The 57,671-nt window shown below is 42.0% G+C and carries 59 protein-coding genes and 2 pseudogenes (1 of these 61 running past the window's edge); 17 read left to right on the plus strand and 44 right to left on the minus strand.

The genetic code is table 11. From position 1 onward, the window contains the following. Positions 1 to 515 precede the first annotated feature (515 nt). Positions 516 to 611, plus strand: a complete 96-nt coding sequence (locus M3204_RS18790) for a putative holin-like toxin (RefSeq protein ID WP_251485982.1) — start codon at positions 516 to 518, stop codon at positions 609 to 611. 205 nt (positions 612 to 816) lie between these two features. On the opposite strand, the gene M3204_RS18795 is transcribed toward M3204_RS18790, so the two are convergent. Beyond that, positions 817 to 2,304 carry a protein adenylyltransferase SelO gene (locus M3204_RS18795; RefSeq protein WP_435367742.1) on the minus strand — a complete coding sequence of 496 codons (1,488 nt, stop codon included), beginning with the start codon at positions 2,302 to 2,304 and terminating at the stop codon, positions 817 to 819. A gap of 193 nt (positions 2,305 to 2,497) precedes the next feature. On the opposite strand from M3204_RS18795, the gene M3204_RS18800 reads away from it, so the two are divergent. Next, positions 2,498 to 3,022: a CBO0543 family protein gene (locus M3204_RS18800; protein WP_251485986.1), complete on the plus strand. Its 525-nt coding sequence runs from the start codon at positions 2,498 to 2,500 to the stop codon at positions 3,020 to 3,022. A 75-nt stretch (positions 3,023 to 3,097) separates the two neighbouring features. Here M3204_RS18800 and wrbA read toward each other — a convergent pair whose 3' ends face one another. The 8 genes from wrbA to M3204_RS18835 form a co-directional block, all read right to left on the minus strand. Beyond that, positions 3,098 to 3,709, minus strand: a complete 612-nt coding sequence (gene wrbA / locus M3204_RS18805) for an NAD(P)H:quinone oxidoreductase (protein ID WP_251485989.1) — start codon at positions 3,707 to 3,709, stop codon at positions 3,098 to 3,100. 47 nt (positions 3,710 to 3,756) lie between these two features. Next, positions 3,757 to 4,359, minus strand: a complete 603-nt coding sequence (locus M3204_RS18810) for an alpha/beta hydrolase (RefSeq protein WP_251485992.1) — start codon at positions 4,357 to 4,359, stop codon at positions 3,757 to 3,759. A 1-nt stretch (position 4,360) separates the two neighbouring features. Then, positions 4,361 to 5,305, minus strand: a complete 945-nt coding sequence (locus tag M3204_RS18815) for a ring-cleaving dioxygenase (RefSeq protein WP_251485995.1) — start codon at positions 5,303 to 5,305, stop codon at positions 4,361 to 4,363. A gap of 41 nt (positions 5,306 to 5,346) precedes the next feature. Further along, complete coding sequence (locus tag M3204_RS18820; protein WP_251486010.1) at positions 5,347 to 5,745, minus strand: DoxX family protein; 399 nt, start codon at positions 5,743 to 5,745, stop codon at positions 5,347 to 5,349. A 39-nt stretch (positions 5,746 to 5,784) separates the two neighbouring features. Further along, positions 5,785 to 6,207 (minus strand): MarR family winged helix-turn-helix transcriptional regulator, encoded by a 423-nt coding sequence (locus M3204_RS18825; protein ID WP_251486012.1) that lies wholly within the window; start codon positions 6,205 to 6,207, stop codon positions 5,785 to 5,787. Then, entirely contained in the window at positions 6,155 to 6,280 is a 126-nt protein-coding gene (locus M3204_RS23780) for a hypothetical protein (RefSeq protein ID WP_285857121.1), read from the minus strand. The genes M3204_RS18825 and M3204_RS23780 overlap by 53 nt, the downstream gene beginning before the upstream one ends. Continuing rightward, a complete protein-coding gene (locus M3204_RS18830) occupies positions 6,280 to 7,263 on the minus strand; it encodes a ring-cleaving dioxygenase (protein ID WP_251486014.1) in 984 nt (327 codons plus the stop codon). The genes M3204_RS23780 and M3204_RS18830 overlap by 1 nt, the downstream gene beginning before the upstream one ends. Positions 7,264 to 7,968: 705 nt before the next feature. Next, a complete protein-coding gene (locus M3204_RS18835; RefSeq protein ID WP_251486016.1) occupies positions 7,969 to 8,250 on the minus strand; it encodes a GNAT family N-acetyltransferase in 282 nt (93 codons plus the stop codon). 372 nt (positions 8,251 to 8,622) lie between these two features. On the opposite strand from M3204_RS18835, the gene M3204_RS18840 reads away from it, so the two are divergent. After that, complete coding sequence (locus M3204_RS18840) at positions 8,623 to 8,811, plus strand: hypothetical protein (RefSeq protein WP_251486019.1); 189 nt, start codon at positions 8,623 to 8,625, stop codon at positions 8,809 to 8,811. Positions 8,812 to 9,267: 456 nt separating this feature from the next. Here M3204_RS18840 and M3204_RS18845 read toward each other — a convergent pair whose 3' ends face one another. From M3204_RS18845 to M3204_RS18865, 5 genes are all read right to left on the minus strand, one after another. Then, positions 9,268 to 10,242: a PstS family phosphate ABC transporter substrate-binding protein gene (locus tag M3204_RS18845; protein ID WP_251486021.1), complete on the minus strand. Its 975-nt coding sequence runs from the start codon at positions 10,240 to 10,242 to the stop codon at positions 9,268 to 9,270. Positions 10,243 to 10,680: 438 nt separating this feature from the next. Then, complete coding sequence (locus M3204_RS18850; protein WP_251486315.1) at positions 10,681 to 11,427, minus strand: IucA/IucC family C-terminal-domain containing protein; 747 nt, start codon at positions 11,425 to 11,427, stop codon at positions 10,681 to 10,683. 9 nt (positions 11,428 to 11,436) lie between these two features. Continuing rightward, positions 11,437 to 12,252: an ABC transporter ATP-binding protein gene (locus M3204_RS18855; protein ID WP_251486024.1), complete on the minus strand. Its 816-nt coding sequence runs from the start codon at positions 12,250 to 12,252 to the stop codon at positions 11,437 to 11,439. A 55-nt stretch (positions 12,253 to 12,307) separates the two neighbouring features. Continuing rightward, on the minus strand, positions 12,308 to 13,363 hold the full coding sequence (locus tag M3204_RS18860; RefSeq protein ID WP_251486027.1) for a FecCD family ABC transporter permease: 1,056 nt from the start codon (positions 13,361 to 13,363) through the stop codon (positions 12,308 to 12,310). Further along, a complete protein-coding gene (locus M3204_RS18865; RefSeq protein WP_251486030.1) occupies positions 13,363 to 14,364 on the minus strand; it encodes a FecCD family ABC transporter permease in 1,002 nt (333 codons plus the stop codon). Before M3204_RS18865 ends, M3204_RS18860 begins: the two co-directional genes overlap by 1 nt. Positions 14,365 to 14,676: 312 nt before the next feature. Here M3204_RS18865 and M3204_RS18870 point away from each other — a divergent pair, with 312 nt between their 5' ends. The 3 genes from M3204_RS18870 (at position 14,677) to M3204_RS18880 (ending at position 16,640) form a co-directional block, all read left to right on the plus strand. Further along, positions 14,677 to 15,645 (plus strand): ABC transporter substrate-binding protein, encoded by a 969-nt coding sequence (locus M3204_RS18870; protein WP_251486033.1) that lies wholly within the window; start codon positions 14,677 to 14,679, stop codon positions 15,643 to 15,645. 159 nt (positions 15,646 to 15,804) lie between these two features. Further along, on the plus strand, positions 15,805 to 16,131 hold the full coding sequence (locus M3204_RS18875; protein WP_251486037.1) for a hypothetical protein: 327 nt from the start codon (positions 15,805 to 15,807) through the stop codon (positions 16,129 to 16,131). Positions 16,132 to 16,133: 2 nt separating this feature from the next. After that, positions 16,134 to 16,640 carry a hypothetical protein gene (locus M3204_RS18880; RefSeq protein WP_251486040.1) on the plus strand — a complete coding sequence of 169 codons (507 nt, stop codon included), beginning with the start codon at positions 16,134 to 16,136 and terminating at the stop codon, positions 16,638 to 16,640. 72 nt (positions 16,641 to 16,712) lie between these two features. Here M3204_RS18880 and M3204_RS18885 read toward each other — a convergent pair whose 3' ends face one another. The 7 genes from M3204_RS18885 to M3204_RS18915 form a co-directional block, all read right to left on the minus strand. Beyond that, entirely contained in the window at positions 16,713 to 17,216 is a 504-nt protein-coding gene (locus M3204_RS18885; protein WP_251486043.1) for a DUF1456 family protein, read from the minus strand. A gap of 194 nt (positions 17,217 to 17,410) precedes the next feature. Further along, positions 17,411 to 18,196 (minus strand): glucose-1-dehydrogenase, encoded by a 786-nt coding sequence (locus M3204_RS18890; protein ID WP_251486046.1) that lies wholly within the window; start codon positions 18,194 to 18,196, stop codon positions 17,411 to 17,413. A gap of 13 nt (positions 18,197 to 18,209) precedes the next feature. Next, positions 18,210 to 19,064, minus strand: a complete 855-nt coding sequence (locus M3204_RS18895; RefSeq protein ID WP_251486077.1) for a GRP family sugar transporter — start codon at positions 19,062 to 19,064, stop codon at positions 18,210 to 18,212. Between the two features lie 331 nt (positions 19,065 to 19,395). Next, positions 19,396 to 20,403 carry a FecCD family ABC transporter permease gene (locus M3204_RS18900; protein ID WP_251486080.1) on the minus strand — a complete coding sequence of 336 codons (1,008 nt, stop codon included), beginning with the start codon at positions 20,401 to 20,403 and terminating at the stop codon, positions 19,396 to 19,398. Then, on the minus strand, positions 20,400 to 21,380 hold the full coding sequence (locus M3204_RS18905; protein ID WP_435367743.1) for a FecCD family ABC transporter permease: 981 nt from the start codon (positions 21,378 to 21,380) through the stop codon (positions 20,400 to 20,402). Before M3204_RS18905 ends, M3204_RS18900 begins: the two co-directional genes overlap by 4 nt. 87 nt (positions 21,381 to 21,467) lie before the next feature. Beyond that, complete coding sequence (locus M3204_RS18910) at positions 21,468 to 22,382, minus strand: iron-hydroxamate ABC transporter substrate-binding protein (protein ID WP_251486099.1); 915 nt, start codon at positions 22,380 to 22,382, stop codon at positions 21,468 to 21,470. Further along, positions 22,336 to 23,178: an ABC transporter ATP-binding protein gene (locus M3204_RS18915; protein WP_251486104.1), complete on the minus strand. Its 843-nt coding sequence runs from the start codon at positions 23,176 to 23,178 to the stop codon at positions 22,336 to 22,338. The genes M3204_RS18910 and M3204_RS18915 overlap by 47 nt, the downstream gene beginning before the upstream one ends. 133 nt (positions 23,179 to 23,311) lie before the next feature. Between M3204_RS18915 and M3204_RS18920 the strand changes: the two genes are divergently transcribed. Together M3204_RS18920 and M3204_RS18925 are read left to right on the plus strand one after the other, a co-directional pair. Further along, complete coding sequence (locus M3204_RS18920; protein WP_251486107.1) at positions 23,312 to 24,361, plus strand: NAD(P)/FAD-dependent oxidoreductase; 1,050 nt, start codon at positions 23,312 to 23,314, stop codon at positions 24,359 to 24,361. A 204-nt stretch (positions 24,362 to 24,565) separates the two neighbouring features. Next, positions 24,566 to 24,997, plus strand: a pseudogene (locus M3204_RS18925) (peroxiredoxin-like family protein); the annotation flags it as partial. 472 nt (positions 24,998 to 25,469) lie between these two features. Here M3204_RS18925 and M3204_RS18930 read toward each other — a convergent pair. Then, entirely contained in the window at positions 25,470 to 25,958 is a 489-nt protein-coding gene (locus M3204_RS18930; RefSeq protein ID WP_251486112.1) for a TspO/MBR family protein, read from the minus strand. Between the two features lie 142 nt (positions 25,959 to 26,100). Between M3204_RS18930 and M3204_RS18935 the strand changes: the two genes are divergently transcribed. Beyond that, positions 26,101 to 26,628 (plus strand): hypothetical protein, encoded by a 528-nt coding sequence (locus M3204_RS18935; RefSeq protein WP_251486115.1) that lies wholly within the window; start codon positions 26,101 to 26,103, stop codon positions 26,626 to 26,628. Positions 26,629 to 26,691: 63 nt separating this feature from the next. Here M3204_RS18935 and abc-f read toward each other — a convergent pair whose 3' ends face one another. The 9 genes from abc-f to M3204_RS18980 all read right to left on the minus strand — a co-directional run bounded on the left by abc-f (position 26,692) and on the right by M3204_RS18980 (position 35,453). After that, positions 26,692 to 28,590 carry a ribosomal protection-like ABC-F family protein gene (gene abc-f, locus M3204_RS18940; protein ID WP_251486118.1) on the minus strand — a complete coding sequence of 633 codons (1,899 nt, stop codon included), beginning with the start codon at positions 28,588 to 28,590 and terminating at the stop codon, positions 26,692 to 26,694. A gap of 546 nt (positions 28,591 to 29,136) precedes the next feature. Next, the gene (locus M3204_RS18945) at positions 29,137 to 29,559 is read right to left on the minus strand and encodes an ASCH domain-containing protein (RefSeq protein ID WP_251486123.1); all 423 of its coding nucleotides are present in this window, start codon (positions 29,557 to 29,559) and stop codon (positions 29,137 to 29,139) included. A 208-nt stretch (positions 29,560 to 29,767) separates the two neighbouring features. Beyond that, the gene (locus tag M3204_RS18950) at positions 29,768 to 30,568 is read right to left on the minus strand and encodes a DUF2935 domain-containing protein (protein ID WP_251486126.1); all 801 of its coding nucleotides are present in this window, start codon (positions 30,566 to 30,568) and stop codon (positions 29,768 to 29,770) included. Between the two features lie 240 nt (positions 30,569 to 30,808). Next, positions 30,809 to 31,714, minus strand: a complete 906-nt coding sequence (cyoE, locus tag M3204_RS18955) for a heme o synthase (protein ID WP_251486128.1) — start codon at positions 31,712 to 31,714, stop codon at positions 30,809 to 30,811. Between the two features lie 85 nt (positions 31,715 to 31,799). Continuing rightward, positions 31,800 to 32,357 carry a hypothetical protein gene (locus M3204_RS18960; protein WP_251486131.1) on the minus strand — a complete coding sequence of 186 codons (558 nt, stop codon included), beginning with the start codon at positions 32,355 to 32,357 and terminating at the stop codon, positions 31,800 to 31,802. 3 nt (positions 32,358 to 32,360) lie between these two features. After that, a complete protein-coding gene (locus M3204_RS18965; RefSeq protein ID WP_251486134.1) occupies positions 32,361 to 32,993 on the minus strand; it encodes an SCO family protein in 633 nt (210 codons plus the stop codon). 109 nt (positions 32,994 to 33,102) lie between these two features. After that, positions 33,103 to 34,788, minus strand: a complete 1,686-nt coding sequence (locus tag M3204_RS18970) for a cbb3-type cytochrome c oxidase subunit I (protein ID WP_251486137.1) — start codon at positions 34,786 to 34,788, stop codon at positions 33,103 to 33,105. Positions 34,789 to 34,803: 15 nt separating this feature from the next. Next, complete coding sequence (locus M3204_RS18975) at positions 34,804 to 35,271, minus strand: cytochrome c oxidase subunit II (RefSeq protein ID WP_251486139.1); 468 nt, start codon at positions 35,269 to 35,271, stop codon at positions 34,804 to 34,806. A 14-nt stretch (positions 35,272 to 35,285) separates the two neighbouring features. Continuing rightward, positions 35,286 to 35,453: a hypothetical protein gene (locus tag M3204_RS18980; protein WP_251486142.1), complete on the minus strand. Its 168-nt coding sequence runs from the start codon at positions 35,451 to 35,453 to the stop codon at positions 35,286 to 35,288. A 312-nt stretch (positions 35,454 to 35,765) separates the two neighbouring features. On the opposite strand from M3204_RS18980, the pseudogene M3204_RS18985 reads away from it, so the two are divergent. Further along, positions 35,766 to 37,324: pseudogene (locus tag M3204_RS18985) on the plus strand (IS3 family transposase). A gap of 209 nt (positions 37,325 to 37,533) precedes the next feature. Here M3204_RS18985 and sstT read toward each other — a convergent pair. From sstT to M3204_RS19005, 4 genes are all read right to left on the minus strand, one after another. Then, positions 37,534 to 38,772 (minus strand): serine/threonine transporter SstT, encoded by a 1,239-nt coding sequence (gene sstT, locus M3204_RS18990; protein ID WP_251486155.1) that lies wholly within the window; start codon positions 38,770 to 38,772, stop codon positions 37,534 to 37,536. Positions 38,773 to 39,781: 1,009 nt separating this feature from the next. After that, positions 39,782 to 42,001: a catalase/peroxidase HPI gene (gene katG / locus M3204_RS18995; protein WP_251486157.1), complete on the minus strand. Its 2,220-nt coding sequence runs from the start codon at positions 41,999 to 42,001 to the stop codon at positions 39,782 to 39,784. A gap of 189 nt (positions 42,002 to 42,190) precedes the next feature. Beyond that, a complete protein-coding gene (locus M3204_RS19000; protein WP_251486160.1) occupies positions 42,191 to 42,520 on the minus strand; it encodes a hypothetical protein in 330 nt (109 codons plus the stop codon). 479 nt (positions 42,521 to 42,999) lie between these two features. Further along, positions 43,000 to 44,673 carry a M4 family metallopeptidase gene (locus M3204_RS19005; RefSeq protein ID WP_251486161.1) on the minus strand — a complete coding sequence of 558 codons (1,674 nt, stop codon included), beginning with the start codon at positions 44,671 to 44,673 and terminating at the stop codon, positions 43,000 to 43,002. 301 nt (positions 44,674 to 44,974) lie between these two features. Between M3204_RS19005 and M3204_RS19010 the strand changes: the two genes are divergently transcribed. Together M3204_RS19010 and M3204_RS19015 are read left to right on the plus strand one after the other, a co-directional pair. Beyond that, positions 44,975 to 45,517 carry a DUF6143 family protein gene (locus tag M3204_RS19010; RefSeq protein WP_251486165.1) on the plus strand — a complete coding sequence of 181 codons (543 nt, stop codon included), beginning with the start codon at positions 44,975 to 44,977 and terminating at the stop codon, positions 45,515 to 45,517. Continuing rightward, positions 45,510 to 46,079 carry a DUF6143 family protein gene (locus M3204_RS19015; protein ID WP_251486168.1) on the plus strand — a complete coding sequence of 190 codons (570 nt, stop codon included), beginning with the start codon at positions 45,510 to 45,512 and terminating at the stop codon, positions 46,077 to 46,079. The genes M3204_RS19010 and M3204_RS19015 overlap by 8 nt, the downstream gene beginning before the upstream one ends. A 239-nt stretch (positions 46,080 to 46,318) precedes the next feature. Here the strand turns inward: M3204_RS19015 and M3204_RS19020 are convergent, their stop codons facing one another. The 3 genes from M3204_RS19020 to M3204_RS19030 all read right to left on the minus strand — a co-directional run bounded on the left by M3204_RS19020 (position 46,319) and on the right by M3204_RS19030 (position 49,437). Beyond that, positions 46,319 to 47,302, minus strand: coding sequence for a tRNA dihydrouridine synthase (locus tag M3204_RS19020; RefSeq protein WP_251486318.1), 984 nt, complete (start codon positions 47,300 to 47,302; stop codon positions 46,319 to 46,321). Between the two features lie 353 nt (positions 47,303 to 47,655). Then, positions 47,656 to 48,459 carry a DNA-formamidopyrimidine glycosylase gene (gene mutM / locus M3204_RS19025; RefSeq protein WP_251486173.1) on the minus strand — a complete coding sequence of 268 codons (804 nt, stop codon included), beginning with the start codon at positions 48,457 to 48,459 and terminating at the stop codon, positions 47,656 to 47,658. Between the two features lie 231 nt (positions 48,460 to 48,690). Beyond that, positions 48,691 to 49,437: a Nif3-like dinuclear metal center hexameric protein gene (locus M3204_RS19030; RefSeq protein ID WP_251486175.1), complete on the minus strand. Its 747-nt coding sequence runs from the start codon at positions 49,435 to 49,437 to the stop codon at positions 48,691 to 48,693. A gap of 678 nt (positions 49,438 to 50,115) precedes the next feature. Between M3204_RS19030 and M3204_RS19035 the strand changes: the two genes are divergently transcribed. Genes M3204_RS19035 through M3204_RS19050 form a run of 4 tightly spaced genes read left to right on the plus strand, consistent with a single transcriptional unit; the run spans position 50,116 to position 53,234 of the window. Then, a complete protein-coding gene (locus M3204_RS19035) occupies positions 50,116 to 50,496 on the plus strand; it encodes a GntR family transcriptional regulator (protein ID WP_251486177.1) in 381 nt (126 codons plus the stop codon). A gap of 2 nt (positions 50,497 to 50,498) precedes the next feature. Continuing rightward, positions 50,499 to 51,188, plus strand: coding sequence for an ATP-binding cassette domain-containing protein (locus M3204_RS19040; protein ID WP_251486179.1), 690 nt, complete (start codon positions 50,499 to 50,501; stop codon positions 51,186 to 51,188). Then, the gene (locus M3204_RS19045) at positions 51,185 to 52,018 is read left to right on the plus strand and encodes a hypothetical protein (protein ID WP_251486182.1); all 834 of its coding nucleotides are present in this window, start codon (positions 51,185 to 51,187) and stop codon (positions 52,016 to 52,018) included. The genes M3204_RS19040 and M3204_RS19045 overlap by 4 nt, the downstream gene beginning before the upstream one ends. Before the next feature lie 13 nt (positions 52,019 to 52,031). After that, the gene (locus tag M3204_RS19050; RefSeq protein ID WP_251486183.1) at positions 52,032 to 53,234 is read left to right on the plus strand and encodes a hypothetical protein; all 1,203 of its coding nucleotides are present in this window, start codon (positions 52,032 to 52,034) and stop codon (positions 53,232 to 53,234) included. Between the two features lie 167 nt (positions 53,235 to 53,401). On the opposite strand, the gene rlmD is transcribed toward M3204_RS19050, so the two are convergent. The 5 genes from rlmD to M3204_RS19075 all read right to left on the minus strand — a co-directional run bounded on the left by rlmD (position 53,402) and on the right by M3204_RS19075 (position 57,083). Beyond that, positions 53,402 to 54,772, minus strand: a complete 1,371-nt coding sequence (gene rlmD / locus M3204_RS19055) for a 23S rRNA (uracil(1939)-C(5))-methyltransferase RlmD (protein ID WP_251486185.1) — start codon at positions 54,770 to 54,772, stop codon at positions 53,402 to 53,404. A gap of 87 nt (positions 54,773 to 54,859) precedes the next feature. Beyond that, complete coding sequence (locus M3204_RS19060; RefSeq protein ID WP_251486187.1) at positions 54,860 to 55,195, minus strand: DUF3221 domain-containing protein; 336 nt, start codon at positions 55,193 to 55,195, stop codon at positions 54,860 to 54,862. A 13-nt stretch (positions 55,196 to 55,208) separates the two neighbouring features. Beyond that, entirely contained in the window at positions 55,209 to 55,667 is a 459-nt protein-coding gene (locus M3204_RS19065; RefSeq protein WP_251486189.1) for a BsuPI-related putative proteinase inhibitor, read from the minus strand. Between the two features lie 160 nt (positions 55,668 to 55,827). Beyond that, positions 55,828 to 56,469, minus strand: coding sequence for a 2OG-Fe(II) oxygenase (locus M3204_RS19070; RefSeq protein ID WP_251486192.1), 642 nt, complete (start codon positions 56,467 to 56,469; stop codon positions 55,828 to 55,830). Positions 56,470 to 56,660: 191 nt separating this feature from the next. Then, positions 56,661 to 57,083: a hypothetical protein gene (locus M3204_RS19075; RefSeq protein WP_251486194.1), complete on the minus strand. Its 423-nt coding sequence runs from the start codon at positions 57,081 to 57,083 to the stop codon at positions 56,661 to 56,663. A gap of 116 nt (positions 57,084 to 57,199) precedes the next feature. Here M3204_RS19075 and M3204_RS19080 point away from each other — a divergent pair, with 116 nt between their 5' ends. Then, entirely contained in the window at positions 57,200 to 57,544 is a 345-nt protein-coding gene (locus M3204_RS19080; protein ID WP_251486197.1) for a DoxX family protein, read from the plus strand. 37 nt (positions 57,545 to 57,581) lie between these two features. Here the strand turns inward: M3204_RS19080 and recQ are convergent, their stop codons facing one another. Then, positions 57,582 to 57,671, minus strand: the end of a protein-coding gene (gene recQ, locus M3204_RS19085; RefSeq protein ID WP_251486200.1) for a DNA helicase RecQ. Its footprint extends 2,040 nt past the window's final position; only the last 90 of its 2,130 coding nucleotides appear in the window; its start codon lies beyond the right edge, outside the window; it ends in the stop codon at positions 57,582 to 57,584.

The following is a 57,671-nucleotide window of genomic DNA, read 5'->3' on the forward strand; positions in this document are numbered from 1 at the left end:
GATTTAGGTTAAACTGTAATTGAGTCATAATTAATTCCTCCACATTGTTTTCGTCGCTGATAACATTGTTGACTAAAGGAATTAATTTGACTCATTTTCTTTTTACACAATTATATGGGCTTAATCCGCTTTTTCTCGCACGACGGCACATATTCTCGTTTTATGTGACCGGTTTCTCGGCTTCTTCTCTACACCGAGCACATAAACCGCTTTTATGTGACCGGTTTCTCGATTTCTTCTCTACACTGGGCACATAAACCTCTTTTATGTGACCGGTTTCTCGGCTTCTTCTCTACTCCGGGCATATAAACTGGTTTTATGTGACCGGTTTCCCGGTTTCTACTCTTCTCCGGGCACATAAACCATCACCACGTTATTTATAAAATAAACAATCAACCGATCCCTCTTTTTCACCGTATAGCAGAACGCATTTTCTGTTCATACTTATTCTGTACAGCAAATGCGGGGTGGGCAGCGGTCATTCCTCACTTTCTTCACGAAAGGGGGTGACGCTGTTGGTAACTTACGAAGCAATGAACATGATGATCAGTTTCGCGACATTAATCATTGCCGTAGTTGCATTAGGTATTTCTGCAAACAAAAAGAAATGACCTACCCTGCATCGCCACAATGTTTGAGTAGATCATTTCTTATTCATTCTATAGGCCGCTGCACTTCTGGCAGCATGCTGTACACTTGAGTTTCCGGTTGCAGCCGGAAGCTCTTTTTTAATATATGGATTGTATGGATAAATTATAAACAAAGTTGCCTCTAAAATCAAAGCTAGGGTCAAGCAATGAGACCGTGGCCATTCCATTATGTCCCGCAGAAAGTCCGATAAGGCTTAGCTGATGGCGCTGGCGGCGTGCAGAATTCTGTCTGCTCGGGAGAATGGGCATATGGATTTGAAAGAACTTCCAAGAGTTTTTCCGTCACGCTCAAATCTCCCTTAACGGCGGCCTCAAGCGCTTCTTCCACCCGATGGTTCCTTGGGATGATTGCAGGGTTGCTGTCGCGCATCAGCTGATGTGATGCCTCTTTCGTTTGCTCCTGTCGCCCACGTCTTGCCTGCCACTTCTCGTGCCATTCCTTAAATTCCGGCGACTGGAACAGGTCACCACCCTCCACCTTGCCAAAGGTCAATGCACGGAATGTATTCGTAAAGTCGGCTTTATGCTTCTGCATTAAGTTGAGGAGGTCCGCAATCAGTGGTTTATCCCCTTTCTCCTCGTTAAACAAACCAAGTTTCTTTCTCATTCCTGCTAGCCAATTGGCTTCAAACAGTTCAGGGAATTCGGAAAGGGCCTCTTCGGCCATTTTTACCGCCTGATCTTCATCTTCATGCAGCAACGGCAACAGGCTCTCTGCAAAACGCGACAGATTCCACCCGGCAATATAAGGCTGGTTGCCGTAAGCATAGCGGCCTTCACGGTCAATCGAACTGAACACTGTCGCCGGGTCGTACGTATCCATAAAAGCACAAGGACCATAATCGATCGTCTCGCCGCTAATCGTCATGTTGTCCGTGTTCATTACACCGTGGATAAAACCGACGAGCTGCCACTTCGTAATCAAAGACACCTGGCGCTTGATGACTTCCTTAAGGAATAAGAGATATTTATTTTCATCCGCTTCCAGTGCGGGGTAATGGCGGTTGATTGCATAGTCCGCGAGCAAGCGCAGGTCTTCAACCTTGCCAAAGTTAGCTCCATACTGAAAGGTACCCACGCGCAGATGGCTGGCAGCCACGCGTGTCAAAATCGCACCATGCTGCATCGTGTCACGGATGATTTGCTCACCGGTCATCACCACCGCCAGACTGCGGGTAGTAGGGATGCCAAGCGCATGCATTGCTTCACTGATAATGTATTCACGCAGCATCGGCCCCAATCCAGCACGCCCATCTCCCCCGCGGGAATATTTAGTCCTGCCAGGACCTTTTAGCTGGATATCCACTCTCTCGCCCTCTGGTGTAATCTGCTCACCAAGCAAAATCGCGCGTCCATCCCCCAGCATATTAAAATGCCCGAACTGATGTCCCGCATAAGCTTGGGCAAGCGGCTCTGCCCCCTCTGGGATTTGGTTGCCGGCAAAAACCGCCACACTCCCTTCCCTTTGCAGCGCCTCAACCTTCAACCCAAGCGAATTAGCCAATCCACCATTAAGAAACACTAATTGGGGTTCCTTAACTGGGGTTGGATTCTGTCTTGAAAAAAAGATTCCGGGCAGCCTTGTATAGCTATTATCAAAGTTCCAGCCCGCTTCATTTTTAGTCATCCAATCTCCTCCTTTGCTATTTATCATAGTTCTTTATTTTATTTAAAACAGAATCCAAAACTCATTGCCATAACATCAAAGTTTCAACTCACAATTTAATGTACCCTTTTTCTATAATACTGACGCCACAAGGCTATTTTTGTCACCCTTGAACTGAACTTATTTTGCACATCATAATAATTTCAAAAAAGAGCACCTTATTGATGAGGAGTGATTAAACGTGAAGGATAAAACAATCTTACATCTAATGACCATATTTGGTATTAGTGGGAGCATATTTTTTTTATCTCGAAAAACAGGCCTGTTAAAAGACTGGTTTCTTATATACTTATTTAAAACTTTAGTATCAACCTTACTTGACGGCCCAATTATTAAGAAAAAATATGTTCATTATCCAACCCGCTATTTTCCAAATTTATTTGACTCAAATATTGTATTTCTCTATATATTATTTCCTTTATCATGTGTCATGTACAATCAATTTACATATAAGATGAAGCCTTTAAAAACAATTTTGAGTGTTACTCTCTTTAGTTTACCAATGACACTTTTAGAGAATTGGCTTGAGAAGAATACCAGATTAGTGAGATATCGAAAAGGCTGGAATGGTTATTATACATTTTCTATTCTTTCATTTACCTTTATATTTGTGAGGGTATTTATAGAATGGATCCGTTTTTTAGACAAAAAAATTAGTACGACTCGAACCAAAGCGCCGGCTTCATATCAGGAACAAGACATCTGAGGATTGAGGCAAATTCGTTATCTGTATAAAATAAGGCGAACAGTCGTAGCACTGTTCGCCTCTTTTTAACATAAATTATTGATTCCCTTTCTTAACCCACTCAGCAACAGTAACTGTACGCTTTGCCTGATGTTTAACGGCTGCCAGGACGTCTTCGATCATTTTGCCATCCTGGTCGACGGTAACACTTGTGCCGTATGGATTTCCGCCAGCACCGAATGTAACTGGATCAGTGTAGCCAGGAGCAGCGACGATCGCACCCCAGTGGTACATCGTTGTATAAAGTGACAAGATGGTCGCCTCTTGTCCGCCATGCGGGTTCTGTGCGGATGACATTGCACTGACTACCTTGTTCACCAATTTCCCTTTTGCCCACAGGCCTCCTGTTGTATCAAGGAATTGCTTCATTTGTGAAGGCATATTTCCGAATCGTGTCGGGACACTGAAAATAATCGCGTCAGCCCATTCTAGATCCTCCGGTGTCACCTCAGGAACATCCTTTGTTGCTTCAACAGTTGCTTTCCAGGCAGGATTTCCTTCAATTGCTGATTCAGGAGCCAATTCTTTTACTTTAAAAACTTTCACTTCCGCGCCAGCTTCTTTTGCACCTTCCGCGGCCCATTTTGAAAGCTGATAATTTGTTCCGCCCATGCTGTAAAAAATCACTGCTAAATTCACGTTTGCCATTTTATTAGTCTCCTTTATTTGTTAATTTCCAAATAAATGATCTGGATTTACAAACTCCGATACCATTGCGCTGCCGCTTCAACTTCCTGTAACGTTAATTGATGGCCTTTGTTCTCCCAGTGCAGCTCTACCTTGGCGTTGGCCTTTTCTAGTAATGACTGTAATTCGGTTGATTCCTCAGGAGAACAGATAGGATCATTTGTACCGGCAGCAATGAACACCGACGTCCCTGATAAATCAGGCAGTTCAATTCCCCTTCTCGGTACCATAGGGTGATGAAGGATCGCACCTTTCAATGCAGTTCCGTAATGGAACATTAAACTCGCCGCAATATTGGCTCCATTTGAGTAGCCAACTGCTATGATGTTCGTCCGGTCAAACCCGTACTTTTCTGATGCTTCATCGAGAAAATCGTTCAGTTCTTTCGTCCGGAAAACAAGGTCAGCTTCATCAAAGACTCCTTCAGCTAGCCTGCGGAAAAAGCGCGGCATGCCATTTTCCAATACATTACCCCTTACGCTTAATACAGATGCTTCATCATCAATTATTCCTGCAATTGGTAATAAGTCCAATTCATTCCCGCCTGTACCATGTAACAGTAACAGGGTCGGCTTATTGGCATCTTTCCCTTTATTAAAAATGTGTTTCATCTTAATTCCCCTCCATTTCGCGGATTTCTAAAGGCTCCAAAATTGCTTCAAATTCCTCTCTCTTTGACTCCAGCCATTCTGGGAGCATGAGCTTTTGACCTAACTGATCCAGCGGTTCATCCACCGTAAAGCCAGGCGGATCTGTGGCAATCTCGAACAGGATCTCTCCGTGTTCCCTGAAATAAATGGCGTTGAAATAATTGCGATCCTGCACTGGAGTAACTCCATATCCATTCTCAGCAACATATTTTTTCCAATCCAATTGATCCTCGTCATCAATTGCCCGCCAAGCAATGTGGTGTACAGTACCGACACCCATTTCCCCGCGTCCGGAAGGCGTTAATTTAAGGTCGATCACATTCCCGATATCGGCAGTAGAGCGATAGCGAGCGAAATCTCCTTCCTCGCCTATTTTTTCAAGTCCCATTACCTTCTCTAACAACTCAGCCGTTTGACCTGGCCGTGCTGATAATAGAGTCGCTCCGCCAAAACCTTTAATTGCATATTCTGGTGTTACGCCTCCAAAAGTCCAGGTATTAGCTTCTCCTTCTTCTCTCTCCACTATTTCCAGATGAAGTCCATGTGAATCATCAAAGACCAGGTACTGCTCTCCGAAACGGTCTGTTTTGGTAAAAGAAACATTGAACCTTTCTAATCTTTCTTCCCAAAAACCGAGAGCACCTTTCGGGACAACATAGGAAGTCACTCCTACCTGGCCGTCTCCGATTTTTCCTTGATACGCTCCAGCCCATGGAAAGAATGTAATGATCGTTCCTGGCTTTCCCCCTTCATTTCCGAAATAAAGGTGGTACGTACCCGGATCATCGAAATTGACTGTTTGCTTCACTAATCGCAACCCTAAAACACCTGCATAGAAATCAACATTTTCCTGCGGAGGGCCAACGATTGCCGTGATATGGTGTATACCCATTGTTTTCTTCCCCATCTTCACCACTCTCTTTCAATAAATTTCGAATTCGAGATATATTAGAATAAAAACGCATCAAGACTATAATGACCTGGTCCAATCAAAGCTATGCCAATCGCAACAGCAAGCAAAGTGAGGTTATATTCGTATCCATTAGATGTTGACCATAATCCATTCGGTCCATGGACCTTCATGATCGCAATCGCCATAGTACCAGCAATCAACAATCCTGCAACAGGAGTTAACAGTCCTAACGCAAATAGTATTCCTCCTGTCAATTCTGCTAAACCTGCGATCAGTGCCATCGTTACTCCTGGTTTCATGCCAATCGAATCAAACCAGCCCCCTGTACCCTTTAATCCATATCCTCCAAACCAGCCAAACAATTTTTGCGCTCCGTGGGCCACAAATAAAACTCCAATTACCACTCTAATAATCAATAAGCCAATATCCATCATTGTAAATATCCTCCTGAATTTATCTCGGATTCGAGATTTTTAATTAAATTTATTTATCTTTCTTAGCAGCCGTATCAATTCCTGTTCTTCATCAGCAGATAATGAATCAAACAAGGAGTCTATCAAATCCTCGTGCTCTGGCATGATTTTCTCCATCAATCCCTCTCCATCTGGTGTCAATGTGATATGGCTAGCCCGGCGATCACCAGGGCACGCATTTCGTTTTAAAAGGCCCCGTTGCTCCAATTTATCAATCACATAGGTCATTGAACCACTGGAAATTAAGATGCTCTGGGCAATCTGCTGAATCGTCTGCCTTCCTTTATGGTACAAAACCTCCAAGACAGAAAACTCCGTAATGCTTAGATTATTTTTGCTCATATCATCTTTTATCTGATCCTGAATCGCTTTAGATGTATGCATCAGCAGCAAGAATGACTGGTTCGTACATTTTCTTTCCACATCCAACACCTCCTGGCTGAATTTCAAAAAGGGCATCCATCGCCCCTTTTGAAATCTTTTTCAGCTTGACCATTATAAATACTCCTTTTCCAGTTCGCGCGTACTCCGGACTGTATCGATCGGCCGGACAAAATTTTCGATTTGTTCGCGTTTTGGTTCAAGGAATGGAGGCAATGACAGCTTCTCACCCAGCGTTTCGTATGGTTCTTCGTCCATGAACCCTGGTCCGTCAGTAGCCCATTCGAATAAGATTCCTGGCGATACACGAGCATATAATGATTCGAAAAAGAAGCGGTCAACATAACCCGATGTTCCAAATCCAGATGCTCCCATATGCTGAATCCATTCTTTCAAGACAGCCGTATCCTCAACTCTGAAGGCCGTATGATGCACTGTGCCGTAACCCTGGCGGCCAGCTGGCAAAACGTTATTGTCTTCAACGATGACCTGCGCGCCATTCCCGCCTTCTCCCATCTCGAACAAGTGAAGCGACCCCTCTTGCGCAATTTCGCGCATGTGCATGACCTTTTCCAGCACTTCTTTAAAATAATCAAACCGGGAGATGCGAATATGGATGGGGCCCAGGCCCGTGATGGCGAATTCCAGTGGAACCGGTCCGTTTTGCCATGGCGTACCCGATGCAATCCCTTCATTGAATTCATCAGAAATCAGCAAGTACTGCTGGTCATCAAAATCTACAAACGAAATCGTCTTCTTGCCAAACAAATCTCTGATGCCTGTGTGCTTCACTTCGTATTTATCAAAACGCTTGACCCAATATTCAATTGCAGCATCTGTCGGCACTCTGAATGCCGTTTTGTAAATTTCGTCCGTTCCATGCGACCCTTTCGGAATTCCAGGAAAATCAAAGAACGTCATATCCGTACCCGCAGACCCTTTATCATCAGCGAAAAATAAGTGATAAGTGCGGATGTCATCCTGGTTGACTGTTTTTTTCACTAATCGCATTCCAAGTACATAAGTGAAAAACTCATAGTTCTTTTCTGCACTGCTCGTAATAGCCGTAACGTGGTGGATTCCTTTTAAATGGTTCATTATTCCCTCTCCTTTTTATCTCGAAATCGAGATATATAGTCAAAAAAATATCTAACCTTACTTTATCCAAAAAAATATAAGCTTATTGTTTAAAATTTGATATTACAAATTCATTTATCTTGAATTCGAGATAATAATATCATGAATTTTTTAGTGTGTCAACACTCTGAAGAAAGCTCATATTAGACACTTTTTCTCTCCCCCCTTTTCCCATTTACCCAATAGAGTCTCCCTAACGGACATTTTTCCCTGATCCTGCTTCGGATTTTTCCGTTAGAGCCCTTCTATCGGACATTTCTCCCTGACCCTGCTTCGGATTTGTCCATTAGAGCCCTTCTATCGGACATTTCTCCCTGACCCTGCTTCGGATTTGTCCGTTAGAACCCTTCTACCGGACATTTCTCCCCGATCCTGCTTCGGATTTGTTCGTTAGAACCCTTCTATCGGACATTTCTCCCCGATCCTGCTTCGGATTTGTCCGTTAGAACCCTTCTATCGGACATTTCTCCCCGATCCTGCTTCCGATTTGTCCGATAGAGCCTCGATGACGGACACTTTTTACATTACTTACAACAATTTTTTCCCTCCAAACCTCAAAGACGGTCCAACCCATTTCAGACAACTGACCAAAGGCAGCAGCCACGTAATAAAAGCCTCCGAATCGTTATCAAGATTCAAAGGCTCAATCATTTATGAGAGCAGGTTTTATTGCTGCAGTACCTCTCTATATTCTTCATGCTTCTCGAATTCTCTTTTTGCATATGAACAAACAGGCTGTACTTTCAATCCCTCTTTCTTTGCTTTTTCAACTACCTGGCGAACGAGTTCTTCTGCCACTCCTTGTCCGCGATAATCGGGATCGACTCCTGTATGATCAATGACGAGGACTCCTTCCCCGCCACGGCTGAAGGTAACCTCCCCAGCCTCTATTCCCTGCGAATCTTTAGCCGTAAAACGATTGTTTTCTTCTACATATTCAAATGACATGACAGCACCTCCTGATTTTAACTACTTTACCCGCAAAGCTTTGATATCTCCCTTAATGGACATTGTTGTCTACTTCATACCCTTTTAATTTTTATCTTACTCGTGGCTGCATGACTTTTCCATTAATTAATGATCTAAATTTCTTATCATCCCAACAAACCTGTTCTTCCCACTCCTTGAACTGGCACTCGTCCAATACCTCAAGCAACAGTTCATGGTCATCCTGTGCATTAACGGTAGTCCGCTGATAAGAAATACAACTCTACACAATTCTTTTAAAGTAACTTAATAAAATCTCCATAAACAATTAAAATTTCCAATTTAAACTGAAATTAGGCACAGGAACTTTTCAATCATGAGGAGGATTAAGTTATGCAAAATAAATCTAGTCTTTCCACTGAAGAAAATATGAAATTAACCGAATTAAAACGGCAGCTAATTAATGCAAACTGTGATCAGGAAAGAACCTTAATGCTCGAAGAGGTTGAACAGCTGCTTAATAAAGCGAAGCTGCGCTATAAATTCCTGTCGACCTTGGATCATAGAAAGCACGCCAAATAAACGATCGTTTGAACAGTGGGCTCCACTGTTTTTTTTATAACCCTTGTTATTATTCTTTGTTGATTTTCGTAGATATAGGAATACATAGGCGGAGAAATTCCGGTTATTGTATATAGCAGGGGCTTAAGAAGCAGATATAAGCGGAGATATTCCGATTAACTTCTCTAAATATAACTAAATCTAAAGATTAGGTTAATATAAACGGAAAAACTCCTCTTATTTTTAGTAGAATGTTGATATTTCCCAATTTAAACGGAATTTTTCCGTTTATTTTTTAAAACACAGAAATCACAATTCTATTATTACAGAGCTTATAAAAAAAAGAATCCCCCATACCCACCTCTACATCCGTTGGATTTGGCAGCCTATATCCCGAATGCATCATTCAAGTCGCTTTATCAAGACAAAAAAAGAAGGCTCAAGCCCTCCTGGACTCAGCCTTCTCTTCCATTTTACTTATTCCAATTCATTTAACTCTCCAAGAATTGATTGGATATCTTCGTCAGATAATGGAGCAAATCCAGTTTCTTCTGCGATGTCCTGTGCATTTTCCATTGTATAGATTGCATAGTCTAACACTTGAGGGTTTTCTTTAGCTTTGTTAACGTTCAGATAGGTGAAAACAGGGCGCGTGAATGGAGCGTAATCGCCATCTTCCTTGATGGTTTCAAGTGAAGGTTCAACCGGTCCATTGCCAAAATCAACGTTCACCGCTGACAATTTCTCTTTGTTATTCGCATAATATCCATAACCGAAGAAGCCGATTGCGTTCTTGTCCTTCGCCACTAAGTCAACAAGTGTTGCATAGTCTTGCTGCAAGTTGATTCCCTCTACAAGCGGCTTTTCCTCAAGAATGTTTTCAAACATGAATTCGTATGTGCCATGGTTTTCATTTGGTCCATATGTTTGGATCTCTTCTGCCGGGAAATCTGGACGGACATCAGACCATTTCTTCTTTCCACCGTCGGCAAGGAAGATTTCAACGATTTCTTCTTTAGTCAGTTCCTTTGCCCAATCATTCTCTTTATTGATGACGATGGTAATACCATCTAGTGCTACCTTCATTTCTTTCACTTCAATTCCTAATTCTTCAGCTTTTGCTTTTTCTTCGTCCTTAATTTGACGGGATGCATCATTGTAATCAGTGCCATCCTTTTCAAGGAACTTTTTGAAACCAGCTGAAGTCCCAGAACGGCTCACTTCCACAGATACATTTTCTTGTTCATTAGACATATAGTTTTCAGCCATTTTAGCCATGAATGGATAGACAGTGCCTGAACCATCAATGACTACGCTGCCTTCTAGTTGGGTCTCAGTTTCCTTGGATCCGTTAGTCGTTTCTGCACTTTTTTCTCCGCCTGAGCAAGCAGCTCCAAATACCATGACTGATGCAAGCATTGCAAAAACACTTAATCTCTTAAGTTTCTTCATCCCTTAATTCCCCCTAATTAATATGTCCGTTACTACATGTACAATAGTAATTGACTGTTATTAACCGGGTTTTAAGGTTATGTAAATAAATTGAAAATCATTGTTAAGAATAAGTAATGTCAGAATCAACAGAGGAGGGAAAATGGGAAGGAAATTAATATGGAGATAAAAAAAAGCTGATCAGCATCGGTTCCTTTGATCAGCTTTCCTCATTATTATCATCGGATACTTGTTCAAATAGCTGGGAAATGTAGCCCTTTAGCTCAAAACCTTCTTCATTCACAAACTCGGTAATCTGTCTCATCGTAGTCGCCTCCTTTTTAATTTATTGTTAATTATAGTATTCCCATTCTATCAATCTTTTAATCAACCAATTTTTAGTGAATAAAAAAGAGCAATGAATATGTGGAGTCTCCACTTATCCATTGCCCTTGATTTTTATGCCTTTCCGCAAACTATTGGACAGGTTCCACACTGTTTGCCGGCGGCTGTCATATAGGAGAAGCAGCACGTCTTTCGCGGTCTTACTTCTTTCCCTGTATCCTTATTCAATATCTTGTTATGATGATACCTTTTCAATGGATTTTCATGATAGCCGCCGAATAATGCCCCTTCTGCTCCATAAACAATATACTCAAAATCTTCCTTGGCCTTTTGCGCTAATAATGATTCTTTGGATAAAACCGTCTCATACAGCCAGAAAATATAAATAGCGATATTTTCCCAAAGGATCAGCTTTGAAGCTTTCGACACTCGGGACGTTGCTTCCAATACGGGAAAAATATGATTCTTGAAAAGGGATTCTATACAAACTTGCCTCCACTGATCTCTGTCTGCTTCTGCATTCTCTGCCTGAAGCTTTTCAAAGCGGAATTCCGGGAGCCAAAGTCCATCGCGTTCAGCACTTTCAACGGAAAGATTGGCAAATGAGACATCAAGCTTTTTATCCCATGCTGTCATTGCGTATAAATAAAGAACTGGCAGGAAGGCGTATCTCTTGATAAACAGGGAGCCAGCGACCTTTAGATTCGGAGCTCCCAGATGCGCTTTTACCTTATTCAAGTACGTATCCAGAGCAGCTTCATTCAGCAGGTCAACCACTTCCATCGAGAATTCCGAATCAACTTTGACCTCTCCAAGGCGGAACTGCTGAAGCTCCTTCGTCTCAATATCCAGAAGGTCCATCACAAAACATCACCCCTGCCCTTTTAAAATACACCTTCCTTTGCCGTAAGGAATGCACAGCGGCGTTCCAAAAAGCGGATCGATCGTCACTTCACAATTCATGCCAAACACATTTTTTACGAGCCCACAGTTAATAACGACTTCTGGCTTCCCCTGGGCGAAGACCTTTTGATCTTTTATCGCGACAATATTATGCGCATACCGGCAGGCCAGGTTAAGATCATGCAGCACCATCACAATTGTTCTTTGCTCTTTTTCATTCAATTCAAAAAGCAAATCGAGAATCTCAATCTGATGGGTCATATCCAGATAAGTGGTCGGCTCATCGAGCAGAATCGTGTCAGTATCCTGCGCCAGTGTCATGGCTATCCAAGCTCTCTGGCGCTGACCGCCAGACAAGGAGTCAACTGCTCGGTCCTTCAACTCTTCCAATCCGGTGGCCTTTAGGGCAGCATTCACCTTCTGCTCATCATCTGCCGACCATTGCTTGAGCCATGTTTGGTAAGGATAACGCCCTTGTTTGACAAGCTGGAGGACGGTTAGGCCTTCGGGAGCTATCGGTGATTGCGGCAGGATCGCCATTTTCCTGGCCACATCCTTTGTGGACATCTTCGCGATCGCCTCGCCTTCAAGCAAAACCGCACCGGATTTAGGCTTCAGCAAACGAGCAATCGACCGCAGCAAAGTGGACTTCCCGCAACCATTGCCGCCAATGAAGACGGTAATTTCTCCTTTGAGAATCTCCAAATCCAGTTCATTAATGATAATGGCATCCCCATATGACAGTGTTAAATCTTTTGTTGCGATCGCTTGCCCTGTTGCCATTTCGCCCTCTCCTTTTATTAAAAGTCTTTTAACTATATGATTCTACATTCAGAAGTTATGAATTCCTTGTTTTAAAAAGCAAGTAGATAAAGTACGGTGCACCGATGCTTGCCGTGAAGACACCTGCCGGAATTTCCAGCGGCGAAAATAAAGTCCGCCCGATTAAGTCGGCACCCATCACAAGGATCCCGCCAATTAACGCCGAAGCCGGCAGCAGCGCGCCAAAAGCGGAGCCAACCAATCTCCTGGCCATATGCGGAGCCATCAGCCCTACAAAGCCAATCCCTCCGCCAAAGGCAACCGCGCCTCCAATCAATCCGGTACTCACCATCAGCAGCAGGAAGCGATACCTTTGCACATTGCTGCCAACTCCCGTGGCGATTTCATCGCCCAGCTCCTGGATATTCACATTTCTCGCCAAAATGAACGCCGTAATAATCAAGAGAATCGTCCACGGAACAAGAATGGCGACATTTCCCCAGTTCGATCCGTACACTGTTCCCGTTATCCAAATATTCGCCTGGCTCGCCTGATAAATCGGCCCAAAGACCATCATTAAAGTCGTCAGCGCCTTCATCAGGCTGGCGATGCCAATCCCGATCAAAACAAGCCTGATCGGAGATACTCCACCTTTATACGCTAAAAAATAAACTAAGAAAGCAACGATCGCAGCACCAGAAAAAGCGGCAACTGGCATCCAGTTTATACTTACAGTCAGCGCGTTGTTTTTATCACTAAAAAATGCAAGAAAACCGACAACAGCTACAGATGCACCCCCGGTTATCCCGATTATATCGGGGGAGGCAAGCGGATTTCTGATGATCCCCTGTAAAATGCCTCCTGCGACTGCAAGGGCGATCCCAACCATCAGCGCCACGATGATCCGCGGCAGTCTCAGAGTTTGGATAACGAGCCTCTCCATATCAGATCCTCCACCGAAGAGCACCTGGATGACTCTAAGAGGGCTGATCTTCATTTCTCCCGTTCCGGTGCTGATGATAAAAACAGCAGCTGCTGCAGCCAGCAGAACGAGGAAAACGAACACTGCTTTTCGATCGATTAAATAAGAAACTTTCCCTTTAAATATCCGTAAATTCACATACTTTCCCATTATTTATTGAACCCCCTTCTAGCGATATACACGAAGAAAGGAGTTCCAATAATAGCGGTCATCACACCAACAGGCACTTCCTGGGGCATAATGACATATCGTGAGGCAATATCGGCCATTAACAGCAGCATACCGCCAAACAGCGCGGAAAAAGGAATGACCCAGCGATGGTCGATTCCGACGACCGCCCTTGTGAGATGGGGAATGACAATTCCTAAAAAGCCAATCGGCCCTGCTACCGCGACTGCCCCGCCTGATAATAAGACGACAATGATGCCGGCAGCGAGTTTTAACATGCCTGTTTTTAACCCCAATCCCTTTGCCACATCCTCCCCCATGGAGAGGACATTCATTTTACCGGCAATGGCCATCGCAAAAATCCAGCCAGCCGCCAGGTAAGGAAGGACCGCTAACAAGGTTTCCAGCTTTCGGCCTGATACTGAACCGGCAAGCCAGAATAGGACCTGTTCGAGAGCCGTTTCATTGATAACGAGAAATCCCTGCGTCATCGAGGAAAACATCGCGCTCATCGCAGCACCGGCGAGCGTCAGCTTCATTGGTGTTAATCCTTCACGGCCAATTGAGCTGATAATATATACAAATATAAAAGAAACAGCTGCACCCAGGAATGATACCCAGGTAAAAAACTGAAGATTACTTAATGAGAATAGGGAAACAGCGATTACGACCGCAAAGCCTGCTCCCGCATTGATCCCGAAGATTTCCGGAGCCGCAAGAGGATTATTCGTAAGAGTCTGCAGGAGTACCCCTGCAATCGCAAGGCTTGCCCCCACCGCTGCCGCTATTAAAGCACGCGGCAAACGTACAGACTGAATAATGATATGCTCATTAGAACCATCAAAGACGGTAAAAGCATCGATCGCCATTTTCCAGGTTGTGTTCGTATATCCGTATACAATGCTGAAACCCATCAATATTAATAGTAAGATTATGGCGAAAATTAAACCCGCCCATCTTTGGGTGCTGTTTTTTAATAGCATAATAAAAACCTTCCTACACATCATAAAATAAGGCTACTTTACAAGTTTCAGTCTATTGCACTATATACATGCTGTCAATGAGTTTGAGAATCATTTTCACTTAGATTGAGACTAAGTTCAAAAAACGGACATCATTTCTCAAAGGACTTTAGTTAATGTGACTATTAAAGAACATTATGGCGTTCACAAAACGTTCAATTTAACTGATAATCATTTTCAATTAATCGTTGACATCCTTCGAAAACCATTTTAATATAAAAGCAGCAAGTGATAATGATTATCATTTCCATTACATATTTGGAGGAAATAAACATGAGATTTAAACACCTATTATCATTACTAACCATTTTAACTTTGCTCTTTTTGGCCGCTTGCGGAAATACCAATAATGATGAGCAGTCAGCAGAAAAAGAAGATGAAGGAAAGAAAACAGAAGATACTAGCTACACAGTGGAACATGCAATGGGAACAACCACTCTAGAGAAAACTCCTGAGAAAGTCGTTATTTTAACGAATGAAGGAACCGAAGCACTTCTTTCCATGGGCGTGACTCCTGTAGGTGCTGTGCAGTCTTGGACTGGCAAACCTTGGTACGAGCACATCTCTAAAGAAATGAAGGACGTTCAGGTTGTTGGAACAGAAAGTGAAGTAAATATCGAAGCGATTGTTGCCCTGCAGCCTGATTTGATCATCGGAAATAAAATGCGCCAGGAAAAAATCTATAATCAATTAAATGAAATTGCCCCTACTGTTTTTGCGGAAACATTACGCGGAAACTGGAAAGAAAACTTTGAACTTTACGCTAAAGCTCTTAATAAAGAAGAAGAAGGCAAAAAGGTCATCGCTGACTATGATAAGCGTATTGAGGATATCAAGGGAAACCTTGGAGATAACCTAAGCCAGGAAGTTTCGATTGTCCGTTTCATGGCTGGTGACGTCCGTATCTATCATAAGGATTCCTTCTCGGGTGTCATCCTTGATCAAATCGGCCTTGCCCGTCCTGAAAGCCAGAATGTAGCCGATTTTGCTGAAAAGAACGCAACAAAAGAACGCATCCCGGCAATGGACGGCGATGTCATGTTCTACTTCACCTATGAAACAGGCGACGGCGAAGCAAGCCAGCTTGAAAAGGAATGGATTGAAGACCCGCTCTTCAAAAACCTGAAAGTTGCCCAGGAAGGCAAAGTATACAAAGTGGACGATACAATCTGGAACACAGCCGGCGGCGTCATCGCGGCAAATCTATTGTTGGATGACATCGAGGAATATTTAGTGAAATAAGAAAAAAGGGAATCTGGCACTCGAGTGTCGGATTCCTTTTTTTGTATCAAAATACCTTCACCTCTTTCTCCCCAAGAACATATAGTAAGAAAAATCCATATTTATGGGCTCCTGTCACGGTCAGTTTGTGAGGGTAGACATAATTGTGAGGTGGACACTATGAATGGCTTTAATTATCGACATCTGCCTGGGCCTTATTGGACAAAAGATACTCGAGTCGGGAGAATAAGAGTTACGACTGAACCAACTCCATTGCGAGTGGGAACGGAAAACCTGCCAAGAAGGAGACAATTATGGGTCGTGAATGATTCCTCTACTTATATTTATCATTCTTCTGACCCTGATTTTTCGATTGAAAAAGGAAATTATATCTTTAATACTCCAGCTGAAATCATTGTGTATGACCTGGACCCTGATGAGGATTTAACGATTTATGCCAGGACGAAAGAATATCCTGTCTCAATAAGAATTTTCGAGGTGGTTTAATTATGGCGCTGACAAGTATTCCATTTAGTGGCATGCCGTATTGGCTAGGTTTTGTTTTTGCGGGCCAGGCATTCACTCTTTCTCATCGGACCACCATTCCACCTGGACAGAGCCTCAACATTCAAATCACTACAGGCAAGGATACAATTACACATATCACCGATCGGAGAATAATAAGCCAGTCTGAACAATTGGGGATTAAGCTCTTAAAGAATCCCCGCTTTACTCACGGAAACAAAAAACTTCCGGCCATCAACCTTGATGACAGGTCAAAGATACAGGCAGCCACTTCTTTTTACGCAAATCCTGCCAATATCTATGGCGGAACGGTAATGGAAGAAACAATGATTCCGAGGTATGCCTATTCACAAGGCAGCGCTCCAATCGAATCCACATCCTACGAAAGAATACTTCAACTCGATAGCCATTATATTTTAATCATTCAAAATGAAGGAATATACCCAACAAACATCGCACTTAGCATGGCATTTTATGAGTCTGGCAATTAATAAATTGTTTCCATAAATAAGAGCCTATCCCACAGGATAAGCTCTTAATTTTACATATTGGTTTTCTTCAGGTTATCCCCTATATTTTATCGCTAACCCTTTTAAGAAATTGCGGGCAAATTTATCGCCGCATTCTTTGTAATTCTTGTGTCCCGGTTTCCGTAACAGTGCACCCAATTCCCCTTTTGTTACGGTGATTCCAGCTTTTGTAAAAATATCAAGCATATCCTCGCTTGTCAGTGCCAGGGCAATTTTCAGCTTCTTAAGAAGCATATTATTAATACTTTCATTAGTCAGCGCTGGAGTTTCGGGCTGTCCAGGTTTTGGATCTTGTTTTCCTCTTTTAAAAGTAATGAAGCCATTTAAAAATGACTCTAACATCCTATGATTGCACTTAATGTAATCTTCGTTTTCTTCTACATCAATCTCACCATAAACATCATCAGGTTTTTTGAGCATCTTCAGTACTTCTTCTTTAGTGACTTTAACGCCGCCGAGTTTGAAGATTTCAACCATATCGGTATTTTTGATATCCTGCGCGTATCTTAGTCGAATTAATATATCATTGTTCTCCATCTATAAACCTCCCATTACATTGCATATAAGGACTGCAGATTCACCTTTATGTATAATTTGCATCTTTAATATTATTAAAACACCTGTGCTCATTTTTTCTATCATTGAGCACAAGTATTATCCCACACGAACCCCTGCAATCCAAGCAATAATTAATGGGGAGCACCCTTTTTAAAAAATATCCGCTGAAAAAATTACCCCTTACCTGCCTGAAACCCAGGATATTGAGTCATGCCTCCATCAGCGAAGAGTGTTAGCCCCGTAACATAGCTGGCTTCGCTCGAAGCGAGCCAGACAGCGCACGCGGCAATTTCTTCTGGCTTGCCGATATAGCCCATTGGAATGAGCTCCACTACGCCTTTCTTCAATTCAGGATCATCAAATTTTTCAGCATTGATAGGTGTGTCGATCGCTCCCGGGGCAATGCAGTTCACACGAATTCCGTGCGGGGCGAATTCAAGCGCGAGCGTTTCGGTCATCAGCTTGACTCCGCCTTTACTGGCTGCATAATGGACGAAGTGCGGCCAGGGAATTTCCTGATGAACAGATGACATATTAATAATGGAACCTTTAATCTTATTCTCGAGCATATAGTCAATCGCTTCCCGGCAGCCTAAGAACTGTCCTGTCAAATTGGTTGAAATGACCTTATTCCAATCTTCGAGCGTGAGGTCCTCAGAAGGAACTTCATTTTCAATGCCGGCGTTATTGACCATGATATCCAATGAACCAAACGTGTTCACAGCATGGGCAATCATCCTTTTTATATCCTCTTCCTTCGTGACATCCCCCTGGATGGCACTTCCGCTTCCGCCTGCTTTTTCAATCGTCTCTATAATGCTCTGGACATCTTCATCCTCTTTAAAATAATTAATGACAACCTTCGCTTTTTCCGCGCCGAACCTCTCAGCCATCGCTCTCCCAAGTCCGGTTCCAGCTCCTGTAATGACTACAACTTTCCCTTCAAGATTTGGATACATTCCCATCGCTCCCTTATCTTTTTGTAACGCCCAATAATACGCCGCCCGCGATAATCAGCAAGCACCCAAGCAAAACCATCCAGACCTGTTTTTTACTCTTTCGTTCATTTAAAAAGAACAGCCCTCCGATGGTTGAGATGACAATCCCTGTCTGCGAAAGGGAAAAGCTTGTCGCAACGCCAATTTTTGGCAGAGCAAGTAAAAGCCCGAGATTTCCTGTACTCCATAGCAGGCCGGTCACAATATTTCGGACGGCATATTTGTTATATGGTTTATTGCGCATCGTCAGCAGCAAAGCACCCGTCAGCATCCCGATCGCCTGCGGCAAAATTGCTGCCCAGCCGTCAATATTAAACCAGCGGATCAATATGACATAACCGACAAAGCCAGCCGTCGACAGAAGCAAGACAAGGAATCCTTTTTTCAGACTCTTCGACTGCCCGCTGTCATTGCTTTGTTTGAGCGAGGTAAGCACTGCACCGGCAATAATCAGCGCAAGAGCACAGGTTCCAATCACGACGCTTGTTGTTGTTTCCCACTCCTTAAAAATAAACACGCCGAAAAACGTCGTGCCAATCAGCTGCAAGCCAGTCGACATCGGTGCGGTTTTCGCAACGCCTAAATAGCGGACGGCTCCAAACTGATTTTTCTGCCCAAGCGACCAAAACAAGCCTGAAATAAACCCGACGGTCCAAATAAGAGTCGACAAGTCCGGTCTCTTATAAATGAAAACCGCAATAGCAAATAACAATGCGCCGACTGTCGTTCCGAGTGTCTGGCTGTCTTCATCCCCGCCAAGCTTGTTGCTGACGAACACGATGCTGCCCCATGAAACAGCCGCGAGTAAGGCTAATAAAATTCCTGACATAGGCGATACCCCAATCTCATTTTTCCAAATTATGATATTAGATTGCGGTAATGAACAAAATCTTATTCTCTTATGGAATACGAAAGTGCTTAAAAAGGCTAATTTCTAAAAGACCAGGAATACTGCCCATAGCATAGCGGAAACAAAAAACCTCAGATGTTGAAGAGTATGGAAAACCCCAATTCACGAATATCGAATTCACGACAACAACTCGAGACTATGATTTTGGCAAGCTTCAAAATAATATTAGTAAATAATAAGAAATGCCGCCGGATGTGATAAACCGGCAGCATTTTTAATTACTTTTTTAAAACGCGCAAAATTACACAATTTACTTCCGAAGCAGCAAATAAATGAAGTATGGCGCACCAATCAGCGCAGTCATGATACCAGCCGGGATACCTTCTGGCTCAAGAATATTACGACCTATTGTATCAGCAAACAAAAGGAGCCAGCCTCCAATCAGCAGTGCGATTGGAAGATACAATTGATTTCTTGGCCCAATTAACGCCTTTGCCAAATGAGGCGCCATCAGCCCGATAAATGCGATTCCTCCTGTCACCGAAACGGCAGCTGCAGCCAGGGCAACCGCTGTCATTAGAAGCACGAGTCTCTCTTTTTCAATCGATAAACCGACACCTATAGCGACTGGATCGTTCAGGTTAAGAAGATTCAACCGATTTGCCTTATAGAGAATGAACGGAATTAAAACAGCTAGCCATGGCAGTATCGCCCATATATATGGCCAGTCTGCTCCCCATATATTACCGGCAAGCCATCTTGCAATGAAGTCTACTTTTTGGCGCTCTGCAGATGAAATAATTACTATCATCGCCCCTGATAAAGCCATGGAAAATCCAATTCCCACAAGAATCAATCTGACTGGCTGCAAGCCCAGGCCTTTTTTATACGAAAAGAGGTAGATGAGCATGGCAGTGAGCAATGCCCCAAGAAATGCAATGACAGGAAGCATGTAGGTAAACGATCCAGCATCGATTGGAAAATACAGAAAGAAGACCGCAATCCCTAATCCTGCTCCTGTGTTTATTCCGATTATCCCTGGATCTGCCAGATCATTTCTAGTCAGCCCCTGCAATACGGCCCCGGAAATAGCCAGTGCCATTCCAGCGAGAATGGTCACCACTATACGCGGCAGACGGATTGAAAACAGAACGAACTCTTCTTTAAATGTTCCCTCGCCAAAAATGGTTGGGATAATCCGATTATAGGACACGGATGAGTAGCCCAATCCAAGGCTCACAATAATGGTTAACACAATCAGCACTAGCAGCACACTTATGATGATTCTTTGTTTCTTCATGATTGAAGGATGAATCATACGATATTCCTCCCTCCTTTATGTACAACAAACAGGAAGAAAGGCAAACCCAGCATCGAAACAACTGCGTATATAGGCGTTTCATAAGGTGCATTGATGGTACGTCCAATAGTGTCAGCTAAAAGCATAAAGGATGCCCCGATTATAGCTGACATTGGCAGTACAAACCGATAGTCGGTGCCCACCACCATTCTGACTATATGCGGAATCATTAAACCAATGAATGCCATATTTCCAACAAGGGCAACCGATGACCCGGCAAGCAGTACGATTACAATAAATAAAACGAATTTAATCTGGCTGGTCTTTTGACCCAACCCAACAGCAACCTCTTCATTTAAGCTTAAAATCGTCAGTTGCCTTGCGAGATAAAAGGAGACTCCGATTCCAATGACGATAAACGGAATAATCACCTTGAGCTGGCTCCATGAAGTACCCATTAAGCCGCCAGCCGTCCACATGGATACATCCTTGGAGATTTTAAAATACAACCCTATTCCTTCTGCAACCGCATATAAAAATGCCGAAACCGCAGCTCCCGCCAGAACAATCCGCAAAGGAGAAAAGCCTCCCTTTTTCATCGCTCCAATACCGAACACCATGATCACACCTATTGCCGCTCCTATAAAGCAGGCAATGGTAATGGTCATATATCCAGCTCCCGGTATAAGAGCCATAGTCAAAGCTAAAGCAGCATTGGCCCCAGCCGTTAAACCCAGCAAACCTGGGTCAGCAAGCGGGTTCCTGGTCAGTCCTTGCATGATGGCACCTGAGACTGACAGGGCTGCACCGACTACAATTGCAGCTACTTCACGAGGCAGACGGATTTCACGAATCATTATAATAGTGTCAGTTTTCAAATTGGAAGTGAGGGAAAGCCAGATTTCTTTTATACTCGTATCCGCCGCACCAAAAACCATAGCAGCCATAAAAGAGCCTAACAAAAATAACAATCCTAATATGAACTTATACAGCAACGTAAGAGAGCTTTTCTGTTTCAATATGAACATCTCATCTTTCCGATAACAACAAGAGGAATTCTCTAAAAGAATCCCTCCTGTTATCTATTTGTTTAGAAATGATTTTTTAAAGAAATCAAGCTGATACTCAAGAGTTAGCGGGTCATTGAAGTAAAACTCTTTTGCATTCGCCTCAAACACACGATTGTTCTTTACAGCCGGGATATTTTTATATGTTTCTGTTTCCTGGAAGGAAGTATCACCTTCGGCATTTTTACTGAAGATTACGTAATCCCCGGCAAAATCCGATAGAACTTCTGGAGAAATCGCATAGTATCCCTGTTCAAGAGCCATCTCTTTAACTTTTTCAGGCATATTCAACTTCATTTCCTGATAAAGGATTTCGGTGCCCCTTGCCCAGTTGTCACCGAAAACGTATAGCTCTTTGTCGAAGTTTTCTATTACAGAAACCGTTGCGTCTTCGCCGATCTTTGCTTTGATTTGTTCACCTGCTGCTTTTGATTCTGCCTTAAAATTCTCAATCCAGCTTTTTGCTTCTTTTTCCTTGTTTAAAAGCTTACCAATTTCCAGGTGTTGAGACAGGTAATCCAGCTTTCCATATGTGAAAGTTACGGTAGGGGCTATTTCCTTTAATTTATCGACATTTTTAATGGTGGAAAGTCCGATAATCAGATCCGGGTCCAGCTCTATGATCTTCTCTAGGTTCTCATCTGTTACTTCTTCAACATCCTTCAATTTTTCGAACCGAGGATTCATCTTTGACCAAGAATCGACTCCAACCATTTTTACGTCGAGTGCCATTACATTGCCGGCAAACGATGAAAGGACAATGACTCTTTCTGGATTTGCAGGTACTTCTACAGGTCCGCTTTCAGCTTGATACGTGATTTTTTCAGGCTGCTCATCTTTCTTTTTGGCGCTTGATTTTTCATTTGATTGTCCTCCGCAAGCACTAAGAATGAGCACCAGCATAAGCAGATATGGCAGTAATTTTTTCATCTTTTTCTTCTCCCTTTAATAAGTTGTAAGTTATGCAAATCGGTTTGTTTGTGCGAGGATCCCTTCCAATTTCCGCATCAATCTGGAAAACTTCCTTCAGCACTTCCCGGTTTATTACTTCCTCATTTGTACCGGTCTTCACGACTTTTCCTGCTTTCATTGCCACAATGTGATCTGCAAAGCGGGCGGCCTGGTTCAAGTCATGCAGAACCATAACGATGGTACGCCCCTGCTCGCTATTCAGCTTTTGCAGGAGTTCCAGAATTTCAAGCTGATGGGACATATCCAGATATGTAGTCGGTTCATCAAGGAAAATCATTTCTGTTTCCTGAGCGAGCGCCAATGCGATCCAAACACGCTGCCTCTGGCCCCCGGATAATGAATCCACCGGGTCGTATTTATACCCTGCCGTTCCCGTTACTTCCATGGCCCAGTTTATAACGTCAACATCCTTTTTTGTCAGCCTCCCGAAGCCTTTTTGATAAGGGAACCGACCGTATGAGACTAGTTCTCCTACCGTCAGGCCGGCCGCACTTTCCGGAGTCTGAGGAAGGATCGCCATTTTTTTCGCGAGACTCTTGGTGTCTTCACCGGTGATACTTGCCCCATCCAGGACGATGGATCCAGATTGATGTGAAATGATTCGAGTCATTGCTTTTAATAACGTTGATTTTCCGCATCCATTGGGCCCAATGATCACAGTTATTTTTTTATCTGGAATTCCAATTGTCAAATTGTTTACAATTGCTCGTTCCCCATAATCAACTTGTAATTGATCTGTGTAAAGCCGAACCATTATCATGCCTCCCAAATTTTTAAAATTATAATTGATAATGATTATCAATATCGTTTATACTCATACTATAAAACTCTTTTATTATCCCGTCAATGAACATTTTGTGAAAAAGAAGGAATAAGGGGTGCTAACAATGCTCGATTTTGAAATATATGACCTTACGATTATTGGTGGAGGACCTGCTGGGCTTTATTCTGCATTTTACGGCGGCCTTAGGGAAATGAAGACGAAAATCATAGAAGCGCGGCCTGAATTGGGAGGGAAAATTCACGTCTATCCTGAAAAAGTTATATGGGATGTCGGGGGTATAGGACCTACCACAGGTGCAAGGTTAATGGAACAGCTTAAGGAACAGGCTTTAACTTTTAATCCTGATGTAGTATTGGGGGAAAAGATCGTTTCGATTTCTCGCAGCAAGGAAGGGTTCTTTATTTTAAAAGCCGAGTCAGGCATGACCCATTACTCGAAATCTGTCATTGTCGCCATTGGCTCCGGTATTTTAAAACCTCAAAAACTTAAACTCGAGGGCGCTGATCGCTTCGAGGTATCGAACCTGCACTACACGGTACAGTCACTTAAACAATTCAAAAACAGAACGGTAGTGATTTCAGGTGGAGGCAATTCGGCTATTGATTGGGCGAATATGTTAGAACCTGTTGCCAAAAAAGTTTACGTTGTTCATCGAAGAGATTCATTGACAGGCCATGAATCCCAGATATCGCAGCTGATGAACAGTTCGGTCAAATGCGTTTTCACCTCTTCGATAACTAGATTGATTGCTGGAAAGGAACTTAGTTCCATAGAGCATGTAGAAGTAACAAACAATGAAACGGGTGAGATTACTCTCATCCAGGTTGACAATGTCTTAGTCAACCACGGGTTTGACCAGGATGCTTCCTTACTGCAAAACAGCGAACTGGATGTTGATTTAATCGATCAATTCTTCATCGCCGGAACCCCTGCCAGTGAAACCTCTGTTCCTGGACTTTTTGCGGCCGGAGATATATTGAAGCACGACGGAAAAGTGAATTTAATCGCAGGTGCCTTCCAGGATGCAGCCAATGCCGTGAATAAGGCAAAACAATTCATAGAACCTGAAGCCGCATCGGCTGCAATGGTTTCGTCACATAATGAAGTATTCTCTAAAAGGAACAAAGAATTGATTATGCAAATGGTAAGGTGAATTAGCATTTGGCAAAGCATTATTCCTTTATGTCTAACGAAAAATTATATATGATCATTTGTAATAACTTAAAAGGTAGGGATATCGATGAATTATGTTTTGGAAACAACCACTCCTGAAAAAACAATCACACTGGATGCTGCGATTAATGGCCAGTACACCATGGTCGTATTTGTCCGCCACCTTGGCTGACCGGTTTGCAGAGCTTATCTTGCGCAGTTGCGCGAGCGAATCAGTGAAGTAGAAGCAAAAGGTTTTCAAGTCATTGCCATTGCCCCATCTAAAGGAACGTTTATCAAGCAATTCCTTGACCAGTTCGGACCCTTCCCATTCCTGATTTTCGGTGATCCTTCACGGAATGCTTATAAAGCCATGGGCCATAAAACAATGCCGAAATGGAAGCTGCTAGCCAAAGCGGGCTTCGGATTTGTCACTGGCCAAGTCAAAAATTTTATTCCTAAGAACGAAATGCAAAAGGAATTTGTTATGAAATCGATGAAAACACAGGACGTTTACATTCAGGGTGGCACGTGGCTCTTTTCAACAGAGGGGAAAATCTTGTGGAAGCATATCGATGAATCACCGGAGGACCACGCAAAGATCGATGATGTCCTGCGGCAAATGGGGCAATTTTAATTAGAAAAGCGGAGGAGCCTTGGTCAGCCCCGACAAGCGCTGGAGGGCCGACCGGTGAAGTCGTTCTTTGACTTCATTGGGCGGACCGAAGCGACTCGAGGGGCTAGGCGCTGGAGCTGGACATTTCTCGAAGTGAAATTTATCCTTTCTTATTCTCTCAAAAAAAAAAACGCTGATCAGCTTATCCCATGATCAGCGTTTCTTATTTTCTTCTTTATCTGAAGCTTGTTCAAAAAGTTGAGAAATGTAACCATTCAGCTCAAAACCATCTTCATTCATAAATTCTTTAATCTGTTTCATCATAATTACCTCCGAATTTTTATGTTGTTGATTATAGTATTCCCGCTCTAGCAAACTTTTATTCAACCAATTTATAGAAAGTTTGGCAGTCTATGAATAAAAGTTTTCATAAGAAGTTTGCCAGTCTATTAATCAGACGTCAGGAGGTGTTAAAAAGTTGCAAAATTTAAAATTATTTATTCAACTTCCACATGCTGTAGTTTAGCTGGAGGGCATAGGCAACCCAGATCACATATGGCACCATGATTCTGCCGGCTATTTTGTCTTTCTGATAGTATTGATAAGTGGTTAACGTGATCATGCCTAGCAGTAAGGCAATCTCCGCAAATGCCGCCCCGCGCAGCTTCCATTTGAAAAATAAGAATGACCAGAGGAAATTCAGCCCCAGCTGGACATCATACAGCGTGTTGGCCGTTGCTGTTGGTTTCTTTTTCATCGAAACACGGTAATTGGCGAGTCCCATCGTCGCGTAGAGGCCAGTCCAGACCACGGGAAAAACCCACGATGGCGGAGCATAATCCGGCTTTTTCAGCTTGCTGTAAATCTCTTTCGCATTCTTCGTCGCGATCATCCCAGTCACCATCCCGCCAACGACCGGAATCAGCAGCTCCTTGACCAGCTTGCCTTTATCCATTTTTCCATCAACTGATAAAATACTCATAATCTCACCCGCCTTTCTTATACTTTTTCCAAAATCTCAGTAAAAAAACACATTATATATATAAAGTAACGACAATAATCTGTAAAAAATAAATCAATGGGAACTTTTTTACATTGTGTTCGTAATAGTATTATGGAGGTGTTTGAAAATTAAAAAAATATTTAAGTATTCACGTTTATCAATGTCACTGCTTTTATTAGGAATTATTTTATTTCTTGCCGGCTGTTCTTCAGATGTAGAGTCCAAAACACAAGATCAGAGCATCACCACTATTAAAACTGTCCTGGAGCATCAGTTCACAGGACCAGATCAAGAATTTGTTGAGGGATTAGACAATACCGAAAAACTTGAGCAATATTATGAGGAACGCTATAAGGCATATTTTACTGATGAAATGGATAATAAATTCATTTCAGCCCATGCTTATGATTACCTCCTTATGGCACATAATAACGGTCAGCAAATAAAGGTGGATACAGTCAGTGTTGAACGCGAAAAATCCACAGAAGGTTCTTATTCTTTTAAAATGGCGGTCTTGTATGGAGAAGATGGAAGTAATCAAAAGTCTGCTGAAGTTTCAGGAAAAGTAATTTTCAATAAAGAAGGCAAAATAACTAGTATTAAATACTTAAATGATGGCGGATTATCAGAAGAGTTGAGTAATTCATGATGTTTAGTTCGCCTCTGTAAAAAAGGAAGCATGAGAATCTTCTTCCCATGCTTCCACAACATTTTATACCCCCGCACTCAGCCATACTTCCATCGCGGCCTCAAGCTCATTATTTAAAAACTGCTTTCTGCTGTACAACTCATTCAACTCTTCATAATCCTGTTTGATTCCCATGACTAAATCGAGCTCCGATATTTCTTTTTCAAGGCTTTCGATTTTCCTTAAAAGTTGTGCGGCAGGGTCCGCTTGTGGCTGCTGCACCTTCTCTTTTTTCTCTTTTAAAACTGGCGCCAGCTCGCCGATGGCCGCTTTCTCCCGCTTATAATCATCGTAATTCCCCTGATAACTATTCAGTCCAAAGTCTTCAACCGCAATCACACGCTCGCCGATTTTATTGATAAAATAGCGGTCATGCGAGATGAAGAATATCGTGCCTTTGAAGTCCTCCAGTGCGGCCTCGAGCGTTTCGATCGAATCGATATCAAGGTGGTTTGTCGGTTCATCGAGGATCAGCAAATTGATATCCTGGAACATCAGCATTGCCAGCTTGAGCCTGATTCGCTCCCCGCCTGACAGGAACTTCACCTTTTTGAAGACACTTTTTTTATAAAACATGAACTTCGCCAGGTATTCGCGTGCCTTCCCTTCGACGATTGAAATGCCTTCACGGAAGCACTCAAGAACCGTCAGTTCTTCATTTTCAAATTCAATCTTCTGCGGCAAATAAGCCGCCATCACATTCGCGCCTAACTCAACCACACCTGCATCCGGCTGCTCCTCGCCTAAAAGCATTTTAAGAAAGGTCGTCTTGCCACTGCCGTTCGGACCAACTATCCCCACTCTTTCACCGTAATGAATCATCAAATCGGCCCCGTCAAAAATCACCTTATCTTCATATCGCTTCGAAAGTCCAATCGCCTTGATCGTTTCCTTTCCAGACCGCATCGCATCGTTGAAATTCAGCCTCATATTCCGTCGCTCAAAAATCGGCTTATCAATGCGATCCAGTTTATCAAGCTTCTTCTGGATACTTGCCGCTCGCCTGAAGAACTTGTTGTTGTCCGCCCGCATCGCCCAGTCCCTCAGGCTCGTTACCTGCTTCTCCATGTTGTTGACCTTTTTTTGCTGCTCGCGGAAATGCTCATATTGGACACGCATATTCTCTTCTTTCTGGCTGATAAAAGCTGAATAGTTGCCCTTATAGCTAATCGATTCCATGTCCTCGATTTCCACGATTTTATTGACAACATTATCGAGGAAATAGCGGTCATGCGAGACAATCAGCACAATTCCTTTATAACCTTTCAAAAAGCCTTCAAGCCATTCGATAGAGTCCATATCCAGGTGGTTCGTCGGCTCATCGAGCAGCAGGATGTCCGGCTGGTGAATCAGAATCTTCCCTAGCCCAACGGTCGTTTTTTCTCCGCCGCTTAATAAGTCAAAATCCTTTTGCAAAAAGCTATCTGTAAACTTAAGACCGGTGCAAACCTTGCTTAATTTTTCCTCACGTTCATATCCGCCCTTAGCTTCAAACAAATTGACGATGTCACTGTACTTATTTAATGCTTTTTCCAGTGCCTCATCCTCTAAACTTTGCATTTGCCCCTCTAATTCACGCATCTGCTTCTCGATGCCATCGATTTCTTCAAATGCCAGGTTCAGCACATCAATCACTTTCAACCCTTCCGGATATGATGGCATTTGCTCGAGGTAGGCCATTGTCGCTCCCCGAGGCCTGTGAATCAGACCTTCATCATAACCAGGACTCGAAGTTTGCGGGTAACCCGGATAGTAATGCATCGGCTCGATCCCCGCAATCAGTTTCAGAATCGTACTCTTCCCGCTGCCATTCGCACCGACAATCCCAACCCGGTCCCCTTCAAAGGCCTCCAATGTAAAACTATTCACGACAAGCGTCGCTTCCATATATTTTTTAATACCATGCACTTTTAGTTCGAACATACTTAATTCCTTCTTTCATCCATAATGAAGCTACGCCTTTTATGGACAGCACAAAGAAGAACTCATTTACTATTTAATTTTCCGCCATAAAAAAAACCGTAAGAAGAAAGCTCTTCTTACAGTCTTGAATCCACCGATTTTCAGCACAAAAAAACCTGTGCCAAAACATACGTATCCCGATTCAGTAAAGTAAGTTTCCTTCTAATTGCCTCAATTCCATAAAGAGCATAACAAATAAACCTACATAAAATAGGTGTTTATATACTCAATACAAAACCCTTATTAATTTTCAAAAATTAATAAATTAGCAATTAGTTGGTTCCATAAACTTACTTTCCCTCCTCGAACATTTGCTTAATTATCTCACTTTTTCATAAATTTGTAAATTCAAATTTACCCTCTGAATTTTAAGGCCAATCCTTTCAGGCGAACTTATCACAGAAGCACAGGGACGTACCCTTTGCTTCTTTGGGTTCACCGTAAAACATCGCAATCCGGTAAAGCTTCTCATAATCGGAAGCATTAGATACATTCCTAAGCTTCCACTCAATCAAGCTCCCATAATCCAAGTTTCCCCTTGGCCGGAATAAAGGTTTCCAACATCTTCATATCCTGAACTTCCCAGACATAACCTCCCACTTTATAGTCACCCAAGAAATAGTCATTGCCTGATACCACCCTTCCATCTTCCAACACTGCCCGCGTATCTTTGTTTTCCGTTACCTTCAAACAATTTTCAAGCTTGCATATAGCAATGATCATGCCAGTTGGAAGATTCTCTATTGTGTATCCATGCTTTAAGAGCAGCGACTGGATTGCCACATGACTGCAGACAGCTTTATCTATTTTTTTGCTTGTATGGATCGCCAGCGGCCCGCGATACTTCGTACTCCATGACCTTGTTTCATATTGGGCCTCTCGAAGGACAAAAAGACTTGCCCAAGGCTGAATCATGGATAAAACCTTCATTCTAACAGCCTCCTGCCTATGAAAGCCTTTTTGTCTATAGCGTATCCCGGTAACCCAATATTATGAACGAAGGGCGAAAAGTTGGGACGCATGCGAGAAACAGTATGAAACCTTTAAATTTTTTGCGGCAAAAAAGCCTTATCCATCAAAAGGATAAGGCCCTGATCAATATAACTCAGGTGAAAACAAACATAAGTAAAAATTAATCCTACCCTTGCATCTTTTGCCCCTTCAGATTGGCTTCGAATAAATCGATGATTTCCAAGAACCGTTCCGCTTCCCTGAAAGTGTGATCAGCTAAAAGAGGATGGATATTACTTTTAATACGACACGCCTCGATTAATTCTCTGGCTGTTTTCTTGAAATCCCTCAGTGACGCAACCGATACTCTATTTTGATCCAGCATTTGATCCAGAATCGGCACTGTTTCTGATTGTGGCCGCATTGAATCTAAATCAACTGCCTGAAATACCAATTGATCAAAATCATGACTGAATTCCTTCGCCTGTTCGACGAGCTTTCTTTCCGAAGGATCTAAAAGGTGTCCGATAAATTTAGCGTGATCGGCCATTATTTTAAGGAAAAAGACATTCTCTGCGATAATTGACTCAGGCTCAGGGGCCAACTTCCCTGCATTCAGTTCTTTTAATCGATTAGCAAAATAAGCTGCTTCCCGGCTAATATGATCGATTAACAATGGGAAGTTATTGGAGCGAATTTCACACCGTAAAGTTAAACCCAAAACTTTTCTCTTGTAGGCCCAAATAGCAGCCGCTGCTTGATAAACCTCATTGTTAAACGCTTGAACTTGACGCAAATCTGAGTTTACCGAAAACCTGGCCAGTTTCTCCTCGATTCGTTCAAACAGTGCAATAAACTGCTGTGCCTCTGCAATCAACTGTTTCTGTTCATAGGTAAACCCCAAGCTTAGAAATAAGGCATGTTCTTTCATAATCCTTGACCAAAATGCAATTTCGTCTAATGACCGCGCAACAATTGGATTTGCCAATTCATCACCCCTTTATCAAACTCCGACACACCATATATATGATTTATTTTCAGCCCTTAGACTTTCGAAATAAATATGGCAAGCACAGCTGATGATTTGAGAGTCCGTAATGCAGCAGCTTTACCCCTATCTAAGAATGGAGACTACCTTTCTAAAGAAAAAAAAGCAGCCTAATCCATTACTGGATAAGACTGCTATAAATAAAACCAATGTGGCCTTCGGAACAATAATACTTGCTCATCATTCAAAAAATGTGATGACGACCATTAATGAAAACAAAATTGTTATATAGTTTACAGAATAGATAAAGTTCATATGAGCCCATTTAAGTTGATCTTTCATAAAATACCTGCTAATACTCATTCCCAGCCAGCCAACATTTAATAAGGTAGCTAAAAAAATAAATGGTGTTCCGAGCGATTCTAAAAAAAATGGCAGCGGAAGCAAGCAGCCTATATATAATACAATTTGCTTTTTTGTGTTACTAAATCCGCGCACGACCGGAAGCATAGCCACTCCTGCAGCTCTATATTCATCGCATTTCTTCATTGCAATCGCAAAGGTATGGGGCATCTGCCAAATAAATAAGATAAAAAACAATACAATTGGTACGATGTGAAGAGCTGAATCGATTGCTGCCCAGCCAATTAACGGAGTAACTGCTCCAGATACACTTCCAATTAGAGTATTGAATGTATATCTCCGCTTGGACCACATTGTATACAGAACAACATAGGTAAACCAGCCAGCAAGGGCATAAATTGTCGCTTCAACTGTTGTAAATAGTAAAAGGATAAATCCGATGATTGTTAAGATGATTCCCATTGTTAACACGACATTCAGCGTAATCGCACCTGTCACTGTTGGCCTTTTTTTCGTCCGATCCATTACAGCGTCGATATCAGCATCGTACCAATTATTAAGGACAAGGGCTCCGGCCATGACTAAGGTACTTCCAATAATCGTCAAGATCACAATATCTAATTTGTCTGTAATTGATGTATTTGTAAAATACATTGCTAACCATAGACCTGTAAAAACAGGCAGGACATTAGCAATTAGAACAATCGCTTTAAACAGGGACATTAAATCAGAGAGGAAGTTCGAACTGCTTTTTGTATTTAATTTTTGTTGAGATAGAATCATATGCTCACATCCATCCCCTAGAATTTTATCCATCTATCAAATAGTAATAGAATTCTGCGAATCCTATTTACTAGACTATTCACTTTTATTCATATTGTGAAGGATCTACTGCGAAAACATAGATCAAATAGATGACCATACAGATTGCCATCGTAATAAATCCCCACCCGAGGATAATTTGGTCAATGACTAAATAATTGTTGCACAGCTGGGCGTTTGATTGTATATACAACCACCCCATCCCGAGAAACATGACGGTAAACAGGGTTATGATATTGTTCTTCGCAGGCTTGCTAAGTTTTTTCCAGCTGTCACGAAGCGGGACTCCCGCCAAAAATGGCAAACTGATAAATTTAAATATCTCCACACTTTGTACGGTCAATGCTTCATCCATTGTACGCGGCAGCATCCAATATGCGATTATGATGATAAAGAGGAGTATTCCAGGTACTCCATTTTGATTATACTTAGCGAAAAATTGAGGAAACCGCTGCTGAAAAATACGTGCCATTAAAAAACCGGCAATGACTAACATTGGCATTTGCATATGCATGTGAACAATCATGACGGATTCCATTAAATTTGCAACCGGAGGAAGCATTAATCCGATTAAAAGGAAAAGGCCGAATAAAAATTGAGTCATCGTTTACTCCTCCTTGTCTGCTTCCATGATATTCACTAACTTATCCGCCGCTTCTGTTACCTTCGTAAAGTCCATGACATCTACTAAAGCTCCTTGTTGATCTACTAAATAGAAGGCTGAATTATGAGCGAAATTCCCATTACCATCTGGAATGACAATGACGCCGAACTTCTTTAGCAAGGTATCCAATTGTGCTTGCTCAGGGATTCTTGCCATTCTCCATGTCTCCCCATCACTTTTAAATAAATCCTTATACTTATCTAATGTGGCGGGGTCATCTCTAGCTGGGTCAAAGCTTATGCTTAAAAATACAATATCTTTGCCTAAATATTCACTTGGGATCAAATCATAAACTTGAGACATATTTTCTTCTAACTGAATACAAATAGTCGTACAGCCTGTATAAATAAATGTAATAAATACATATTTGCCTTTGAATTCAGAAATAGAATAAGTCCGCCCTTCACTATCCTCAAATGTTACATCAGGAAATTCTGGCTGATCCTCGATTAGCTTTGTCACTCGTGCCGATTCAGCTGTATACGCGGTAAATCCATCTGTCCCAACATAAAACAAAATTAGTCCAAACACCAAAACCAAGATACTAGAAACTTTAGTTTGCCGATTTTTGATCACGGAGATCACTTCCTATTTTATTTGGGGACTATTTTAATCCTGGCTGTTGATTTCCCACAGCCTATTTGAAAGAGATAGCTCAAAATCATGAGCTATCTCTCTAAAATAATTACCAGGTCTTAAATGGTGGTGATCCAGGAGGTGCATTCATAATCATATCAACAATTGGGAGGACATAGGCCATTGAAACAACGATTAACATGAGGATGACCCAGACACCCCAGCGTTCTGTCCAATATGGAGTTTTTTCTGCTCCTGCTTCCTCTTCTGCAATTGGAAACTCTGTTACTCCTTTTGGTGCGAAGAACATGAGATTAAATACTGCATACACTTGCAGAATGACGGCAATAAGCAATAATGTTGCTCCGATACCTACGGCTGCCATATATGGATTCCATCCAAGTGTTTCTGCGAAGTTCCCATAAGTTGTAAAAGAAGTTCTTCGCGGTGAACCGAATAGTCCCACAATGTGCATAGAAATTGCCATGATCACCATACCAATTGTCCAAACAATCGTTTGAATCACACCTAATCTGTTCATTGCTGGTGTTAATACTCGTTTTGAAAGATATGGAACTAACCAGTAACTAATGCCGAAGAATGTCATGATCACTGACATACCTAGTGTTATATGGAAATGCCCAACAACCCACATCGTATTATGGACAACCTGGTCTAATTGGTTTGTACTTTGGGCAATACCGCCTGCTCCAGCTGGGATGAAGGCCACCATCGCGATAAATGGAGCCAGGAAGCGAACATCTCCCCATGGCATTTTTTTATACCAGCCAACTAAGCCTTTTCCACCCTTCGCTCTTGCCGTACGTTCAAACACCCTAAACATAGCGTAAGCAGTCATTAATGAAGGAAATCCGATTGCCAGGCTCATGAATACATGCATATATTTGATAGATTCAGAGATACCAGGGTCAATGATCTGATGGTGAAAACCACCCGTAATGTTCATAATCACTAAAGGAATGACAACCATGCGAGTTAAAAGATCACTCCATCGGTTGCCGCCGATTATTTTTGGTATGATGACATACCAGGCGGATACGGCTGTTAAATACCAAATGTTTACGGCTGTATGCCCAAACGCCCAGAATAGTGTACGGGCGAGCAATACGTTTATGCCATCTACCCATCCAAGTGTCCAAGGAATGATCATGAAAATGACTTCAACCGCAACAAATGCCGTTGCGCCAACTAATAAGACAAAGACGCCAGTTGCAAAGAAAGCCAGAATCGGAAGATGTTCTCCCTTGTGATTCCTTCTCCAATTCGCGACTTGTGTAAATGCTCCAAATGAGAGCATCCATACACCTAATACAATAAAGACTAAACCAAAGTAAAACATTGGGGACGCGGCCATTGGCGGATAGAAGGTATACATAACTGAAGCTTCATTCCTTAAAATCGGAATGACTGCCAATACAAAACCGAAAATCTTCATCCAAAAGCCAATCCATGCCATCTTCCTTACTTTAGGCAGTAATCCTCCTAATGTATGTGAGAGTCCGGCATAAAAATAACCAATTGTGAAAAATGCTGATAATACAACGACTAGTAATATTCCATGAGCTGTCAGTACTTGATAATAGTTAAGCCATGGCGGCAATTGCAGGACACCAGCACGATTCAACCCTTGCAACAATCCAAGAAAACCGCCCAGCAGTAATGCGATAAAAGCTACAGCTAAATATGATTTCGATATTCTGGCATCTTCAAGGCTGATCCCTAATACTTGATTTGTTTTTTGTTTAAATGATGTTGTTTTTAATGCAGGCTGCACTTTCATTCCCCCCTTTTATTTAACGATGATTTTTGTACTCATTGCTTGATGTCCCGCGCCACAATATTCATTACACAACACCAAATATTCTCCCGGTTCATCAAACTTTTGCGATATCTTTTGGATATGCCCCGGCATAACCATTGCGTTTAAATTCGTATTTGCCACTTGGAATCCATGAACAACGTCTTTTGAAGTCAACGTGAAATGGACAGTGGAACCTGCCGGTACTTCAATTTCCATTGGTGTAAAGCTAAACACCTGCAGTGTCATGACGACTTCATATTCATTTTCGCCAATTTGCTTAATCCCAGGCTGGTCAAACGGAGCCGTTTGATCGACCTTTTTCGGGTCAATCGTTTCTTTATGACTTGGCGGCCCCATTCCCAGTGCAACTGCTTGATATCCTGTAAAAATCATAAATCCCATAATCATCCCAAAGCTTAAAAATAGCCAGATTTTTTCATCCAAATGCATCTTCATCGTCGCTCCCCCTCCTATACCCTCGCCATATATAATCCGAATAACACAAAGTACGTAGCAAGAATGACTGCTCCTACAACTCCAACTGAAATCCAGGTGCCTATCTTAGATGTTGCGTCAACAGGAACATTAACATTTTCGTCCTGCACTTCTTGATGAGTATTCACTTCCGTCCCTTTCATTGAAATCCCCCCTTTGCTTTCTTACCCTCATCATAATTGCGAATGATTATCAATGTAGTGAGGCAAATCACATATAAAACCCCTGGGAGTAATAAGAATTTTTCCATAAAAAAGAAGCAAAGGGACGTACCCTTTGCTTCTTGGGAGAGGGAGACTCGGGGACGGTGCTTGCGTCTCATTCGAGAATCGAAATACCATTATCAGTTCGTAAAATTCGCGCTAAAAAAAGAGCCTTATCCACCAATGATATGCTCCCCTTTAGGTAGACAGATTAAAAAATAAAATCTGTTTACTTAAAGGGGAGTTTTTATTATGTCAAAAAGGGCCTTTTCACTCCAAGATAAAATTAAGATTATTAAGGCATTGGAAAACGGGAACCATACCTTTTCGGTACTGGAATCAATATACAAAGTTAGTAAGGTGGCAATTTATGATTGGATCTATAAATTTGAAAAATACGGAGTGGATGGATTAAACGAATCCTCTACTTGGAAGAGGTATTCGAAGGAACTTAAGCTGGAGGCAGTTCAGGACTATCTAAGCGGGGATTACTCCATTCAGGAAGTTACGAGGAAGTATGAAATTTCTAGTACTTCTCTCCTTCGAAAGTGGATTAAAAAGTATAATAGTCATAGAGAATTAAAGGATACTTCCAAAGGAAGGACAAACACTATGACTAATACATGAAACACTACCATAAATGAACGGAAAGAGATTGTGCTATCTTGCCTTGAGAATGGCAAGGATTATCAGAAGGCAGCTGAGACCTACCAGGTCTCTTACCAACAAGTATACCAATGGGTTAAAAAGTATGAGAATGGCGGAGAAGAAGCCCTCAGAGATAAACGAGGCAGGAAGAAGGAAGAAATTGAACTCTCTCCAGAACAGAAGATGAAATTGGAGATGAAGAGGCTTGCGAGCGAAAATGAGCGTTTACGTGCAGAGAACTTATTCCTAAAAAAGTTAGAGGAGATCGAAAGGAGGCGAAGATAAACCAGATACGCCTTGAAGAAAAATATATCGCTATCAAGGAACTTCATCAGGATGAGAAGTTCCCTCTTATCATGCTTTGTGATATTGCGGGGTTAGCCAGGTCTGCATATTATAAATGGCTGAAGCGAACACCTTCCGTACGTGAACGCCAGAATGAAGAGCTTGTAGAAGAAATGAAGGCTCTCCATGAGCAGGTTAAAGGAATCTACGGCTACCGTCGGATTACGATGACTTTGAATCGAAGGTTGGGCAAGAGCTTCAATCATAAGCGAATCTATAGGCTGATGAAGATTGTCGGCATTCAAAGCGTCATTCGGAAAAAGAAGAATCGTTACAAAAAATCATCCCCTCAACACGTCGCAGAAAACGTGTTGAACCGTGAATTCCAAGCCGAAAATCCAAATGAGAAATGGGTAACAGATGTAACTGAGTTCAAGTATGGAGAAGCAAAAAAGGCTTATTTGAGTGCGATTAAAGACTTACATGATGGAACCATTGTCAGCTACGTATTTGGACGTTCCAATAACAATAAACTGGTGTTTGAAACGCTGGATCAGGCTACAGCCCTTTTGAATGGAGAACGTCCCCTTATACATAGCGACAGGGGCTTCCAGTATACACATCAAGGATTTAAACAAAGAATAGATCAAGCACAGATGACTCAAAGTATGTCCCGAGTCGGAAGATGTATTGACAATGGTCCAATGGAATCATTTTGGGGATCACTGAAAAGCGAGAAGTATTACCTGGAGAAATATAAGACCTTTGAAGACCTTTCTGCGGCGATTGATGAGTACATATACTTTTATAATCATGAACGTTACCAAAAAAGATTGAACGGCCTTAGCCCCGTAGAATACAGGGCTAAAGCCGCTTAGATTATTTTTATTATTTCCACTGTCTACTTGACGGGGAGCAGTTCACCAAAGGATAAGGCTCTGTCGCAAATACTAATTCAATTCATGCGCACTTGACGGGCTTCGTCTGCAGAAACATATCGACATTGAAGCAAAACGATAAAAGACCAGCTTAAGAAGCGGAAATCTAAGAAAGCAGGAACCTATTAGATTCCTGCTTCACCTGCACCTTATGATGCTTTTTTAATTTCAATCACTTTTCCTTCTTGACGCCATTTCTTAAATTCTACTGCAGCTGTGAATAAAACGTCTGTCGATGAGTTAAGGGCTGTCTCAAAAGAGTCCTGTAAAACACCAATGATAAAGCCTACTGCAACTACCTGCATGGCGACATCATTCGGGATGCCGAACAAGCTGGATGCGAGCGGAATAAGCAACAGAGAACCGCCAGCAACGCCTGAAGCACCTGCCGCACTAATTGCAGCCATAACACTAAGAATGATGGCAGTAGGAATATCCACTTGAATGCCAAGTGTATGGACTGCAGCCAGTGTCATAACAGAGATCGTCACGGCAGCCCCGGCCATATTGATTGTTGCGCCTAAGGGAATGGAAACAGAATAGGAGTCCTTATCCAGACCTAAATCTTCACATATTTTAATATTCACCGGGATATTCGAAGCTGAACTCCGTGTGAAGAATGCAGTAATACCACTCTCCTTCAAACATTTAAAGACAAGCGGATATGGGTTTTGCCTCATCAATGCGAATACAATGATTGGATTGACCACAAGGGCCACAACAAGCATGCAGCCAATCAGAACCGCAAGCAATTTGCCATAACCAAGCAAAGAACTAAGTCCATTTGCATTAATAGATTCAAATACTAGACCCATAATGCCAAGTGGTGCGAACTTTATTACCCAAGTGACGATTTTGGACATTGCATCTGAAAGATTCCCAATCACTGTTTTTGTTGAATCAGCTGCATTCTTTAAAGCAAGACCAATCAGGACTGCCCAGGCTAAAATACCGATATAATTTGCATTTATAATAGCGTTAACCGGGTTATCAACAATGTTGAGCAATAAGGTTTTAAGAACCTCTACTACACTTCCTGGAGGCGTCATTCCCTCAGCGCCAGCTGTAAGCTTCAAGCTTACCGGGAACATGAAACTGGCAATAACCGCAATGAGTCCGGCCGCGAATGTTCCTAGAAGATAGAGAGAAATAATCGTTTTCATGTTTGTTTTCTGTCCTCGTTTATGCTGGGCAATCGCCGACATAACCAGGAATAATACCAATACAGGAGCAACTGCCTTCAGGGCACCTACAAATAAAGACCCCAAAATAGCAACCGGCTTTGCAAGTTCAGGAATTGTTAAGGCAAGGATAATACCAATTAACATACCCGCAATGATCTGTTTAACTAGGCTTACTTGATTCAACTTCTTCAGTAAATCTTTCATAAGTCATCTCCCCCACAAGTAAGTTCTCTTTTGTTGCAAAAGGCCAGTAAATACTGTCCTCTATAAAAACACATCTGTACGCGTAATATGTATTATAGATGTTGAAATATTATATTACAATATAAAGATTTTAACATATAAAAATTTCAACTTTCTAAATACTCAATCATCATACCCTGAATCGGCTCTTATTGTTAATAGATAATTCTTCCTAAGAATAGGTCCCTTTTTTAAAAATAAACTTATTCTATTGAAGTAGAGACTTATCCATTCAAGGTCGCTCCATTATACCCTTTGAAAAATACAGGGGCATTCTGGGGATTGCAGGGACGCTGCTTTTACTCAAATGCAAGGTGTGACTCTTTTTCGGGCAATGCAGGGGCTCTGCTTTTACCCAAATGCAAGAGATAGCGCACTTTCGGGCAATGCAGGGACTCTCCTTTTACCCAAATGCAAGAGATAGCACATTTTCGGGCAATGCAGGGGCTTTCCTTTTACCCAAATGCAAGAGATAGCACATTTTCGGGCAATGCAGGGGCTTTCCTTTTACCCAAATGCAAGAGATAGAGCACTTTCGGGCAATGCAGGGGCTTTCCTTTTACCCAAATGCAAGAGATAGCACACTTTGGGGCAATGCAGGGGCTCTGCTTTTACCCAAATGCAAGAGATAGCGCACTTTCGGGCAATGCAAGGGCTCTGCTTTTACCCAAATGCAAGAGATAGCGCACTTTCGGGCAATGCAGGGGCTCTGCTTTTACCCAAATGCAAGAGATAGCACACTTTCGGGCAATGCAGGGGCTCTGCTTTTACCCAAATGCAAGAGATAGCGCACTTTCGGGCAATGCAGGGGCTCTGCTTTTACCCAAATGCAAGAGATAGCGCACTTTCGGGCAATGCAGGGGCTCTGCTTTTACCCAAATTTAGGGGATGACGTTTTCTATAAACCCCTATGTGCAGAAAAAATAGCAGACCCTTTTATAGATCTGCTATCTTACAAACTATTTAATTATTAGCGACGCATTGCCATTTCCGAAGTCTCACGAGCTTTTGCATGAAGGTCAAAACGGTCTGCATTCATGACCTTGACCCATGCTGAAATAAAGTCTCGCACAAATTTCTCTTTGTTATCATCCTGGGCATACACTTCGGCAATCGCACGCAGCTGTGAGTTAGAGCCGAAAGCGAGGTCGACTCTGGTGGCTGTACGGACAACGGCGCCTGTCTTACGGTCACGACCTTCATATACTCCGCCATCGGCAGGCTTCCATTCCACTCCCATATCCAGCAGGTTCACAAAGAAATCATTCGTCAGCGTACCGACGGAATCAGTGAATACGCCGTGTTGTGTACCGCCATGGTTCGTACCGAGGACACGCATTCCGCCAATCAGCACCGTCATTTCTGGTGCACTGAGGTTTAATAGCTGCGCCTTGTCCAGCAAAAGCTCTTCCGGACTTACACCATACTGCTTTTTCTGGTAGTTGCGGAATCCATCTGCATAAGGCTCCAGCACCTCAAAGCCCTCTGCATCTGTTTGCTCCTCTGTTGCATCCCCGCGTCCGGCATCAAATGGAACTTTTACATCAAATCCAGCCTCTCTTGCGGCTTTCTCTATTGCGGCATTGCCTCCTAGTACAATCAAGTCGGCAAGACTGACGTTCTTATCCAGATGACTCTGAATGTCTTCGAGTGCATTGAGCACCTTCGAAAGCTGTTCTGGCTGATTCACTTCCCAATCCTTTTGCGGAGCAAGGCGGATACGGGCACCATTCGCTCCACCGCGGAAGTCCGAGCCTCGGAAGGTACTGGCTGAAGCCCATGCTGTTGTCACCAACTCGCCGATTGTAAGCCCAGAGTCAAGGATCAATTCTTTGATCTTTTCCGCTTCTTCATCCGTCAATTCATAATCAACTTTTGGAACAGGATCCTGCCAAACAAAGTCTTCTTCCGGAACTTCCGGACCAATATACCTTGATTTAGGGCCCATGTCACGATGCAATAATTTGAACCATGCCTTGGCAAAAGCATCAGCAAACTCTTCTGGATTCTGATGGAATCGGCGGGATATTTTTTCGTATATCGGATCATGACGCAACGCAATATCGGTTGTAAGCATCATCGTTGGTACTTTTACAGAAGAATCCTCTGCATCAGGGGCAAGATCCTTCTCGGCAGGGTCCACAGCCAGCCACTGATAGGCACCGGCCGGACTCTTTGTCAGCCACCATTCGTAGCCGAACAATAAATCAAAGTAGCCATTATCCCACTGTGTTGGATTTGCCGTCCAGGCTCCTTCAAGACCGCTGGTGATGGTATCACGTCCTCTGCCGCTGCCGTATGTGTTTTTCCAGCCTAAGCCCATTTCTTCAATCGAAGCTGCTTCTGGTTCCGGACCAACTTTGGCTGCGTCCCCTGCACCGTGGGCTTTTCCAAAAGTATGGCCGCCAGCGATCAGTGCTACCGTTTCTTCATCGTTCATTCCCATCCGCGCAAAGGTTTCACGGATATCCCGGGCTGCTGCCAGTGGATCCGGCTTGCCATTCGGGCCTTCCGGGTTCACGTATATAAGCCCCATCTGTACGGCGGCAAGGGGATTTTCAAGCTCGCGCTCCCCTGTGTAACGTTTATCGCCCAGCCATTCTGATTCAACACCCCAGTAAGTGTCTTCTTCCGGATGCCAAATATCAGGTCTTCCAGCGCCAAAGCCAACCGTCTTGCCGCCCATCGACTCAATGGCTACATTCCCTGCCAGCAACATCAAATCAGCCCAGGAAATCTTATTCCCATATTTTTGCTTAATCGGCCAAAGCAGCCGGCGAGCTTTATCAAGGTTGCCGTTGTCAGGCCAGCTGTTCAGCGGTGCGAATCGCTGAGACCCAGTTCCGCCGCCGCCACGACCATCTCCAATACGATACGTTCCCGCGGAATGCCAGGCCATCCGGATGAACAATGGCCCATAATGACCGTAGTCAGCCGGCCACCAGTCCTGACTTGTTGTCATGAGCTCTTGAAGATCCTGCTTAAGTGCATCATAGTCCAGCTTTTTAAATTCTTCATTATAATTAAAATCTTCTCCCATAGGGTTGGATTTTCGATCGTGCTGATGGAGAATATTCAGTTGTAACTGGTTTGGCCACCAGTCTCGATTCGTCGTACCACTCGTTTTATGACTAGTAGCACCCCCGTGCATCACCGGGCATTTTCCAACCTTTGCAGCATCCTTGTCCATTTTCGTTCCCCTTTCGTAAAAATAAAAATAATTAAACTTTCAACATTAATAACTATGAAACGGACAAGGGATTTAGTATCTATAATTGGAATCTTTCTTAATAAGGGCAGCTGAGGATGGATTGGGGAGAAAATAAGGTTGGATTTAAATGAGAGTGAATTAAAAATATACCGTGGTTTCTGTAAAACACTAGCCAAAATACACTTCCACACTTTTTTCCTTCTGTGCAGTTGCCAAGCAGTTTTGGATAAAGTTCAGGATTTGTTTTTGATCCAAGGATGTACAATCACTTTCCGACGGTGAATCACCAGTTTTAAATAATTTCTTATAGTCATTCAAGGCCTTTTCGAATTGTTGAATCGAAAATACTGAACTTCTTCCTGATCCACTAACTCCAGCATAGAACTGATAGGCCTCAAGTAAACCGTACAGCAGTATCGCATTACGATTCCACATGCTAAAACGCGCATAAGCAATTTCTTCCCTTGCTTTATTCAAACCGTATATATCATGACCCATTCATAATCCTCCTTCAAAAATAAAAATGGAATGCTTAAGGATCTTAGAAAAAATGATAAGCAGTTACATGGCTAATCACTCCTTTCGCGGTTGCAGGAATTTATGAAAATAATATGAGAGAGTAAGAGATATTTGAAAGACGAGCCGAGGATTTAATTAAGAGATTCCCTGAAAGGTTTAGAAAGTTAATTAAGGATTTTACATATGTAGAAATTAATGAGGGTGACATACATCGATATTCGAGAAGAACTTTTTTCTGTCCACTGAAAAAATAATACCACATTACGTATTATTCCAATTCAGTTTTTTTCGAACTTATCAACAATTATGTGAACGCTTTCTTTGTCTACCTTAGAAAGGCACCGCCCCATAAGGATTCAATTCCACTTTCACTAACGCTTCCATATGAGTTTAGTATAGTTGGCAATACAAGGAATGCCCTCAAACTCACAGTCTGAGGGCTGGCAAAATGCTTTTCTTTAATAGATTCCCACCGCGTCAAATCCAGCGTTAACAGCCGCCTCTTCCTCGCTGCCTTCACCATAAAGATCGATAGCAGACTGAACAGTCGCCATGCGTGCATCGCTGAAATTGGAATTTGCAGTTAAATAAACTGTTAAAGCACGATAATAAATTTTTCCTAATTTTTCTCTTCCAAGGTCCTGAGCAATCAAGTACGCGGCATGGTTAGTGATGGATGAGTTAACATGGACGCCACCGCCATCTACCGTAGTAGGCATATGATAGAACTCGTCCATGTGGTCTGGATAGACACCGCCATTTGTGCTGTATGCTCTTCTTTGCTCGTTGCTCACTACAACACCGTTTGGATTGCTGAGACTGCGCAATACTGTCAAACCGTTAGCTTTAGCTTCTGGAGCCATAATATCCTCGCCCATTTCCCAATCACTATCATCAACCAGCGCACCAAAAATATCAGCAAATGATTCGTTTAGTGCCCCAGATTGGTTTCGGTAGACCAAATTCGCCGAATGAGAGATAACACCATGAGTCATCTCGTGGGCAGCCACATCAAGGCCAGCTGACAGGGAAATCATGAATTTTCCGTCACCATCACCATAAGTCATCCAGCGCCCATTCCAGGATGCATTGTTGTAACCATTTCCATAGTGAACTTTGGAAATGATCGCCATCCCATTCCCATCAAGTGAATTTCGGCCATGTTCATTCAGGAAATAATCATACACCTTTTCCGAATTATAGTGCGCATCGACAGCAGCCCGATCATAATCGCTGATAAATGCTGCCGAGTTTCCCATATAAACAGTATCATTACTGGAGGTATAATCATTTTTAGCATCATAGGTTACGATGCCTCCAAGGTTCTCATGAGAATAATCCGCTAACGCAAATTTAGTTCCAGCATTCGGCTCTTTTACCTGGGTAATATGCAGCTCCCTGTGTTCGCCATGTACACCCTTCCCTGCACCTTTCTGCGTTTGTTCATCAGCATGCATTAAGCCATTATACTGGTCAATTACCTCACCCGTTTTTGCATCCACAAAGACAAACCAGTTTCCAGGCTCATCTCCCATGAAGTTAACATTTACTTTATAGGCTGTATTGTTTTTCCCTTCAAAAGGATAGACAACCAGTTCAGCAGTTGGTTCATATGTAAGCTCTTCAGATGCGTTGACAGAAGTCTTGGCCGTTTTTAATGCAGCTTCACTGCTTATAGAAGCCGTTGTGTCCATATCCACATTGTCAATAGTATCATTCATTCTTCCATTGACGGACACCACTTCATTATCCTTATTAAAATGTACGATGATATCAGACCCTTCTACGTTCACTCCATTTACCGTTTGATTGAAACGAACATGGGTCATTCCCAATTCATCTTTTTCTACATTTTTCACTTTGAGATTTCTTTCCGGATCCTTAATTCCTGTTTTAGACTCGTTATTCTTCAAATAATTCAATGCATTGGTTGGAGTACTGGAAGAAAATTTCTCAGCGAACCGCTCCTTCACGAACAAAGGAACACTTGCTTTCTCATTCCACTCCTTGGAAGCTTGTCCATTGCCAGCCAAACTTGAATCAGATGGCTGCGCGAACACACTGCTAACCGGGATCGAACCTACCAACATTGCCGACGACAAAACCATGGGTAAAATAAACTTCTTCTTCAAAACACCATTCCTCCCATCAATTTCCATTGGATGAGTTTAATTATATATTTCTAGATACGAAATATCATGAATAATTAGAATTATTTGAATAAATTAAAAAAACGAGCCAATAAACCTAAGTTCAGGAGCATGGGGACGTACCCTGTGCTTCTATTTTCCTGCATTGACTCAGGCATTTCGGATTACAATTTTATAGCTGAAGCAAGGGGACGTACCCTATGCTCCCTCCCAGCACAAAGAACTCCTGCCCACACTGTTTCATATTATATATTCTGAAAAATGAACAGTTAGGAGAAATGGTATGCCAAATGAAATGGATAAACAGACAATTGAAGTGGTGAATGTAACCAGTCCTGCCTTAAATTCAAGGCGCGGGAAATACTTTATCGGCAAAACCGGATTGCTGAATTTCGGCGGTGGATATTACGCGTGGGGTGGAATCGTAAATCAGGTTGGTTCTGGGGTCAATGTGTATATTGATATTTTTACGATCACAAACTTTTCAAATCAAAATTTCATCAGTGAGATCTGGTTAAACGCCGTTCCTCCAAGAAATGCAGCAGTCTCTTCCCATGTAACTCCAACAAATCAGACGATCTCACCTTCTCCACTTCCAAAGGCAGTAATGAAATATGCTGGTTATTCTGCTGAGCCCATGACCAAAGGTGTGAATATATTTGATCGAATTGTTAACCAAAATTCCACCCTTGTAAGTGACTCACACAATGGCTCCATCATTATTGGTCCCGGAGACTCATTCTCCATACTTCTAAGACCGCCGGGTTATCAATACATCTCAGGGACAGTTGTTTTGACCTGGTGGGAGGAAGCGGCCAATGCATGATCATGAGAAGACAGCCATGAACTTTGAGTCAATGGATAGCGAAAAACACCTCAATGAGGTCACCGTACTGCCCGAAAATGTGTATCACTCCTATCTCGGTGAGTACTTTCTCGGTCAAACAGATCTTATATCCTTCGGTGGTGGATACAACGGATGGGGCGGATTGGTCAACCCGGCGGACTCCAATGTGAATATATTCTTGAACGCATATACCATTAGCAACTATTCCAATGAGCCATTAACCACTGAAGCTTGGATAGGCAGCATTCTTCCCGGAAACGGAAAAACATCGCCGCATTTCGCTGCCGGGAACCAAGTCTTAAATCCGCCGCCAATGCCCCGGGCGGATATTAAAAGCGCCAGCTTCATTGCAGGAAAACCAAGCATGGGTACTAACGCCTTTGTAAGGAGGGTTGAGCCGATTACAACCCTTACAAAACATGACTTCCAAGGTATGTTTATCATCCCTCCTGGAAGTTCCTTTTCCTTATTCTTTCTTTCCCCGGCAAAAAAGCAGGTACATGCAAGAGTCGCCTTTGGCTGGTGGGAGGAAAAAGAGTAAAGTTTAAGGTGCGGTATTTGTTCGGAGCATGAGGGGGGTGAAATTAGCATGCTTTCACGGAAAAACAAACTAGACAATCTACTAAAAGAGCCTCATCCTTCAAGGAGGAAAAGGCTCTTTTTCATCGCTGTTTTCAAGATGCTTGGACTGTAATTGACGGTAAAAGGGGTGCTGGTGATTTACTTAAAAAAAGAAACGGAACCAGTATCAGCTGATTCCGTTAGCAACATCATACTGCTTTAATTGTTTTCGACTCCATTAGAATTCTTTGACGCAAATTCACCAAGCAATTCCCGCACTTCAGCCGTTGACTTTGTGTTCATTAATTCATTTCTCAATCCACTCGCCCCGGGGAATCCTTTGACATAGATTTTGAAAAAGCGATGAAGAGCCGTGAACGGCCGCAGCTCTAGATGCGAATATTGGTCATGGAGATCCATATGCAATCTTAAGAGATCGAGCAATTCGTCACTGCTATGTTCCTTCTTCTCCTTTTCAAAGGCAAATGGATTATGGAAAATACCGCGGCCAATCATTACTCCATCAACACCATATTGCTCAACCAACTCTAAGCCAGTCTGACGGTCAGGGATATCCCCATTGATCGTCAGCAGGGTATCCGGCGCCACCTCATCGCGAAGCTTTTTAATCTCCGGGATCAACTCCCAATGCGCAGGCACTTTGCTCATTTCATCCCTTGTGCGCAGATGAATGGAAAGATTAGCAATGTCTTGCTCCAGAATGTGTTTCAGCCAGCTCTTCCATTCGTCTACATCTGAGAAACCAAGCCTTGTCTTAACACTTACAGGCAATCCTCCCGCTTTTGCCGCCTGGATTAATTCTGCTGCCGCATCCGGACGACGGATCAGGCCGCTCCCCTTTCCATTCTGTACCACATTGGGTACCGGACAGCCCATATTGATATCCAGACCCTTAAAGCCCATTTCCGCCATACCAATACTCATCTGCCTGAAGTATTCAGGCTTGTCTCCCCATATATGGGCGACAATGGGCTGCTCATCCTCTGTAAAAGTCAAACGCCCGCGCACACTCTTGATCCCCTCAGGGTGGCAATAACTATCACTGTTTGTAAACTCTGTAAAAAACACATCAGGTCTTGCCGCTTCACTCACCACATGGCGAAAAACAACATCTGTCACTTCTTCCATTGGTGCCAATATAAAAAATGGCCGTGGTAAATCACGCCAGAAGTTTTCTTTCATAAATAGTTCAAATCCTCTCATCATGGGATAACTGAACTTCCCTTACCCCAAAATTAAAAGCAGAATGCTCTTGCTCCATTAACACTTATACCATGATAAAGCACTTTTTATCAATCTAGTGGGAATGGTAATTTTAACTTTCCAATCATAGCATTCCACTGGGTGAGTTAAAATAATATTTTGCTGCCAAAACTGATTAAGAAAAACGGCAGAGTCCCCTCCCGGACTATACAGCAAAAAGACCCCGAACGGAATCGGGGTCGGACTGGCAAAAGGTTTACTTTTGGGGTTACATATGTAAAACGAGTTATGCCACGCACGAATTTGGTTTGTTATTCCGTGTTCATCTTAATTTATTTCTGGCAATTGGGACAAAAGAAAGTTTTCCGCGAAGAGATTTCACTTTTTATAATGGACGCATTGCAGCGAGAACATTCTTTACCTTCTCTGTCATAAACATAAAATTGGTAGCCTCCTGTTTTGGCATCCCCTTTATATAGCGGATTTTCCATATAACCGCCTTGTTGTATCCCTCTTTTAAGGATGAACTGAATCGAATGATATAGCCGTGATAATTGTTGATCCTCAAGATCATTGATTTTTTTATCAGGTCGAATCTCTGCATGCCAAAGAATCTCATCCGAATACCCATTCCCGATTCCAGCTAGCACTTCTTGGTTGATTAAGGTTGTTTTAATTGTTCCTCTCCTTTTATGCATTAATTGATGAAAGGCATCCAATGTAAAATCAGGATCAAGCACTTCTGGTCCCAGTTTTTCAAACTCTTCTTGGACCTCTTCAGGTGATAAAAGATGCAGGTAGCCCAATCGCAGTCCAATGAAGAATAAATGTTGTTCCCCGAATGATAGCTTTACTTGAATGGTCCTGTTTGGTCTATCTTCCTCCTTGCCAAAAAACATCCATCCGCCAAGCATCAGGTGCAATAATAAACATTTTCCATCCTGTAATTGAAAAATTAAATATTTAGCTCTTCTAGTAATCGTTTTTATAGCTTGATTTGAAACTTGCATAGTTAACCCGTCAACCGGTACGTTAATAGACTTTTCCCGCCCAATCTCAACACCCGAAATTTTTTGCCCGCCTATCAATGACCCCAGCATTGTTTTATATGTTTCCATCTCTGGCAATTCAGGCATAATTTTGTCCTCCATTTTACAGTTTGTTTATACAGTATTTCCTACTGGTGAGTTATTATTAATGGCTGGAATGCGGGAATTCACCATCGCTAAAAAATCACAAAAAAAAACGAATTCCTTCAATAAGAATTCGTTCTTCTCGTATCATTACGACGATAACTATAGCAACCATGGGGTGCAGGTCAAGTTTTCGAGCTAGTTCTCTGTTATTTTGTTTTATTTAATATTCGCTTAATAATGCCCTTCATTAAGTCTCACTACTTCAAGTTCTTTTATATTCTCATTCAATTTCAATGCTAAACTTTCAATCCCAAAAAGCTCTGTGAAAGTATGACTCCCAATGATAAGATTGATTCGTTTAAACTGAGCATATTGAATCGTAGACAAATTGCATTCCCCTGTAATGTATACATCACACTCATTTTCAACTGCTTCTTTAAGGCAATCTGTTGGCGCGCCATTGCCACAGACTAAGCCCACTCGTTTCACCTTCTTGTCATTGAACCGCCAAAATTTAACTGGTTCTTCTAGTAGATTTACCATACGATTTACTAATTCCTTAAATTCGATTTCTTCATCAGATTCTGCGACTCTGCCAAAATATAACCCTTCCCATTCGTGGGTTCTTTTAACGATCTCTAAATTCAATTTCGTTAATAAACTATCATTGGTTCCAAAGTTACAGTCATCAAGCGGCAGGTGATTATAGTAGTGACTAATACCATATTCCGCTAGTTTTTCTATGCATGCCTCTTTTAATTCATATAATTCACCCCATGCATCATGGTGTGTCACCATCATGTCAACACCCTGAATTCTCGCTTCCTCTATCGTATCAAGCGTTAAGTTAACACTGTACCCTAACTTCTTAACTTTTTTATCCGCATGGTATGTAAGCCCAGATTCCTTTGAATAGATTTCCTCATTTATAATGTTAAACAGACCATTAATTCTTCCAACAATATATGTAACATCCATAGACTTTCCTCCTCAATTCATCATGTTTTGCCCTACCTTGTCTGCATATCCCTACTGCGTTCTTCCAAATATCATTTATTGATTATGGCGTTCTAACAGATTTTGATTTATCCATAGCTAAATCGAAGAAATTGTATTTCATTTTATTTTCCTTAAATTCCTTCACCGTTCTTTCTCAAACATCGGTTTCATCCATATTATACCATTTAATTAAACAAACCTCTAACCTTTATGTAAATTACTTATTCTGCCTAAAAGTGGACCCCGGGGGCAAAAACCCCCGAACCATTAGTCCGAGGGAACATAAAACATACTTCAACATTCAACTAAAATCCACTAAACCTATTCATACCAAGCTACTTCAACTCTATCAACGCTACACACTTCACATGTGCAGAGTGTATGTGGCAATACATGAGATGTTGGTGAGTTACACTTCTTTTAAGATAAGCACAATACATACTGATTCTCTCTTTGATCAGAGGGGTTTCATTATTCTCTCTATCTAATTGATTTAGAGAAAAACCCCTCTTGTCCGCTTTATAAGAAAAAAATACCAAAAACAGAATTGACATGTATAGTGTACTAACCATATAATACACATATAGCGTATGAACTACTTAATACACACACTTAAAATGACCTAATTTCTTAATAGGTCGTATAGGAGTTGTTTCAATGACTGTAAATTTTAATAATCGGGATCCTGTCTATTTACAGATTGTTCGTTATTTTAAGGAACAAATCGTAAATGGAGTATTAGAGCCTGGAGAAGAAATCCCATCAAGGCGGGAATTGGCAAATAGGATGAAAGTGAATCCAAACACTGCGCAGCGAGCGTATAAGGAAATGGAGGAACAGGGTTTGATTTATACGGAAAAGAATCATCCAAGCAAGATCACCACAGATCAACAAGTTTTAGGAAATGTAAGAAATGAGTTGCTTGTTGAGGCAGTTGATATGTTTGTGACATCTGTTCGTTCGATTAATGTACCAGTCGAGGAGCTCCTTGACTTGGTTAAGGAAAAATACAAGGCAAACGTGGATAAGGAGGCTTAAATATGATTGAAGTAAAAGCGGTTGAAAAGAAATATGGACGCAAGAAAATATTAAAAGGCGTTTCTTTTACAGCTAAAAAGGGTGAAATCACTTGTTTAATCGGCATAAACGGAGTTGGCAAGACGACCATCCTAAATGCAATTATGGCGCTTACACCCATTAATAAAGGCCAAATTCTTATAGACGGAAAAACGTTAGATAAACATACTTTCGAAAAGATCACTTTTATCCCTGATGCCATTACGATGCTTCCACACATGACGATCGCAGAGGCTATGGAGTTTATGGACGACTTTTATCATTGTTGGAATCAGGAACGCGCAACCGAATTACTAGGCTTTTTTAGATTGAATCAAAGCGATCGAATTTCTTCCCTCTCAAAGGGAAATACAGCAAAGGTGAATCTGCTCCTTGGATTAGCACTAGATGTGGATTATGTATTAATGGATGAGCCATTCTCTGGAATTGACATGTTCAGTCGAGAGGATATTGCCAATGTGTTTACAAGTCACTTGATTGAAAATCGCGGCGTTATTATTACAACTCATGAGGTAGGAGATATCGAACATTTAATAGATAAGGTTGTCCTGTTGGATGATGGAATGGTGTCCAAGGAATTCAGTGCGGAAGAAGCACGCGAAATCGAAGGAAAGTCTGTCATTGATGTAATGAGAGAGGTGTATCAGCGATGAGGAATTACTTAAAACTCGTTAATTTTGAATTTAACCGTGTTGCTAAACTATTTGCCGTTTTACTAAGTTTCACATTTATTGTGCAAGTCATCGGAGTGATTGTGCAATCAAAGAGCTACTTAAATATGGCTGATAAAAAAATTTATGAAGAATTCATGCCAAAGGCACAATTTCTGGAGTCTTTCGGTCATATGAGCTTCTTTCAAATCATAAGAAGTGTATGGTTTTTAGGGCCAATCGCAATATGCATTGCTGGTGTAGGTTTTTACATCTTCCTCATTTGGTATCGTGATTGGTTGGGGAAAAACACCTTTATTTACCGATTACTAATGCTTCCAACCACAAGATTGAATATCTTTTATGCAAAAATCACCACTATCCTTATCATGACATTTGGCTTAGTTGCCTTCCAACTCATTTTACTGCCGGTCGAGATATTGTTCATGAAAACAATGGTACCAGAAGAGTTTAGAAGCGATATGGGTGTAGGTGAACTTTTGACAAATATGCCTGAACTATCCATTATTATCCCAGGAAGCTTCGTCGAACTGATCTTATATTATGGAACAGGTTTGTTGGTTGTTTCTGTTATATTTACCGCAATCTTAATGGAAAGAAGTTTCAGGTGGAAAGGGATTTTTGCTGGCCTTGTATATATTGCGATTGCATCGGTGATTTTTATTTTACCGTTACTTCTACAAGAATTTGTTCTTAATGGGTATTTCTATCCGGTTGAATTATTGGTGCTTGAAATCATTACGGGTTTGATTATACTGGCAGCATCTATTTGGATGAGCAGATTCCTATTAACGAAAAAGATCACCGTATAAGGAGTGTTTTTACATGAAAAAATACTGGAAGTTTATAGCGACCATTACCATTATAGTGCTTAGCATTGGAACCTTCTATGTCTCTTCTACTATGTCAGCGGAATCACATCCAGAGTTCGTGATCAAAACAATAAGTGGTAATGCAGAAGAAATAAAGCCATTGGTGTTGGAGGGGTCATATACTTCTTCAATGAGTTATGTAGGTACAAACTTAAAAGTCACTTCAGATGGATCTACATACGATAGCCGTTCCTTTCTAGACAAGCTAATCGGACAGCCTCCAACTGTAATCAAGGATTTCCAAGAAAAATATCGGACTTTCATGCGTGGTAAAGATCCACTCGTTAACTATTTTTTCGAAAACGAGGAATTTCTGGCTTATGCCACTGTAGATTATAGATTAGATTCATTAAGATCAAGAGACTTTAAGTTTCATATTTCAGTGTTAAACAAAAAAGACGGTAGCATTGACTCCTTCACGGAGGAAGTTCCTGATAGTGGAGAACTCGAGTATATTTCTGTGGATGATGTACAGAAGGTTGAGGGTGAGTTATACCTTATTACCAGAAATATGACGAGAAATAATGATAATTTCTCTGAAGAAGCACATATCTATACGATCAATATAGCTAATCAAAAAATAAGTGACCATGAAGCCATAGTAGACACCACGAATGGACAAAGTGATACTCGTATCAACGTACGACTAGTTGAAACCACCCCGACAGAAGCGAATAACCACCTGATTATTGTAAAAACGGAACTAAAAGTGATTGAAGATATGGAATCTATAAGAGAAGAATTTATAAACCAAGAAATCATTTCCTACAATTTAGTAACAAAAGAAAAAGAAACAATTGATGTACCAGAATTGCGATTAGATGAGAATCAACTCAGCTTCTTTGACGGCTCTCTCATTTATTTCACGAGATTAGATGGGCAAGAGCTGGTAGTAACTCCTTATAGCATAGTAGACAATCATGCTGGAAAGGCATATAGTATTAAACTCTCAGGTGAGAATGGTCATGTGGATGGTCAATTGACAACCATAAAAGATGGTAAACTCTATATTGCTTCCTCACAATTAAATGCGGATGTGGTTGTTGCGGATGCAGATAAAGGTGAAATACTTTTTAGAGGTCAAGTAACTTTAGAAGATTCATCGAAAGAAACAAGGCAGTTCGAGCTATATCTACACGAAATATATGTGAAATAAGACAATAGGCAATGGGGGCTTTCCTTCTGGGTGGAATTGAAACCAGACATGGAACAGAATTGAGGACAGTTCGTGCGTCTCATTCCAGATTCTAAATGGCTTTATCAATTAGTATAATTTACTGATACTACAAGAGCCTTATCCACCAAAGGATAAGGCTCTCACATTTATGCAAGTACAATTTTGGCAACAGCTTCACAGTGTGTCGTCTGCGGAAACATATCCACAGGCTGCACTTCAATCGTCTTGTACCCGCCATCTTCCAGTATTCGCAAATCTCTGGCTAAGGTGGCCGGGTTACAGGATACGTACACAACCTTCTTCGGTTTCATATCGATGATGGTTTTCAGCAGTGCTTCGTCGCAACCCTTTCGCGGAGGGTCGACGACCAACACATCGGCGCTGTTGCCTTCATCGTACCATGCAGGAATAACTGTTTCAGCTTCTCCTACTGCGAATTCCGCGTTTGTGATTCCGTTCAGTTCTGCGTTTCGTTTTGCATCTTCGATGGCTTCAGGTACGATTTCTACGCCGAATACCCTCTTTGCTTTTTGCGCTAAAAATAACGAGATTGTGCCGATGCCGCAGTAGGCGTCAATGACCGATTCTTCGCCTGTCAGCTCTGCGTATTCGAGTGCTTTGTCGTAGAGCACCTTTGTCTGTTCAGGATTGACCTGGTAGAATGATCGCGCTGAGATGGCGAACTTGATGTCTCCAATAAAATCATAGATGACCTCGCTGCCCCAAAGGACTTCTGTTTTATCCCCCATGATTACATTCGTTTTCTTCGAGTTAACGTTATGAACGATTGATTTTACCTTAGGAAGCTGTGCAACGATTTTTTCGACCAATTGATTCTTACTAGGAATTTCATTCGTCCTGGTCACGATGACAACCATCAGCTCTCCAGTTTGCCTGCCATAACGGGCCATGATGTGACGGAGTACACCTTTATGGGACTCCTCATTATATGGCTGAATCCCGAGCTCGCTGGCGATTTCTTTTACCGCCTGTACAGCTTCATTAATTTCATGAAGGTGCAACAGACTCTCATTCGTGTCGACGATTTCATGGCTGCGCGGCTTGAAGAATCCTGCGATCAGCTTGCCGTCCTTTTCGCCAACTGGCACCTGAGCTTTGTTTCGGTAGTGCCACGGATTCTCCATTCCTAAGATTGGATGCACTTTAACGTCCTCAAGCTTGCCAATCCGTGTCAGTACCTGCTTGACCTGATTTTCCTTATACTTCAGCTGGCCCTCATAGTTAATGTGCTGGAGCTGGCAGCCGCCATATTTATGGGCATCCTCAGCAGGGCACTCAACACGGAATGTACTTCTTTCAAGGATCTCCATCAAGCGCCCGAAGCCGTAGCCCTTGTTTGCCTTGATCACTTTGATTTTCGCTTTTTCACCTGGAAGCCCTCCCGGGACGAAAATCGGGTAGCCGTCAACCTTTGCCACACCCGCCCCGTCATGCGTCAAATCCTCAAACTCAACATCTATATAATCGTTCTTTTTAACCGGGATTGTTTTGTTCATCGTTTCCGTCCTTTGCTGTAAATTAGCTAAATCAGATTTTATCATATTAAAGGCCGGAATGCGAAAAGCTCCGGCCCAGGGAAAAGATTATTTACGTTCTACTTTCTTTGCATCGGCCTGCTCTGGGTAGCTTTCTCTCACGCCGCCGTCAATCCAGAACACAACATGGTCGCCTTTTTGAAACTCATCAGTTGTTCCATATGTCAGCCAGATTAACTCCAGCCCGCCCTGATCGATTAACGCCTTGCTGGAAACATCTTTTAACTCGTTGTATTTTGCAAGACTAATATTTTGCGCAACCAAAATTGAATGATCGTTAACCTCTAAAATAAAACCCTCTCCCGAATCCTGAGCTTTTGCACAGCCACCAAGACTAACTAATAGCACGATTATGATTAGGAAAAAGAATTTAATCGCCCTCATGCTAATTCTCTCCCTACTCCACGGTAAACTCTTTCGTCACTTCGTACTTTTTTCCGTCCTTCGGAGTCATCCATGCAGTAAGAATATATTCTCCTTTTCCGAGAGACAGTTCATGCAGATCGATTTCATAAGTCAGCGACTCTCCCTGCTTCACTTTCTCTTCTCCCAATGCCTGCAAAAAGGAAGCGACACTTGAGAAAAGAAATATCTCCTTGCCATCCTTTGTTTTTACCGAATAATCAAATCGTTGAGAGCTCGTAAATTCAAGGGTTATTTCTTCTTCCGTCTGATTCTTCACTTCATATTGAAAAATTAACGGGCTTTCCTCTTTTAAGCTTGCAGCCATCTCTCCTGCCACGATCCCTTGCCCTCCTTCGTTCTTAACATCATTCTGATTGTTATTTACCCTATTTTCCGTCCCGCATCCAGAAACCAGTATTCCCAGCAGCAAAACCATCAATAATTTTCTCATCGCCCGCTCCTCCTGATGAATTCATCAAATAATCCTTCATTATATTTGTCAGAGAAAGAGGTCAAAATGTTACATGGACAGTGAAATAAATGGCACCATTAAAAAAAGAGGAAGCCCAGGTCTCCTCATAAAAAACAGAAGCAGGAGAACCGCCCCCTGCTTACCTATATACTTTCCTTCTCATCCACTGTGTTGCGGCCCATTTATCGCCAATGATTACTGGTGCTCCACCGTGTAATGTTAAATCGTTTAAGCTTTGATCATCATAGAAGTATTCGAAATAGACCGCCATTCCCTTTTGTGGTGTTACTGAGAAATTGAGTTTAGGGAAATACGTTTCTCCGCCTTGCTCTACATCATTTAAGTACATGACAAGCGTACTGATTCTTGGATTTTTTACAGTTGGTGATGAAAAAAAGTCAAAATGAGCCTTATACTCTTGACCGACTTCATAATTAAGAACTTGCAAGCCTTCTCCATGTTCAATCGGTATACTCATAATTTGGGAAACTCTTTTTTCAACTTTTGCAACCAGATCATTTTCACTTTCCTGGAAAAACATACTGCTGCTTGTTCTGAGTTCATCCACTTCCAGTGAATTCGCAACCTTTGACCGCTGCATCCGGTCCTGCGACATCCTGATGAGCGCCTCACATTCTTCATCGCTTAAAACATTCCCTAAAATGACAATCAGGGGTTCTTCTAATCTGGCAATGATGTTTATTTCTCGATCATCTGTCTTTATTTTATTGCCTGTATGATTAAAAATAGTAGGTTCCTTAACCGTTGCATCCATTGTCATTTTCATCAACCTCTTGAATGATTATTTTTCTGAAAAATTAGATATTTTTATACACAGATGCATTTATTCATTCGTTAAGTTCCGGTGTTTCCTCCTGTAGTTCAAAATGGATATGGTTGATCGTTTTAATCATTTTACAACGGGGAATGATAGATTTCTATCTAAATATTTTTACATTTTAGTAACTTCACTCAATCTCCTAAACCCTCATAATGCATTCCTTCATCGTCTAGCTGGTAATCAGGAACACCGATGCCTACCTGTTTAATTTCATTCTTATTTACGGAATAGGTGTAAACCCATGCCTTCTCATTATCAAACCTTACTTCTAGATGATAAGGATTGTAGTTGCGGCTAGTTCGTCTGCTGATTTCCCAATCTTCACCCGGGTACTTCTTTTCGAGATGTTCATTTAATTGCTCGATTTTGATCCCAACGTGATAGTCAATCCAAAATGGGCGAATCGCAAAGAAAGCACTCTCCACCAGGGCCACGCACAGTACAACAGTCAGGCTGATTTTACGGATATTTCTCGGTAAAAGAAAAGCGAGGACAAGAAGCACGGCCACAATACCGATAGCGAACAGAATTTCAATAATAGTTATTGGATGCATGAGACCGACCCCAATCATAAGATTGATTTAATTTTACCATATATTTACTATCAATTTATTAAAGATGAATATTATCAAAATAACTTTCTTATATTTAATGAAGGGGAGGGATTGATATGTCAATTGCTTCATTCGTGTTGAAAGGAATATTAGCTTTTATTTTTCTGGGTGCAGGGGCCGGGAAGGTTTTAGGTTCAAGAATGCATAAAGAAAATTTCATCCAATGGAGGCTTCCGCAGTGGTTTCGTTTGGTCACCGGGATTGTGGAGCTGGTCGGTGCAGGGTTATTGATCATTGGTTTTTGGCATAATGATTATGCTGCTGCAGGGGCAATATTGCTTGGGTTTACCGCTATCGGCGGGGTCCTTACCCATCTCCGTGTAAAAGATCGTTTTCAAGAAACGATGCCGATTGCTGTAATTGGCATCTGTTCATTTGCATTGTTTTTTTTGCTTATATAAGGAAAAGACGGAACTTGCCCAGTTCCGTCTTTTTACGTTAATTCACTTTTTGCTTAGACATATATAAGAATGCTTTTATCATAAAATAACTGACTTCATCAGGAAGGAGTTCTTTAATCGGCTTGAG

Source organism: Mesobacillus subterraneus (assembly GCF_023715485.1).
Lineage (GTDB): Bacteria > Bacillota > Bacilli > Bacillales > Cytobacillaceae > Mesobacillus > Mesobacillus subterraneus_B.

Excerpts from the sequence above, each read along its gene's own strand:
- M3204_RS18795 (WP_435367742.1), bottom strand. The coding sequence starts at position 2,304 with ATGATAAATAGCAAAGGAGGAGATTGGATGACTAAAAATGAAGCGGGC.
- wrbA (WP_251485989.1), bottom strand. The coding sequence starts at position 3,709 with ATGGCAAACGTGAATTTAGCAGTGATTTTTTACAGCATGGGCGGAACA.
- M3204_RS18810 (WP_251485992.1), bottom strand. The coding sequence starts at position 4,359 with ATGAAACACATTTTTAATAAAGGGAAAGATGCCAATAAGCCGACCCTG.
- M3204_RS18815 (WP_251485995.1), bottom strand. The coding sequence starts at position 5,305 with ATGGGGAAGAAAACAATGGGTATACACCATATCACGGCAATCGTTGGC.
- M3204_RS18820 (WP_251486010.1), bottom strand. The coding sequence starts at position 5,745 with ATGATGGATATTGGCTTATTGATTATTAGAGTGGTAATTGGAGTTTTA.
- M3204_RS23780 (WP_285857121.1), bottom strand. The coding sequence starts at position 6,280 with ATGGTCAAGCTGAAAAAGATTTCAAAAGGGGCGATGGATGCCCTTTTT.
- M3204_RS18830 (WP_251486014.1), bottom strand. The coding sequence starts at position 7,263 with ATGAACCATTTAAAAGGAATCCACCACGTTACGGCTATTACGAGCAGT.
- M3204_RS18835 (WP_251486016.1), bottom strand. The coding sequence starts at position 8,250 with ATGTCATTTGAATATGTAGAAGAAAACAATCGTTTTACGGCTAAAGAT.
- M3204_RS18840 (WP_251486019.1), top strand. The coding sequence starts at position 8,623 with ATGCAAAATAAATCTAGTCTTTCCACTGAAGAAAATATGAAATTAACC.
- M3204_RS18845 (WP_251486021.1), bottom strand. The coding sequence starts at position 10,242 with ATGAAGAAACTTAAGAGATTAAGTGTTTTTGCAATGCTTGCATCAGTC.
- M3204_RS18850 (WP_251486315.1), bottom strand. The coding sequence starts at position 11,427 with ATGGACCTTCTGGATATTGAGACGAAGGAGCTTCAGCAGTTCCGCCTT.
- M3204_RS18855 (WP_251486024.1), bottom strand. The coding sequence starts at position 12,252 with ATGGCAACAGGGCAAGCGATCGCAACAAAAGATTTAACACTGTCATAT.
- M3204_RS18860 (WP_251486027.1), bottom strand. The coding sequence starts at position 13,363 with ATGGGAAAGTATGTGAATTTACGGATATTTAAAGGGAAAGTTTCTTAT.
- M3204_RS18865 (WP_251486030.1), bottom strand. The coding sequence starts at position 14,364 with ATGCTATTAAAAAACAGCACCCAAAGATGGGCGGGTTTAATTTTCGCC.
- M3204_RS18870 (WP_251486033.1), top strand. The coding sequence starts at position 14,677 with ATGAGATTTAAACACCTATTATCATTACTAACCATTTTAACTTTGCTC.
- M3204_RS18875 (WP_251486037.1), top strand. The coding sequence starts at position 15,805 with ATGAATGGCTTTAATTATCGACATCTGCCTGGGCCTTATTGGACAAAA.
- M3204_RS18880 (WP_251486040.1), top strand. The coding sequence starts at position 16,134 with ATGGCGCTGACAAGTATTCCATTTAGTGGCATGCCGTATTGGCTAGGT.
- M3204_RS18885 (WP_251486043.1), bottom strand. The coding sequence starts at position 17,216 with ATGGAGAACAATGATATATTAATTCGACTAAGATACGCGCAGGATATC.
- M3204_RS18890 (WP_251486046.1), bottom strand. The coding sequence starts at position 18,196 with ATGTATCCAAATCTTGAAGGGAAAGTTGTAGTCATTACAGGAGCTGGA.
- M3204_RS18895 (WP_251486077.1), bottom strand. The coding sequence starts at position 19,064 with ATGTCAGGAATTTTATTAGCCTTACTCGCGGCTGTTTCATGGGGCAGC.
- M3204_RS18900 (WP_251486080.1), bottom strand. The coding sequence starts at position 20,403 with ATGATTCATCCTTCAATCATGAAGAAACAAAGAATCATCATAAGTGTG.
- M3204_RS18910 (WP_251486099.1), bottom strand. The coding sequence starts at position 22,382 with ATGAAAAAATTACTGCCATATCTGCTTATGCTGGTGCTCATTCTTAGT.
- M3204_RS18915 (WP_251486104.1), bottom strand. The coding sequence starts at position 23,178 with ATGGTTCGGCTTTACACAGATCAATTACAAGTTGATTATGGGGAACGA.
- M3204_RS18920 (WP_251486107.1), top strand. The coding sequence starts at position 23,312 with ATGCTCGATTTTGAAATATATGACCTTACGATTATTGGTGGAGGACCT.
- M3204_RS18930 (WP_251486112.1), bottom strand. The coding sequence starts at position 25,958 with ATGAGTATTTTATCAGTTGATGGAAAAATGGATAAAGGCAAGCTGGTC.
- abc-f (WP_251486118.1), bottom strand. The coding sequence starts at position 28,590 with ATGTTCGAACTAAAAGTGCATGGTATTAAAAAATATATGGAAGCGACG.
- M3204_RS18945 (WP_251486123.1), bottom strand. The coding sequence starts at position 29,559 with ATGAAGGTTTTATCCATGATTCAGCCTTGGGCAAGTCTTTTTGTCCTT.
- cyoE (WP_251486128.1), bottom strand. The coding sequence starts at position 31,714 with ATGATTCTATCTCAACAAAAATTAAATACAAAAAGCAGTTCGAACTTC.
- M3204_RS18960 (WP_251486131.1), bottom strand. The coding sequence starts at position 32,357 with ATGACTCAATTTTTATTCGGCCTTTTCCTTTTAATCGGATTAATGCTT.
- M3204_RS18975 (WP_251486139.1), bottom strand. The coding sequence starts at position 35,271 with ATGAAGATGCATTTGGATGAAAAAATCTGGCTATTTTTAAGCTTTGGG.
- M3204_RS18980 (WP_251486142.1), bottom strand. The coding sequence starts at position 35,453 with ATGAAAGGGACGGAAGTGAATACTCATCAAGAAGTGCAGGACGAAAAT.
- sstT (WP_251486155.1), bottom strand. The coding sequence starts at position 38,772 with ATGAAAGATTTACTGAAGAAGTTGAATCAAGTAAGCCTAGTTAAACAG.
- katG (WP_251486157.1), bottom strand. The coding sequence starts at position 42,001 with ATGGACAAGGATGCTGCAAAGGTTGGAAAATGCCCGGTGATGCACGGG.
- M3204_RS19000 (WP_251486160.1), bottom strand. The coding sequence starts at position 42,520 with ATGGGTCATGATATATACGGTTTGAATAAAGCAAGGGAAGAAATTGCT.
- M3204_RS19010 (WP_251486165.1), top strand. The coding sequence starts at position 44,975 with ATGCCAAATGAAATGGATAAACAGACAATTGAAGTGGTGAATGTAACC.
- M3204_RS19015 (WP_251486168.1), top strand. The coding sequence starts at position 45,510 with ATGCATGATCATGAGAAGACAGCCATGAACTTTGAGTCAATGGATAGC.
- M3204_RS19020 (WP_251486318.1), bottom strand. The coding sequence starts at position 47,302 with ATGAAAGAAAACTTCTGGCGTGATTTACCACGGCCATTTTTTATATTG.
- mutM (WP_251486173.1), bottom strand. The coding sequence starts at position 48,459 with ATGCCTGAATTGCCAGAGATGGAAACATATAAAACAATGCTGGGGTCA.
- M3204_RS19030 (WP_251486175.1), bottom strand. The coding sequence starts at position 49,437 with ATGGATGTTACATATATTGTTGGAAGAATTAATGGTCTGTTTAACATT.
- M3204_RS19035 (WP_251486177.1), top strand. The coding sequence starts at position 50,116 with ATGACTGTAAATTTTAATAATCGGGATCCTGTCTATTTACAGATTGTT.
- M3204_RS19040 (WP_251486179.1), top strand. The coding sequence starts at position 50,499 with ATGATTGAAGTAAAAGCGGTTGAAAAGAAATATGGACGCAAGAAAATA.
- M3204_RS19045 (WP_251486182.1), top strand. The coding sequence starts at position 51,185 with ATGAGGAATTACTTAAAACTCGTTAATTTTGAATTTAACCGTGTTGCT.
- M3204_RS19050 (WP_251486183.1), top strand. The coding sequence starts at position 52,032 with ATGAAAAAATACTGGAAGTTTATAGCGACCATTACCATTATAGTGCTT.
- rlmD (WP_251486185.1), bottom strand. The coding sequence starts at position 54,772 with ATGAACAAAACAATCCCGGTTAAAAAGAACGATTATATAGATGTTGAG.
- M3204_RS19060 (WP_251486187.1), bottom strand. The coding sequence starts at position 55,195 with ATGAGGGCGATTAAATTCTTTTTCCTAATCATAATCGTGCTATTAGTT.
- M3204_RS19065 (WP_251486189.1), bottom strand. The coding sequence starts at position 55,667 with ATGAGAAAATTATTGATGGTTTTGCTGCTGGGAATACTGGTTTCTGGA.
- M3204_RS19070 (WP_251486192.1), bottom strand. The coding sequence starts at position 56,469 with ATGACAATGGATGCAACGGTTAAGGAACCTACTATTTTTAATCATACA.
- M3204_RS19075 (WP_251486194.1), bottom strand. The coding sequence starts at position 57,083 with ATGCATCCAATAACTATTATTGAAATTCTGTTCGCTATCGGTATTGTG.
- M3204_RS19080 (WP_251486197.1), top strand. The coding sequence starts at position 57,200 with ATGTCAATTGCTTCATTCGTGTTGAAAGGAATATTAGCTTTTATTTTT.